General features: G+C 33.7%; 63 protein-coding genes, 1 other RNA gene and 1 other annotated feature (1 of these 65 only partly in view). Of the genes, 21 read left to right on the plus strand and 43 right to left on the minus strand.

Going from position 1 to position 57,083, the window contains the following annotated elements; translation table 11 throughout:
• Window positions 1-101 precede the first annotated feature (101 nt).
• Both RR554_RS03265 and RR554_RS03270 read right to left on the minus strand, forming a co-directional pair.
• Complete coding sequence (locus RR554_RS03265; protein ID WP_332467409.1) at window positions 102-359, minus strand: hypothetical protein; 258 nt, start codon at window positions 357-359, stop codon at window positions 102-104.
• A gap of 147 nt (window positions 360-506) precedes the next feature.
• Window positions 507-1,601 carry a PfkB family carbohydrate kinase gene (locus RR554_RS03270; RefSeq protein WP_332467410.1) on the minus strand — a complete coding sequence of 365 codons (1,095 nt, stop codon included), beginning with the start codon at window positions 1,599-1,601 and terminating at the stop codon, window positions 507-509.
• A gap of 111 nt (window positions 1,602-1,712) precedes the next feature.
• On the opposite strand from RR554_RS03270, the gene RR554_RS03275 reads away from it, so the two are divergent.
• From RR554_RS03275 to RR554_RS03285, 3 genes are read left to right on the plus strand one after another with little or no spacing between them, the layout of a single operon-like run.
• Complete coding sequence (locus RR554_RS03275; RefSeq protein WP_332462819.1) at window positions 1,713-2,654, plus strand: PfkB family carbohydrate kinase; 942 nt, start codon at window positions 1,713-1,715, stop codon at window positions 2,652-2,654.
• 17 nt (window positions 2,655-2,671) lie between these two features.
• A complete protein-coding gene (locus RR554_RS03280; RefSeq protein ID WP_332467411.1) occupies window positions 2,672-3,367 on the plus strand; it encodes a phosphoribosylanthranilate isomerase in 696 nt (231 codons plus the stop codon).
• A gap of 14 nt (window positions 3,368-3,381) precedes the next feature.
• On the plus strand, window positions 3,382-4,533 hold the full coding sequence (locus RR554_RS03285) for an iron-containing alcohol dehydrogenase (protein ID WP_332467412.1): 1,152 nt from the start codon (window positions 3,382-3,384) through the stop codon (window positions 4,531-4,533).
• A gap of 392 nt (window positions 4,534-4,925) precedes the next feature.
• On the opposite strand, the gene RR554_RS03290 is transcribed toward RR554_RS03285, so the two are convergent.
• Both RR554_RS03290 and RR554_RS03295 read right to left on the minus strand, forming a co-directional pair.
• Window positions 4,926-5,189, minus strand: a complete 264-nt coding sequence (locus RR554_RS03290) for a hypothetical protein (protein ID WP_332462822.1) — start codon at window positions 5,187-5,189, stop codon at window positions 4,926-4,928.
• A 114-nt stretch (window positions 5,190-5,303) separates the two neighbouring features.
• Window positions 5,304-5,933: a lysophospholipid acyltransferase family protein gene (locus tag RR554_RS03295; RefSeq protein WP_332462823.1), complete on the minus strand. Its 630-nt coding sequence runs from the start codon at window positions 5,931-5,933 to the stop codon at window positions 5,304-5,306.
• A 129-nt stretch (window positions 5,934-6,062) separates the two neighbouring features.
• On the opposite strand from RR554_RS03295, the gene RR554_RS03300 reads away from it, so the two are divergent.
• Together RR554_RS03300 and RR554_RS03305 are read left to right on the plus strand one after the other, a co-directional pair.
• Window positions 6,063-6,809 (plus strand): tRNA1(Val) (adenine(37)-N6)-methyltransferase, encoded by a 747-nt coding sequence (locus RR554_RS03300; RefSeq protein ID WP_332467413.1) that lies wholly within the window; start codon window positions 6,063-6,065, stop codon window positions 6,807-6,809.
• Entirely contained in the window at window positions 6,796-7,065 is a 270-nt protein-coding gene (locus RR554_RS03305; RefSeq protein ID WP_332462825.1) for a GIY-YIG nuclease family protein, read from the plus strand. The genes RR554_RS03300 and RR554_RS03305 overlap by 14 nt, the downstream gene beginning before the upstream one ends.
• Window positions 7,066-7,104: 39 nt before the next feature.
• Here the strand turns inward: RR554_RS03305 and RR554_RS03310 are convergent, their stop codons facing one another.
• The 3 genes from RR554_RS03310 to aspS all read right to left on the minus strand — a co-directional run bounded on the left by RR554_RS03310 (window position 7,105) and on the right by aspS (window position 10,623).
• Window positions 7,105-7,845 (minus strand): class I SAM-dependent methyltransferase, encoded by a 741-nt coding sequence (locus tag RR554_RS03310; RefSeq protein WP_332467414.1) that lies wholly within the window; start codon window positions 7,843-7,845, stop codon window positions 7,105-7,107.
• A 72-nt stretch (window positions 7,846-7,917) separates the two neighbouring features.
• A complete protein-coding gene (locus RR554_RS03315; RefSeq protein WP_332462827.1) occupies window positions 7,918-8,802 on the minus strand; it encodes a YitT family protein in 885 nt (294 codons plus the stop codon).
• 54 nt (window positions 8,803-8,856) lie between these two features.
• Entirely contained in the window at window positions 8,857-10,623 is a 1,767-nt protein-coding gene (gene aspS / locus RR554_RS03320; protein ID WP_332467415.1) for an aspartate--tRNA ligase, read from the minus strand.
• Between the two features lie 54 nt (window positions 10,624-10,677).
• Window positions 10,678-10,883 (minus strand) — a binding site (T-box leader).
• A gap of 161 nt (window positions 10,884-11,044) precedes the next feature.
• On the opposite strand from aspS, the gene RR554_RS03325 reads away from it, so the two are divergent.
• Complete coding sequence (locus RR554_RS03325) at window positions 11,045-12,322, plus strand: N-acetylmuramoyl-L-alanine amidase (protein ID WP_332467416.1); 1,278 nt, start codon at window positions 11,045-11,047, stop codon at window positions 12,320-12,322.
• A gap of 35 nt (window positions 12,323-12,357) precedes the next feature.
• On the opposite strand, the gene RR554_RS03330 is transcribed toward RR554_RS03325, so the two are convergent.
• From RR554_RS03330 to RR554_RS03345, 4 genes are all read right to left on the minus strand, one after another.
• Entirely contained in the window at window positions 12,358-13,077 is a 720-nt protein-coding gene (locus tag RR554_RS03330) for an MIP/aquaporin family protein (protein WP_332462830.1), read from the minus strand.
• Window positions 13,078-13,127: 50 nt separating this feature from the next.
• On the minus strand, window positions 13,128-14,639 hold the full coding sequence (gene glpK, locus RR554_RS03335) for a glycerol kinase GlpK (protein WP_332462831.1): 1,512 nt from the start codon (window positions 14,637-14,639) through the stop codon (window positions 13,128-13,130).
• Window positions 14,640-14,825: 186 nt separating this feature from the next.
• Window positions 14,826-15,272 (minus strand): D-aminoacyl-tRNA deacylase, encoded by a 447-nt coding sequence (gene dtd / locus RR554_RS03340; protein ID WP_332462832.1) that lies wholly within the window; start codon window positions 15,270-15,272, stop codon window positions 14,826-14,828.
• A gap of 14 nt (window positions 15,273-15,286) precedes the next feature.
• A complete protein-coding gene (locus tag RR554_RS03345; RefSeq protein ID WP_332462833.1) occupies window positions 15,287-17,503 on the minus strand; it encodes a RelA/SpoT family protein in 2,217 nt (738 codons plus the stop codon).
• Window positions 17,504-17,728: 225 nt separating this feature from the next.
• On the opposite strand from RR554_RS03345, the gene RR554_RS03350 reads away from it, so the two are divergent.
• Genes RR554_RS03350 through RR554_RS03360 form a run of 3 tightly spaced genes read left to right on the plus strand, consistent with a single transcriptional unit; the run spans window position 17,729 to window position 19,641 of the window.
• Complete coding sequence (locus tag RR554_RS03350) at window positions 17,729-18,070, plus strand: ArsR/SmtB family transcription factor (protein WP_332462834.1); 342 nt, start codon at window positions 17,729-17,731, stop codon at window positions 18,068-18,070.
• Entirely contained in the window at window positions 18,063-19,292 is a 1,230-nt protein-coding gene (locus RR554_RS03355) for a chloride channel protein (RefSeq protein ID WP_332467417.1), read from the plus strand. The genes RR554_RS03350 and RR554_RS03355 overlap by 8 nt, the downstream gene beginning before the upstream one ends.
• A gap of 1 nt (window position 19,293) precedes the next feature.
• Window positions 19,294-19,641: a potassium channel family protein gene (locus RR554_RS03360; RefSeq protein ID WP_332462836.1), complete on the plus strand. Its 348-nt coding sequence runs from the start codon at window positions 19,294-19,296 to the stop codon at window positions 19,639-19,641.
• 50 nt (window positions 19,642-19,691) lie between these two features.
• On the opposite strand, the gene RR554_RS03365 is transcribed toward RR554_RS03360, so the two are convergent.
• The 4 genes from RR554_RS03365 to RR554_RS03380 form a co-directional block, all read right to left on the minus strand.
• Window positions 19,692-20,369, minus strand: coding sequence for a GTP pyrophosphokinase (locus tag RR554_RS03365; protein WP_332462837.1), 678 nt, complete (start codon window positions 20,367-20,369; stop codon window positions 19,692-19,694).
• 128 nt (window positions 20,370-20,497) lie between these two features.
• Complete coding sequence (locus RR554_RS03370; RefSeq protein ID WP_332462838.1) at window positions 20,498-21,250, minus strand: 16S rRNA (uracil(1498)-N(3))-methyltransferase; 753 nt, start codon at window positions 21,248-21,250, stop codon at window positions 20,498-20,500.
• 4 nt (window positions 21,251-21,254) lie between these two features.
• Complete coding sequence (prmA, locus tag RR554_RS03375; RefSeq protein WP_332462839.1) at window positions 21,255-22,202, minus strand: 50S ribosomal protein L11 methyltransferase; 948 nt, start codon at window positions 22,200-22,202, stop codon at window positions 21,255-21,257.
• A gap of 15 nt (window positions 22,203-22,217) precedes the next feature.
• Entirely contained in the window at window positions 22,218-22,694 is a 477-nt protein-coding gene (locus RR554_RS03380) for a DUF3013 family protein (protein ID WP_332462840.1), read from the minus strand.
• A gap of 111 nt (window positions 22,695-22,805) precedes the next feature.
• Here RR554_RS03380 and RR554_RS03385 point away from each other — a divergent pair, with 111 nt between their 5' ends.
• The 4 genes from RR554_RS03385 (at window position 22,806) to RR554_RS03400 (ending at window position 25,180) form a co-directional block, all read left to right on the plus strand.
• Window positions 22,806-24,077, plus strand: a complete 1,272-nt coding sequence (locus RR554_RS03385) for a replication-associated recombination protein A (protein WP_332462841.1) — start codon at window positions 22,806-22,808, stop codon at window positions 24,075-24,077.
• Between the two features lie 59 nt (window positions 24,078-24,136).
• Window positions 24,137-24,325: non-coding RNA, 6S RNA (ssrS, locus tag RR554_RS03390), on the plus strand.
• A gap of 80 nt (window positions 24,326-24,405) precedes the next feature.
• Window positions 24,406-24,675 (plus strand): hypothetical protein, encoded by a 270-nt coding sequence (locus RR554_RS03395; protein WP_332462842.1) that lies wholly within the window; start codon window positions 24,406-24,408, stop codon window positions 24,673-24,675.
• 25 nt (window positions 24,676-24,700) lie between these two features.
• Window positions 24,701-25,180: a universal stress protein gene (locus RR554_RS03400; protein WP_332462843.1), complete on the plus strand. Its 480-nt coding sequence runs from the start codon at window positions 24,701-24,703 to the stop codon at window positions 25,178-25,180.
• A gap of 143 nt (window positions 25,181-25,323) precedes the next feature.
• Here the strand turns inward: RR554_RS03400 and RR554_RS03405 are convergent, their stop codons facing one another.
• The 9 genes from RR554_RS03405 to comGA form a co-directional block, all read right to left on the minus strand.
• Window positions 25,324-26,508, minus strand: a complete 1,185-nt coding sequence (locus RR554_RS03405; RefSeq protein ID WP_332462844.1) for an acetate/propionate family kinase — start codon at window positions 26,506-26,508, stop codon at window positions 25,324-25,326.
• Between the two features lie 24 nt (window positions 26,509-26,532).
• On the minus strand, window positions 26,533-27,558 hold the full coding sequence (locus tag RR554_RS03410; RefSeq protein WP_332467418.1) for a class I SAM-dependent methyltransferase: 1,026 nt from the start codon (window positions 27,556-27,558) through the stop codon (window positions 26,533-26,535).
• Window positions 27,559-27,655: 97 nt separating this feature from the next.
• Entirely contained in the window at window positions 27,656-28,012 is a 357-nt protein-coding gene (gene comGG / locus RR554_RS03415) for a competence type IV pilus minor pilin ComGG (RefSeq protein WP_332462846.1), read from the minus strand.
• The gene (gene comGF / locus RR554_RS03420) at window positions 27,975-28,418 is read right to left on the minus strand and encodes a competence type IV pilus minor pilin ComGF (protein ID WP_332462847.1); all 444 of its coding nucleotides are present in this window, start codon (window positions 28,416-28,418) and stop codon (window positions 27,975-27,977) included. Before comGF ends, comGG begins: the two co-directional genes overlap by 38 nt.
• The gene (locus RR554_RS03425; RefSeq protein WP_332462848.1) at window positions 28,394-28,693 is read right to left on the minus strand and encodes a hypothetical protein; all 300 of its coding nucleotides are present in this window, start codon (window positions 28,691-28,693) and stop codon (window positions 28,394-28,396) included. Before RR554_RS03425 ends, comGF begins: the two co-directional genes overlap by 25 nt.
• On the minus strand, window positions 28,677-29,129 hold the full coding sequence (gene comGD, locus RR554_RS03430; protein WP_332467419.1) for a competence type IV pilus minor pilin ComGD: 453 nt from the start codon (window positions 29,127-29,129) through the stop codon (window positions 28,677-28,679). Before comGD ends, RR554_RS03425 begins: the two co-directional genes overlap by 17 nt.
• On the minus strand, window positions 29,129-29,437 hold the full coding sequence (comGC, locus tag RR554_RS03435; RefSeq protein WP_332462850.1) for a competence type IV pilus major pilin ComGC: 309 nt from the start codon (window positions 29,435-29,437) through the stop codon (window positions 29,129-29,131). The genes comGD and comGC overlap by 1 nt, the downstream gene beginning before the upstream one ends.
• Window positions 29,437-30,516: a competence type IV pilus assembly protein ComGB gene (gene comGB / locus RR554_RS03440; RefSeq protein WP_332467435.1), complete on the minus strand. Its 1,080-nt coding sequence runs from the start codon at window positions 30,514-30,516 to the stop codon at window positions 29,437-29,439. The genes comGC and comGB overlap by 1 nt, the downstream gene beginning before the upstream one ends.
• Window positions 30,431-31,396 carry a competence type IV pilus ATPase ComGA gene (gene comGA / locus RR554_RS03445; RefSeq protein WP_332462851.1) on the minus strand — a complete coding sequence of 322 codons (966 nt, stop codon included), beginning with the start codon at window positions 31,394-31,396 and terminating at the stop codon, window positions 30,431-30,433. Before comGA ends, comGB begins: the two co-directional genes overlap by 86 nt.
• 123 nt (window positions 31,397-31,519) lie before the next feature.
• Here comGA and RR554_RS03450 point away from each other — a divergent pair, with 123 nt between their 5' ends.
• The gene (locus tag RR554_RS03450; RefSeq protein ID WP_332462852.1) at window positions 31,520-31,855 is read left to right on the plus strand and encodes a hypothetical protein; all 336 of its coding nucleotides are present in this window, start codon (window positions 31,520-31,522) and stop codon (window positions 31,853-31,855) included.
• A gap of 48 nt (window positions 31,856-31,903) precedes the next feature.
• Here the strand turns inward: RR554_RS03450 and RR554_RS03455 are convergent, their stop codons facing one another.
• Entirely contained in the window at window positions 31,904-32,629 is a 726-nt protein-coding gene (locus RR554_RS03455) for a YebC/PmpR family DNA-binding transcriptional regulator (RefSeq protein ID WP_332462853.1), read from the minus strand.
• 68 nt (window positions 32,630-32,697) lie between these two features.
• Complete coding sequence (locus tag RR554_RS03460) at window positions 32,698-33,216, minus strand: VanZ family protein (protein ID WP_332462854.1); 519 nt, start codon at window positions 33,214-33,216, stop codon at window positions 32,698-32,700.
• 115 nt (window positions 33,217-33,331) lie between these two features.
• Between RR554_RS03460 and RR554_RS03465 the strand changes: the two genes are divergently transcribed.
• A complete protein-coding gene (locus RR554_RS03465; RefSeq protein ID WP_332467420.1) occupies window positions 33,332-35,146 on the plus strand; it encodes a M3 family oligoendopeptidase in 1,815 nt (604 codons plus the stop codon).
• Between the two features lie 46 nt (window positions 35,147-35,192).
• On the opposite strand, the gene RR554_RS03470 is transcribed toward RR554_RS03465, so the two are convergent.
• The 9 genes from RR554_RS03470 to queA all read right to left on the minus strand — a co-directional run bounded on the left by RR554_RS03470 (window position 35,193) and on the right by queA (window position 44,721).
• The gene (locus RR554_RS03470; protein ID WP_332467421.1) at window positions 35,193-35,846 is read right to left on the minus strand and encodes a CatB-related O-acetyltransferase; all 654 of its coding nucleotides are present in this window, start codon (window positions 35,844-35,846) and stop codon (window positions 35,193-35,195) included.
• Between the two features lie 166 nt (window positions 35,847-36,012).
• Window positions 36,013-37,326: a C40 family peptidase gene (locus RR554_RS03475; protein WP_332467422.1), complete on the minus strand. Its 1,314-nt coding sequence runs from the start codon at window positions 37,324-37,326 to the stop codon at window positions 36,013-36,015.
• Window positions 37,327-37,462: 136 nt separating this feature from the next.
• The gene (gene mreD / locus RR554_RS03480) at window positions 37,463-37,978 is read right to left on the minus strand and encodes a rod shape-determining protein MreD (protein WP_332467423.1); all 516 of its coding nucleotides are present in this window, start codon (window positions 37,976-37,978) and stop codon (window positions 37,463-37,465) included.
• Window positions 37,975-38,838 (minus strand): rod shape-determining protein MreC, encoded by an 864-nt coding sequence (mreC, locus tag RR554_RS03485; protein ID WP_332462859.1) that lies wholly within the window; start codon window positions 38,836-38,838, stop codon window positions 37,975-37,977. Before mreC ends, mreD begins: the two co-directional genes overlap by 4 nt.
• A 143-nt stretch (window positions 38,839-38,981) precedes the next feature.
• Window positions 38,982-41,585: a bifunctional acetaldehyde-CoA/alcohol dehydrogenase gene (adhE, locus tag RR554_RS03490; RefSeq protein ID WP_332462860.1), complete on the minus strand. Its 2,604-nt coding sequence runs from the start codon at window positions 41,583-41,585 to the stop codon at window positions 38,982-38,984.
• Between the two features lie 197 nt (window positions 41,586-41,782).
• Window positions 41,783-42,046, minus strand: coding sequence for a post-transcriptional regulator (locus RR554_RS03495; RefSeq protein ID WP_332462861.1), 264 nt, complete (start codon window positions 42,044-42,046; stop codon window positions 41,783-41,785).
• A gap of 33 nt (window positions 42,047-42,079) precedes the next feature.
• A complete protein-coding gene (gene yajC / locus RR554_RS03500; RefSeq protein WP_332462862.1) occupies window positions 42,080-42,439 on the minus strand; it encodes a preprotein translocase subunit YajC in 360 nt (119 codons plus the stop codon).
• An 83-nt stretch (window positions 42,440-42,522) separates the two neighbouring features.
• Window positions 42,523-43,668, minus strand: a complete 1,146-nt coding sequence (gene tgt, locus RR554_RS03505; protein WP_332462863.1) for a tRNA guanosine(34) transglycosylase Tgt — start codon at window positions 43,666-43,668, stop codon at window positions 42,523-42,525.
• An 18-nt stretch (window positions 43,669-43,686) separates the two neighbouring features.
• Window positions 43,687-44,721 carry a tRNA preQ1(34) S-adenosylmethionine ribosyltransferase-isomerase QueA gene (gene queA / locus RR554_RS03510; RefSeq protein ID WP_332462864.1) on the minus strand — a complete coding sequence of 345 codons (1,035 nt, stop codon included), beginning with the start codon at window positions 44,719-44,721 and terminating at the stop codon, window positions 43,687-43,689.
• 170 nt (window positions 44,722-44,891) lie between these two features.
• Here queA and RR554_RS03515 point away from each other — a divergent pair, with 170 nt between their 5' ends.
• Both RR554_RS03515 and RR554_RS03520 read left to right on the plus strand, forming a co-directional pair.
• A complete protein-coding gene (locus RR554_RS03515; RefSeq protein WP_332462865.1) occupies window positions 44,892-45,170 on the plus strand; it encodes a hypothetical protein in 279 nt (92 codons plus the stop codon).
• Between the two features lie 34 nt (window positions 45,171-45,204).
• Window positions 45,205-45,807, plus strand: coding sequence for a class I SAM-dependent methyltransferase (locus RR554_RS03520; protein ID WP_332462866.1), 603 nt, complete (start codon window positions 45,205-45,207; stop codon window positions 45,805-45,807).
• A 27-nt stretch (window positions 45,808-45,834) separates the two neighbouring features.
• Here RR554_RS03520 and ruvB read toward each other — a convergent pair whose 3' ends face one another.
• Both ruvB and ruvA read right to left on the minus strand, forming a co-directional pair.
• A complete protein-coding gene (gene ruvB / locus RR554_RS03525; RefSeq protein ID WP_332462867.1) occupies window positions 45,835-46,854 on the minus strand; it encodes a Holliday junction branch migration DNA helicase RuvB in 1,020 nt (339 codons plus the stop codon).
• 12 nt (window positions 46,855-46,866) lie between these two features.
• Complete coding sequence (gene ruvA, locus RR554_RS03530) at window positions 46,867-47,484, minus strand: Holliday junction branch migration protein RuvA (RefSeq protein ID WP_332467424.1); 618 nt, start codon at window positions 47,482-47,484, stop codon at window positions 46,867-46,869.
• Between the two features lie 183 nt (window positions 47,485-47,667).
• Here ruvA and RR554_RS03535 point away from each other — a divergent pair, with 183 nt between their 5' ends.
• On the plus strand, window positions 47,668-48,552 hold the full coding sequence (locus RR554_RS03535) for a 3-hydroxyacyl-CoA dehydrogenase (RefSeq protein ID WP_332462869.1): 885 nt from the start codon (window positions 47,668-47,670) through the stop codon (window positions 48,550-48,552).
• Window positions 48,553-48,609: 57 nt separating this feature from the next.
• Here the strand turns inward: RR554_RS03535 and msrB are convergent, their stop codons facing one another.
• Genes msrB through RR554_RS03565 form a run of 6 tightly spaced genes read right to left on the minus strand, consistent with a single transcriptional unit; the run spans window position 48,610 to window position 55,369 of the window.
• On the minus strand, window positions 48,610-49,041 hold the full coding sequence (msrB, locus tag RR554_RS03540) for a peptide-methionine (R)-S-oxide reductase MsrB (protein ID WP_332462870.1): 432 nt from the start codon (window positions 49,039-49,041) through the stop codon (window positions 48,610-48,612).
• Window positions 49,042-49,058: 17 nt separating this feature from the next.
• Entirely contained in the window at window positions 49,059-49,613 is a 555-nt protein-coding gene (locus tag RR554_RS03545) for a Maf family protein (protein ID WP_332467425.1), read from the minus strand.
• Between the two features lie 11 nt (window positions 49,614-49,624).
• Window positions 49,625-51,538, minus strand: coding sequence for a DNA mismatch repair endonuclease MutL (mutL, locus tag RR554_RS03550; RefSeq protein WP_332462872.1), 1,914 nt, complete (start codon window positions 51,536-51,538; stop codon window positions 49,625-49,627).
• A 20-nt stretch (window positions 51,539-51,558) separates the two neighbouring features.
• Window positions 51,559-54,147, minus strand: coding sequence for a DNA mismatch repair protein MutS (gene mutS / locus RR554_RS03555; protein ID WP_332462873.1), 2,589 nt, complete (start codon window positions 54,145-54,147; stop codon window positions 51,559-51,561).
• Between the two features lie 4 nt (window positions 54,148-54,151).
• Entirely contained in the window at window positions 54,152-54,547 is a 396-nt protein-coding gene (locus tag RR554_RS03560) for a YlbF family regulator (protein ID WP_332462874.1), read from the minus strand.
• Between the two features lie 21 nt (window positions 54,548-54,568).
• Window positions 54,569-55,369 (minus strand): TIGR00282 family metallophosphoesterase, encoded by an 801-nt coding sequence (locus tag RR554_RS03565; RefSeq protein WP_332462875.1) that lies wholly within the window; start codon window positions 55,367-55,369, stop codon window positions 54,569-54,571.
• Window positions 55,370-55,530: 161 nt separating this feature from the next.
• On the opposite strand from RR554_RS03565, the gene RR554_RS03570 reads away from it, so the two are divergent.
• The 3 genes in view from RR554_RS03570 to RR554_RS03580 are tightly spaced (at most 20 nt apart) and all read left to right on the plus strand, a layout consistent with a single transcriptional unit that may run on beyond the window.
• Window positions 55,531-56,160 (plus strand): NAD-dependent epimerase/dehydratase family protein, encoded by a 630-nt coding sequence (locus RR554_RS03570; RefSeq protein WP_332467426.1) that lies wholly within the window; start codon window positions 55,531-55,533, stop codon window positions 56,158-56,160.
• 20 nt (window positions 56,161-56,180) lie between these two features.
• Window positions 56,181-56,939 (plus strand): phosphopantothenate--cysteine ligase, encoded by a 759-nt coding sequence (gene coaB / locus RR554_RS03575; RefSeq protein WP_332467427.1) that lies wholly within the window; start codon window positions 56,181-56,183, stop codon window positions 56,937-56,939.
• 12 nt (window positions 56,940-56,951) lie between these two features.
• Window positions 56,952-57,083, plus strand: partial view of a phosphopantothenoylcysteine decarboxylase gene (locus tag RR554_RS03580; RefSeq protein ID WP_332467428.1) — the 5' end (the start) only. It continues 411 nt past the right edge of the window; only the first 132 of its 543 coding nucleotides appear in the window; the start codon lies at window positions 56,952-56,954; its stop codon lies beyond the right edge, outside the window.

A 57,083-nucleotide genomic window follows, 5' to 3' on the forward strand; every position in this document is an offset into this window, starting at 1 on the left:
TACTCTCATTAACTAATTTAGTAATAGTTTAACTCCTACTGACTTTTTAGTCAACAATGACAAAGAAACATTGTACAGCTAAGCCATACAATGTTTTCTTATTATGCTTTATTATAATTTTTCAAACCTTGTTTAATACCAATAATAAAAGTTACTACCGTAAAGATAATCATTGGAATCACTTGAATAAGTTTTCTCAACAAATCTTCTTTGCTTCCTCGTTCATATAAATAATCCTTACTAGGATAAATTAAATAAGAAATACTATCCCACAAACCATAAAAGTTAATAACAAAAACAACAAATGAAATAAGCGCCAGCAACAACCAAAAAACAACAATAAAGTTTGTCTTTTTCATGTCAATCACTCACTTTCTACTTTTTTCACGTTTTGAAACTAGCATCATAACAGATAAATAATCAATTCTCACTTTAATTATACTACGTAATAAATAAAATAGTCCATACTAACTAATAAATATAAGTAGTCTCTTCTAAACATTTGTCTAATCACAAAAATATTTTTGATATTTATCTAGGATAATTTCCTTAGAGAGACCTTCAAAAACAGAATCATTCGTTAAATAACTTGTAGTTGCTCCGCAATAACCTATTTCAAATTGCTGTTTTTTCGAGTATTTTTCTTGAACCATTGCCCAAATCATTGTACTTGTAAATACAGCTGTTGAGCCATTAATATTAAATTCTGGGGATATTTTTTTTTGAATCTCATAACTTTCTTGACTAGAATTAAACTGAACATTACCTGATTTTTCAACTACAATCACTTCTTTGACTCCCTGTTCTATTAGCTTTCTAATCTGAACATCTCTTGATTCCTGATTATTAGAAAGTTTTTTAGAAAGAGTCTGTAGCTCTAGTTCTGATAATACTAGTACATCTAGTTTATGCAATATAGGTACTAACTTAGTAACTTTATTTATTGATACTGATTTAGCAACAATTGGTACATCTACATACTTTTCAATATGCTTAATTGTTTCTTCCGATAAATTATCATCAATCACACACAGTTTAGATTGATTAACACGTTGCAAATAACGATTAATCATTTCAGGAGAAATATTTTCTAGTATGCGCATATCATCTAGCCCTACTCTAAAATCATGCACTAAGTCTTCCAAATAAACAAAAGTCGATGTATTAAAACTACTAATTTTCTCACAACAATCTAAAGCTAAACCGTGCATTCTAGCATCTAATACAAAACGGTCCCCATTCACATCATCTCCGTAAACAGAAATTAAGTTTGTACTAATACCTAGTTTTGTTAAGGCCAATGCCATATTACGGCCTGCCCCACCAAAGTAATAATTTATTTTCCCTGGATTGGAATTATTTTTAATCATTTCCACTTCTGGAACTGCGACAATATCCATATTGATTCCACCAATCACACTCACAAAACTTGGATTATTAACAATGTAACCTTTTCCTTTTATATACCCCTTCTTCATTAAATTATGAATATGGGCTGCCACACCAGATCTTGAAATCCCCATTTCAAAAGCTAGTTCTTCTTGAGAAATAGTTGGATTTTCTTGAATAATTGCCAGGATTTCTTTTTCCCTTTCAGTCATACTTTCCACACTCCTTTTATAAACATTTGTTTATTCACTATATAATAGTTTGACTATTTTTGGAAGCGGATACTATAATTTAGTTGTAAATAAAAATATGAGGTGGTTACAGTGGAAGATAAGTACATTGTAGTGGTTGGTGGTTTAAATTTAGATATTGCTGGTTTATCCGGTCAAAACTACCATGAAAAAGATTCAAACATTGGGGAAATTAACTTAAGTATTGGTGGCGTTGGTCAAAATATTGCTCAAAACCTGACACGTCTAGAAGCTCCTACTTATTTGATTACTGTTTACGGGGATGATAGTTTTGGAAACATTTTAGAAGAGGGATGTAAGAAAAATCACATTAATCTAGAATACGGAGAAAAGATTGATGGTGAGCACAGTTCTACTTATCTTTATGTTGCCAATAATCAAGGGGATATGGTTACGGCAATTAATGATATGAAAATTGTTGAACGAATTACACCTGATTTTCTAAAAAAACGTTTAGACATAATAAATGGTGCAGCAATCTGCGTTATAGATGGTAATATTTCTCAAGAATCTATTGAATTTCTGGCACACAATGTGACTTGTCCAATATTTGTTGATCCTGTCTCTGTTGCAAAAGTAGAACGTTTTGAACATGTATTACATAAAATTGATACGATTAAACCAAACGATCTTGAAATAGAATTGTTAACAGGTATTAAAGTCACAGATATTGAAACAGGCAAACAAGCTGCTAGTAAACTGAATAAACAAGGTGTTAAAAATGTTTTTATTTCACTTGGAGCTCGTGGCATTCTTTGTTCCTCCCACAATGAAGCACCAACCTTAATCCCACCTCTTGCTAAAAAGATTATCAGTACAAATGGTGCAGGAGATTGCACCATGGCAACTATTATCTGGGCAAGGTTTTATTATGGCAATGTGTTATCTGCTAAAGAGATTGGACAGTTATCACAAGCTGCTGCAAGTATCACAGTCGAATCCCCTAAGTCAGTTTCAGAAGACTTAACAATAAAAAATATTGTGCATCGCTCAATACAATATATAGAAAATTAATTAAAGGAGAATGTATTATGGTAAAAAAACAAATTTATTCAATCGTTAATTACAACGAAGCTGTACAGACAATGGAAGCTGGTGCTGATCATATTGGATTAGTCCCAATGCAAACAGGAGGAATTCCAGCTCACCGTGTTCCATTTGATGTAGTTGATAAAATCTATGCTGAATGTAAACGCCGTGGCGTAAAATCCATTGCGATTATGTTAAACAAAGATGTTGAAGAAATGTTCTTCATCATTAAACGAGTAAATCCAGACATCGTTCATATCGCTGGTATGGATTATACAGCAGATAGAGCATTCGCTGAGCGTTTACATAAAGAATGTCCTGATGTTGAGTTAATGCAAGCTGTATTAGTGGATGATGAATCAGCTATTGATCGTGCGAAAGGCTACGCTGAATACTGTGACTACCTATTAACTGACTCAGGTTTAGCAAAAGATACTGGTATTGGTGCTAGCGGACAAACTCATGATTGGAATATCGATCGTACTATTGTTGAATCTGTTAACATCCCAGTTATCATTGCAGGAGGACTTGGACCAGATAATGTAGAAGATTGTATTAAACAAATTAAACCTTTTGGTGTTGATTCTTTAACTAAAACTTCGTACAAATTTGACGATGGTGTCACTGAAAAAGATATTCCAAAGGTTCGCGAATTTTGCCAACGCGCTGATAAAGCAGCCGCAGAAATTGGCTTATAAAAGGAGAATGACTCTTGAATTATAAATTAGAACAACATGTAAAAGTCCTTGTGACAGACAAACTAGATCAAACAGCCGTTGATGTTCTTAATGACAAAAATTATCAAAAACCATTAATTGTGATTGATTCTTTCTTATTAACAACTGAAGCAATAAAAAACCTTTTTGTTGCACTAAAAAGTAATAATAAAGATTATGCTATTTTCGACAAAGTTATCCCTAATCCACCAATTGAATTAATTGATGCTGGTGCTAAATTCTTTTTAGATAATCACTGTGACTCAATCATCGCAATCGGTGGAGGTAGTGTCATCGATGCGGCTCGCGGTATTAATATTGTCAGACATCTTGGTGGAAGTATTGTTGATTACGCCTATGACAAAGAAATAACCAATTTTTGTCACGGATTAATTGCCGTTCCGACTACATCTGGTACTGGTAGTGAATTATCCAACGCTTTAATTGTGACAGATACTGTTAATAACGAAAAAATCGCTGTTTTATCTAATGAAACAGTTAGCGAAGTAGCCATTTTAAATCCCGAATTGGCTCTTTCATTGCCAAAACAATTAACTATCTCTACTGGGTTAGACGCTTTTTCTCATGCAGCAGAAGCATATACTTCTAACCTATCCACACCTGTTGTTGATGCTATTTGCGAAAAAATTATGTTTTTAATTTACAACTATTTACCTAAAGCAACTCATGACGGTCAAAATAGAGAAGCTCGTGAGCGCATGATGGTTGCTGCAGCACTTGGCGGTTGGGTATTAAATAACGGAGGAACTCACATCGGCCATTCCCAAGCACATATCATTGGTGCTAAATTAGGTATTCCTCATGGTCAAGCTTGTGCCTATGCTTTACCTGGCACATTAATAGCAACAGCCTCTGTTAAATCTAAAAAAGTAAAAGAAATTGGTTATATTTTAGGAGCAAGTTTTCCAGAAAATGTGACAGATGAGCAAATTGGCGAAATCACTGCTGAAAAGTATAAAGACTTTCGTGATAACGTCTTAGGTTTAGTTGCTTTTGACACTTTAAATATTCAAAGAGAAGAACTTCTCGCACTTAGTGATGAAGTTAAAAATGAGCGTTTCGCTGGTAACTCACCTTTTAAATTAACAGACGAATTAATAAAAGAGCTTATGCAACATTTTGGTTAACACTAAATAAGTAAACAGAAAGTCATCAACCTCAAAGTAAAAAACTACTTTAGGTTGATGACTTTTTCATATTTTAATCTAGCTAAATAGAGTATTCTAAAAACGATAATAAAGTACGGTAGAAATAATAAGTATCGGAAATATAAGTAACGAGATTAGATGTCCTACTAAAAATAAATATTTCACTTTTTTTAATTCAACATGCCAAGTAAGCCAGATACCTACCAGACTAATAAAAAAACATAATAAAAGTGGCTTAGCACCATGTACCGGATTATAAATAAAAAAATAGGAACTAATTAAAAATATCTCTAGAAATAAGACTACTCCTGATGACATAATAAAAAAATTATTGGTTTTCATTTTCATCCTCTCCGTTTCCTAACTAAACACTATGGTCCCCACAAAAGTGTTCCAATAAAAAATACTAACCCAAGGCTTAAACAAACAACCATATTAAAAAACATTAAAAACCCCTTAATTACTTGATTATCAACCTTTAGCGCCAATAGAGCACCTACTCCACCAATGAAAGGTGTCAAAAATATAAACATAGGTGGATTATTTGGATTATAGAAAAACAAATTAGGTATCCAACATAAGAGACCAAAAAAGAATAATGTCGCACTTACTGACATATACGTTTTATTTTTCATAGCGCTCCCTCCTACCATATATACCAATTATAACACACACTCTAAAAACGCATATTTAATTAACATTTATCAAACAAAAAAAACTAACCAATATATATCAGTCAGTTTTAATACTTATTTTTCTTTTTTTACAGGTTTCTCATAAACAAAATCTGGATTGATTTGATTGTCTAATTTGTTAAACGCCTCTTGCATTCGACGTTCGACTTCTTCAATGCCTTCTTTGTTTAATTTTTTAATATCAGAAATGTCAATCGGCTCACCAAAGGCTAACGTCACACGACGTTTAGTCCATAAACGACTAAATTTCACTGGTCCTTGATAAACAGCGGGAACTATTTTTACTTTAGCCATTTTAGCAATTACAGCTGCTCCACCCTTTAAATCATCTGAATAGCGACTTCCACTTGGAAATACCATAACACTCAAATCAGTGTTTTTTAGCGCTTTGACAGGTGTTTTTATTGCACTTGGTCCTGGATTTTCTCTATCTACTGGAAACACATGACATTTTTTTAAAATAAAACCTAAAATCGGATTGTCAAACAACTCTTTTTTAGCCATAAACGAAAACTTCTTAGGCCAAGCTCCCATAGCAAAATATAAGGGTTCATACCACGTTCTATGAGGCCCCACTAAAACATAATTTTCCTCTTTAGGTAAATTATCACGACCAATATAGCGAGCATTTGTATTAATAAAAAATGTTAGAAACCGCACAACATATAATAAAAAGCGATACATAAATTTCCATCCTTTTCCTTTAAACTCCTTACTAGTATGCCTAAATTTCTTAAAACATGCAAGTATTTCTTGTTCAAAAAAATTTTTATCATGCTATAATAAAATCACTGATTTGAAAGGAAGTTTATTATGCCTAGTTTATTACATGACGGAGAAAGAATCGATCAACTTGTGGCTTCTGGTGTTCAAATTATTCAAAGTCCTGATGTTTTTTCTTTTTCCTTAGACGCTGTTCTATTAGCAAACTTTGCGTCAATTCCTAAAAGAGGAACTATTGTAGATTTTTGTTCTGGAAATGGAGCAATCGCACTCTTTATGGCCCCTAGAACGACCGCGTCAATTATTGGTGTTGAACTCCAAGAACGTTTAGCTGATATGGGTAAAAGAAGTATTTTACTTAATAATTTTGAAAATCAGGTTTCGATGGAACAACTGGATATTAAAGATGTTCATGCTAAAATTAAAAGTGATTCTGTAGACTTTATTACATGCAATCCTCCTTATTTCAAAGAGCAACCGAATAGTAAAAAAAATCCTAATCCTTATTACGCCATTGCTAGACACGAAATTCATTTACAATTAGATGATGTTTTTAGGTCTGCATCAAAATTATTAAAGATGAATGGTAAGATTGCTATGGTTCATCGACCAGAGCGTTTAATGGATATTTTAGATAGCATGAGAAAACATAGAATTGCGCCTAAAAGAATTCAATTTATCTACCCAAAAGAAAGTAAAGAAGCTAACACCATTTTGATTGAAGGTATTAAAGATGGCAAAACAGATGGTTTGAAAATTTTACCACCTCTTTATGTTTATGGTGAGGATAATCACTATTTACCTCAGATTAAGGAAATGCTTCATGGAACAAAATAAAAAACATTATTTTTACGTTCTAAAATGTAAAGATACAACCTTTTACGGAGGATATACTACTGATTTAGTAAGACGTCTTGACGAGCACAATAGCGGTAAAGGTGCCAAATACACTAGACTTACTAAACGACGTCCTGCTAAAATAATTCATCACGAAACCTTTGAAACTAAAAGTGATGCCATGAAAGCAGAATATGCCTTTAAACAATTAACAAGAAAACAAAAAGAAACCTATTTAAATTCTTTCAACAAATAAACACAGCCCTCTTAAAAAAATTAAGAAAAGGCTGTGTTTTTATTTAGTCGCAAAAAAAGTAAACAAAGAGGCTTGGTTATTTTTTTCATAGCCGACTGTATAAGTAATATTTGAAAAACCTGTTTGATGTAGCAATTCTTTAAACTCTTCAATACCATACCAATATAGGGTGAAATTAGAGATTTCCGTTTCTTGCACTACGCCTTTTTCAATTAACTCATAGCGATGAATATAAGATACTTTTTGCTCATGCCAATTCATTTCTTGAGCTGTACTAGTAAATAGTAATCCTTCGTTATCAGAAATCGGATAATCTGTTACGCTTACCTCATCTGATTGAAACCACATAGGAAGTTCAATATCAATCATTAGTTGTCCTTCATTTTTCAAGTGGTTATAAAAGGAATTTAATACATCCTTTATGATAACTCTAGGTAATAAACAAAAGCTACCTGTTGGCATCATGATAGCTTCATACTCTTTTTTCAAATCTAGCTTAGTCAAGTCTCCCTGATAAAGAACTCCTCTTACTCCAACTTGATTCATATTTACTCGGCATTGATTCAGCATCTCATTTGATAGATCCACCCCTTCAACGTCTAACCCTTTTTGAATAAATGGAATCATCATTCTTCCAGTTCCTACACCAGCTTCCAAGATTGGTCCCTGACATTTTTTTAAATGGTCATAATAATACTCAATATCCCCATCGATTGAAAAGCCCACAGGTTTTGTTATTTCATATAACTTCGTACTTAATTTGCCATATTCAACAAACATAACTAACAACTCCTTTCAACGTCATTCTAACATAAAAAAAGCCTATGACAACTGTTGTCATAGACTCTTCTGTTAATCTAGTGGTTCATAGAAGTTACCCATTATTGTGACATTTTCCGAAATACTAACAAACGCACTCGGATCAGAATTACGCATCGCAATTTGTAATACTGGAATTTGGTCACGTGTTATGATAGTAATTAAAATCGTCTGTTCATTATGATTAAATGCACCTTCTGCATTGTTAACAATCGTAATACCTCGGCGAATTCTTTTTTGTACCTCACAAATTACTTCATCAGGTTTTGTAGTCACAATCATTATTTGCATTTTCTTTTGACGTGTAAATACCATATCAACCACTTTCCCATTAACAAAAATAGAAAAAGCACTATAAAAAGCATATGGCCAACCAAATAAAAAGCCTGAGGTCATGATAATACACGCATTAAAAATAATATTTAATGAGCCCACATTTCGTCCAGTCATTTTACGAATCGTCACACTAATAATATCCAAACCACCAGATGATAAACCACCTCTTAACGCTAGACCAACACCTAGCCCACAAATACCCCCACCAAAAATGGCACAAATAATTGGGTCTTTAGATAGCTCCGTCACGGGTATTATTTGAATAAAGAATGACGTCATAAACACTGAAAACATAGTAAACACAGTAAATTTTTTACTGATTTTAAACCACGATAAGATGAATAACGGTACATTTAAAGCATACAACACAACTGACATTGGTAGTTGAACATTACCAATGCTTTCTGATAACGTCACAATAATTTGTCCTAAACCTGTTACACCACTTGCATAAATATGTCCTGGTTGCCAAAATAAGTTTAAGGCAATAGCTTGTAACATCCCATTGATGACAGCCATTGAGATTTTTTCCATATACTCGGTTTCAATAAACTGTTCTTTAATTGTTTTTAATTTTAACATTTTATCTTCTAACTCCTTCAAGTAAGAGAAAAGCTATAATCTACAATATCAAGTTTATTTTTCGTCAGTAACAATATTTAAATGCAATTCTTCCAACTGATCCGTTGAAACAACGCCTGGTGCACTAGTCATTAAATCAACTGCACGATTATTTTTAGGGAAGGCAATCACTTCACGAATATTATCTTTTTTAGCTAATAGCATAATTAAACGGTCTAGTCCTAACGCAATACCGCCATGTGGTGGGAAGCCGTACTCTAATGCATCCATTAAGAAACCAAACTGTTCTTGCGCAGACTCTTTTGTAAACCCAAGAGCTGCAAACATGTCCTCTTGCACATCACGTTGATAGATTCTCAGTGATCCCCCACCTAATTCATAACCATTTAACACTACATCATAAGCTTCTGCATAAACTTTTTCAGGTGCTGTTTTTAATAATTCAACATCACTTGCTTTTGGCATAGTAAAAGGATGATGTGCAGCTGCGTATCTTCCTGCTTCTTCATCGTATTCAAGTAATGGCCAATCAACTACCCACAAGAAGTTAAAGCTATCTTCATCGATTAAGTCTAATTCTTTTCCTAAGCGATTTCTTAAAGCTCCTAAAGAAGCTGCAACAACTTCTTTTTTATCTGCAACAAACATTAATAAGTCACCTACTTCAGCATTAGTTGCTGTCATAATAGACTCTTGCTTATCTACTAAAAATTTAGCAATTGGGCCTTTCAAGCCGTCTTCTTCAACTTTTACCCATGCCAACCCTTTAGCGCCAAATTGTGCTAACCATTCGCCCAATTTATCCATATCTTTTCTTGAATAGTTAGCTGCAGCTCCCTTAGCATTTAACGCCTTAACCGCACCACCATTTTCAAGAGCAGATTGAAAAACTTTAAATTCAACTTCTGAAACAGCTTCTTTCATTTCAATTAATTCCATTTCAAAACGAGTGTCTGGTTTATCTACCCCGTAGCGAGCCATTGCATCATCATAAGTCATGCGAGGAAACGGTAATGTAATTTCTTGATTCATAACTTCTTTCATGACCTTAGCTAACATATTTTCAGTATATTCTTGAATTTCTTCAGCTGTTAGGAAACTTGTTTCAATATCGACTTGAGTAAATTCTGGTTGGCGATCTCCTCGTAAATCCTCATCTCTAAAACAGCGAACAATTTGGTAATACTTATCAATTCCAGCACCCATTAATAATTGCTTAGTCGTTTGAGGTGATTGAGGTAACGCATAGAAATGTCCCTCATGTACACGAGAAGGAACCAAATAGTCACGTGCGCCTTCTGGTGTTGATTTATTTAAATAAGGTGTTTCAATATCCATAAAGTCGTTATCATTTAGAAAATTACGAATAACTTGACTTGTTTGATGACGTAATTTTAAGTTAGCAAACATTTCAGGACGTCTAATATCCATGAAACGATACTTCATACGAGTATCCTCATTCACTGTTTGATTGTCATCAATCACAAAAGGCGGTGTTTTCGCTTCATTGTAAATCACAATTTCACTACCAATGATTTCAAACTCTCCTGTTTTCATTTTAGGATTAACTGCACCTTCACGTTTTACAACAATTCCTTTAACTCCAATAACATATTCACTACGACATTTGTCTGCAATATCTAAAGCTTCTTTTGATGTTTCAGGATTAAATACTACTTGGACTATTCCTTCTCTATCGCGTAAATCAATAAAGATTAAACCGCCAAGGTCACGTCTTTTTTGAACCCATCCTTTAACTGTGACTTCTTGGTCTAAATGCTTTTCAGATACTAATCCGCAATAGGTCGTTCTTTTTTCCATCTTTTCTACTCCTTTATTTTTTTTCAGCTTACAAAAAAAGCCCTTGTTTAAATAAACAAGGACGAATGATGACTCACACGTGGTACCACCTAAATTCGAGAAACCACGAATAGTTTCTCCTCTTCAAACGATTAACGCTCGTAACGGAATGATTTTTGTCATTCATCTCCAGAGTGTCTTTCCTTTTTTGGTTAGGCTAATTTCACCAAATTTAACCCTCTCTTTAGGTAAAAAAGTACTTTCTCTTTCACTGATATTATACTTAAAAATTACTAGATATGCCTTTAAAAGTCAAGTTAGATTCATATTAAATTATACTTACTACTCATCCTTTCTTTTTTTTGTTATAATTAGCTCTATTATAAATAATTTCAATAATGGAGTAGAATACGTGAGAAATTCAGACACTAGTAAAAATACAATGAAACTACTAATATTTAACTTGGTGATTGTCGGATTGGTCATTGCTGGCTTTTATTTTATGCATGGAACCAATCAAATTGTCGATGTTCAAACCATTGCTTTAAATGTTAGAGAAAAACCAGATGCAACATCTCCAGTATTAACTCAAGTCCATCGTGAAGACCGAGTTACTATTAAAGAAAAAAAAGGTGGTTGGTATAAAATACAAACTTCCGAAAAAGTGGACGGTTGGGTAGCTGAATGGTTAATTTTTGATGGTCAATCAGGACCTTACACTTATTTACCTGCTGTTATCACACAGCGTAACACAGAGCTTAAAAAAAATAACCAGAAAAGCAGTAAAACTATCGATACCTTAAGAAAGAAACAAAAAGTTTTTGTCACTTTAGAGTTAAACGGTTGGTGCCGAATTTATGTGGATGATAAATACGGTTGGGTTCCTTCTGATTCACTAGACATTCGAAAAAATCAACAACCTAAATTTGAAATTGACGATAAACTTCAAGTAGCATTAGATAATGCGCCACTTTATTCAAAAAAATCAGAAACAAGTTCTATTTCAACTAGACTTGGGTATGCTGAAAAAATCACCTTAAAAGAAGAAGGGGATTATTGGTACCAAGTTAGTACGGAAAGTGGTCAAAAAGGCTACATGAGAAGCTGGGAAATAACTAATAATAAACTTAGCAAAAACGAAAAACGTCCTAGAGAACCTCTTCCAGAACATGTTATTATGCTTGATCCAGGACACGGTGGAAACGATCCAGGTGCAGAAACAAATGACGGAAAAGTTTTAGAAAAAACATTAACCTTAGCAACAGCCAAAACAGTGAAAAATGAATTAGAGGAAAAAGGATATAGCGTTTTAATGACTCGTTCTAAAGATGATTTTGTCTCTTTATCTAAGATTGCGGATATCAGTAATAAGAGTAATGCTGATATTTTTCTAAGTTTCCACTACGATTCAACAGGTAACCCAAATGAGGGATCTGGTACAACTACCTTTTATAGAAATAAAAATGGCCGCCCTTTAGCTCAAGCGGTGAATGATCAAATTGCGGATATCCTACCTCTTGAAAATCGCGGCTTTGGTACCCAAGATTATCAAGTCCTAAGAGAAAATGACAAACCTGCTATTCTTTTAGAGCTTGGATATATTAACAATGATACTGATGCAGCTTATGCTCAAAATAAGAAATATCATAATAAAGTAGCAGAAGCCGTTTATGAAGGTGTCACAAATTATTTTATTGAAATGAATAAAAAAGACCGTTAGAAATCTAATATGATTTCTAACGGTTTTATTTTTTATTAATGAGGAATTATTGCCCATAAAAGTGCTGCTATTGCGCCACCAATCATTGGTCCTACAACTGGTACCCATGCGTAGCCCCAATCAGATTCACCTTTATTTTTAATTGGTAAAATTTGATGAGCAATACGAGGACCTAAGTCCCTAGCTGGGTTAATTGCATACCCGGTAGGTCCTCCTAATGAAAGTCCTATTGAAAGAATTAACACACCCACTACTAATGGATTAAGTCCATCTGAGAATGTATGTTGTGAGAATGCTAATAAAGCAAAAACTAAAACAAATGTACCTATAATTTCTGTTACAGTATTTGAAACAAGGTTTCTAATAGCTGGTCCTGTTGCAAATGTTCCTAAAATAGTAGCTTCATCTTTTGTTTCTTCCCAGTGTGGTAAATAGGTAATCCAAACTAACATCGCACCCACAATACCACCAACTACTTGTGCAATAATAAATGGTACCACTAAGCCCCATTCAAAATTACCAGCCATTGCCATACCTAAAGTTACTGCTGGGTTTAAATGTGCTGGTCCCATAAAACCTGCTACATAAACAGCTATCGTTACTGCTGCTCCCCAACCTAACGTAATGACAACCCAACCAGCACCCTGTGCTTTACTTTTATTAAGTGATACAGCAGCCACAACGCCATCACCTAGTAAAATTAAAATTAAAGTTCCTAAAAACTCACTAAAAATCTGCAGTGTATCTCCACTCATTTTACTATATCCCCTTTTCTAAATAGTCAACCTTCCAGAATGACTAACCTTTATTTTTTCCCGATTCGTTTAAACGTTTGTGTTGCTTTGACAGCCTCTTTCCAACCACTATATAAATCATCACGTTCCTCAGATGCCATATTAGGCTTAAAGGTATCTCCTTCACCTTGGAATGCTCTTAATTCATCTAAGTCTTTCCAAACACCTACTGCTAAACCAGCTAAATACGCTGCTCCTAATGCTGTAGTTTCTAGATTTGGTGCCCTAGTAACATCTGTATCTAATATGTCTGATTGGAACTGCATTAACATATCATTTTTAGCTGCTCCACCATCCACTTTAAGAACAGGTATATCAATACCAGAATCTTCCTTCATTGCATCAATCACATCTTTAGATTGATAAGCAACAGCTTGTAATGTGGCTTTAACAAAATCTTCTTTTGTAGTCGCACGTGTTAAACCAAATATTGCTCCACGAGCATCTGAATCCCAATACGGAGCACCTAATCCAGTAAACGCTGGTACTACATACACACTATTATCTCCAGTTGAAGCATTAGCTAACTCTTCTGATTGTGGCGCTGTTTCAACCATACGCAAGCCATCACGTAACCACTGAATAGCAGAACCAGCTACAAACACACTACCTTCTAGAGCGTAATAAACTTTACCATTAATACCATAGCCGATAGTTGTTAATAAATTATTTTTAGAAATTTGAGGTTTTTCACCTGTATTCATCACAATAAATGCACCGGTACCATAGGTATTTTTAATCATACCAGGTTCAAATGCCAACTGACCAAATAGGGCCGCTTGTTGGTCACCTGCCATACCAGCAATTGGGACTTCATTGCCATAAAAATGATAACTTTGAGTATATCCGTACACTTCCGAATTACTTTTCACTTCAGGAAGTAATGACTTAGGAATATTTAATAATTCTAATATATCGTCGTCCCATTTTAAATCCATGATATTATACATCATTGTTCTTGCCGCATTTGAATAATCCGTTACATGAACATTACCGTCTGTTAATTTCCATAATAACCATGTATCAATAGTTCCAAAAGCAAGTTCTCCACGTTCTGCACGCTCCTGAGCTCCTTCAACATGATCTAAAATCCAGCGAACTTTTGTAGCAGAAAAATAAGCATCTACGACTAAACCAGTTTTCTTATGAATCATATCAGCATGACCATCTTCTTTTAACTTATCAGCAATAGGCGCTGATTGTCTTGATTGCCAAACAATCGCATTGTAAATTGGTTTACCCGTTTCTCTATCCCAAATAACTGTCGTCTCACGCTGATTCGTAATACCAATAGCATCAATATCGTCCGGACGAACACCAGATTCAATTAGTGCACCTGCAATAACTGATTGAACAGAATTCCAAATTTCATTGGCATTATGCTCTACCCAACCTGATTCCGGGAAAATTTGTGTAAATTCTTTTTGTGAACTTCCAACATTTTTTCCTGCCTTGTCAAAAATAATTGCTCTTGAACTTGTGGTACCTTGATCGATTGCCATAATATACTGCTTATCTGTCATGTTTCTTCCTCCTTATTAAAGATAGCGCTTTCTTTATACACCATAATAATAACTTATTTTCGACTGATTAAAAAGCCTAAAGCCTAGTTTATTTTATAAAAAATGGACAAAAAATAAAAAACTTTGATTTAAACTGTTTTAAATCAAAGTTTTTCTCTTATTAAAAATAATTTCACAAATATTTCACTATTTATGATCCGTATCAAAAATAATTGTTACTGGACCATCATTGGCAAGACTCACTAACATATTAGCACCAAATTCACCTTCTGCAACATCTAAATCATAAGTTCTTAATTGCTTATTAAAGTAATTAAACAAGCGAAGGGCTTCATCCGGATGGGCTGACTTAGTGAAACTAGGTCGATTTCCTTTTTTTGTATCAGCTAATAATGTAAATTGAGAAATAGAAAGAATACTTCCGCCAACTTGATGAATATCGAGATTCATTTTCTCATTCTCATCTTCAAAAATACGTAAATTACTTATCTTTTTAGCTAAATAGTCCGCTTCTTTTTCGGTATCACCCTCTGCAACACCAACAAGTAGAACATACCCTTTAGCCACTTTACCTATTTCTTTTTGTTCAACAACGACATTACCATGCGTTACTCTTTGTAAAATAACTTTCATTATTAAACTCCTTTTTAGCCATTGGTTCTTCTAACACTGTAAACTTCTGGCACAGCTTTAATTTTATCAACAATTTGTTCAAGATGACTTAAGTTTTGAATAGAAAGAGTCAAATGAATCACTGCCATTTTATTTTTTGCAGGTTTTGCTTCCACTCCAATTAAACGTTTCGTGTTAGCATTAACGACTAATAGAACATCATTTAAAAGACCTGAACGGTTATAGCCATAAATCTCTAAATCGGCATTGTATTCTTGCCCACCGCTTGTTGCAGCATCTTCCCATTCAACATCAATTTGTCGTTGTTGCACTTCTGGTGAGTTATTCATATTCGGACAATCTTTTCTGTGGATAGACACGCCGCGCCCCTTAGTAATATAGCCAACAATATCGTCACCAGGAACAGGGTTACAGCAACGGCTGATTCTAACTAATAAATTATCCGCCCCTTGAATAACAATGCCGCCTTCATGGCGAATTTTCATTTTAGTTGTGTCTTTCTTTTGAACAGGTTGTTTCATTAATTCTTCTGCTTCTTCTTGTTGTTTCTTCACACCACGTTCTTTTCGCTCTTTTTCAGTTAAACGATTGTACACAACTTGAGTTGTTACTTCACCAAAACCAATAGAGGCAAATAAATCATCTGCTGTTTGATAATTAAAACGTTCCAAAGCATCTGCAATTTTCTCTTTCGTTAGAAAATCTTTTGGTGCAAAATCATTATCAAGTAAAGCTCGCTCTAATGACGAACGGCCTTTTTCAATATTTTCATCTCGGTCTTTATCTTTAAAGAATCGTTTTATCTTATTTTTAGCACGACTTGTTGCAACAATATTTACCCAATCTCGACTTGGTCCAAAAGAATTAGCTGACGTTAAAATTTCAATAATATCGCCGTTTTTAAGTTTATAATCTAGTGGTACCATCTTGCCATTTACTTTAACACCAGTTGTTTTATTTCCAACTTCAGTATGGATGTTATACGCAAAATCTAGTGGTCCAGATCCTTTCGGAAGTTCTGTCACATCTCCTTTTGGCGTAAAGACATACACTTTGTCACTAAATATTTCACCTTTAACGTTTGCCATAAACTCAGAAGCATTATAACTTTCGTCTTGAAGTTCGATAATTTCACGTAACAAGCTAATTTGATTCGCATTTTTATCTTCTTGTTTTTCTGTTTTTCCTTCTTTATACGCCCAATGAGCTGCAACCCCAAATTCTGCAATTTGATGCATTTCGTATGTTCTAATTTGAATTTCGATTGGGTTGCCACTTGGTCCAATAACTGTTGTATGAAGTGACTGATACATATTTGTTTTAGGGACAGCGATATAGTCTTTAAATCTTCCAGGAAGTGGTTTCCATTTTGTATGGATGGCTCCTAAAACTGCATAACAATCTTTAATTGAATCTACTAACACGCGAATAGCCAGTAAATCATAAATTTCATTAAACTCTTTTTTCTTATCCTTCATTTTACGATAAATAGAATAAATGTGCTTTGGACGACCATAAATTTCAGCATCTATTTCCAATTCTTCTGTAGCTTGGTGAATTTCTTCAACTGTCTGTTCCACGTACATTTCTCTTTCGCCGCGTTTTGAATTCATCAGATGAACGATTCTATAATATTGTCTTGGATTTAAATAACGTAATGACCTATCTTCTAGCTCCCACTTAATTAAGCTAATCCCCAAACGATGAGCAAGTGGTGCATAAATTTCTATTGTTTCTTTAGCAATTCTTCGCTGTTTGTCTTCTCTTAAATGGTTAAGTGTTCGCATGTTGTGCACTCTATCTGCAAGTTTCACCATAATAACTCGTAAATCTTGTGACATAGCTAATAGCATTTTACGATGATTTTCAGCTAATTGTTCTTCGTGTGACTTATATTTAATCTTACCTAATTTAGTCACACCATCCACCAACATCGAAACATCTGGACCAAATTCTTTTTCTAAGTCTTCTAATGTTACTTCTGTATCTTCAACAACATCATGTAAAAAACCTGTTGCTACAGTGTGCGGGTCCATGTGAAGTTCCGCCAAAATACTTGCTACTTGAATCGGGTGAATAATATACGGTTCTCCTGATTTTCTAAATTGGCCTGAATGGGCTTTTGTGGCATATTCACATGCTTTTTGAACAAATTCAACATGTTCAGGATTCATGTAACTAGCGACAATTTCTAGAACCTCTTTATCCGTCAATACTTTTTCTTTTGGCATATGACCCCTCCTTTTTAAACTTATTAAAAAAAAGTACTAGATTAGTACTTTTACTTGTTTAGATTAAACTAATTATACTCACTTTAATTTGTTATTTCAATCTTAAAAAAACTAGACTTTTTAAAGGATTTCAAAAAACATTCTTATATAAATAGGAATGTTTTCATTTTTATGTTATTATACTTAAAAATATATTTATTACACAAATGAAAGAAAAAGGTGATTATGATTAACACTGAAGAAACACTTCAACTTTTATCTAAAGTTGAACCTGAAAAAATGAGTGCTTTTTTTAAATTAATGTCAGAAGAGATTCGTTTTAAATTAACTTTCCTTTTAGCCCATGAAAAAGAAATGTGCGTAAGTGACTTAGCAAAATTGGTTGATGCCTCAGTGACAAGTACCTCTCATCATTTACAGATTCTAAAAAAAAATAACGTCATCGATAATCGTCGTGTAGGAAAACAAATTTTTTATTTTGTTAATAATGAGCGTGTTCGCTACTTTATTAATACTGGTCTTGATTTTCATCATCTCAAACAAGGAGGAGTAACATCTAATGAATAAAACTAATTTATTTTTTCGTATTTTTTTCTATGGTTTAATTCTAAGTAGTATTATTGGAGCAATTTCTTTTATTTTTATCTTCTTAGAAAGCAATATTTCTCACTTTCTATGGGGTAAACTCTTAAACGATCTACCTTACAAGATTGTCTTTATTTTACTTTTTTGTTTACTGGGAGGTCTCATTGTCGGCAAGTTAAGAAAAACTTGGGGAGATTATCCTCAAACTGCTCACTATACAATTGACCACTTAAAGAAAAATAAGACGCTCAATTATCAACCTGTTTTCAAAAATTTATTAGTAGCTCTTTTAATTTTAATTTTCGGTGCAGGCGTTGGACCTGAAGCCGCTCTTTTAAGCGCTATTGTTATGTTATCTGTTTGGCAAGCAGATAAAATGCGTTACTTATTTTTTAATAGAGAAGTGTTTGATGAGTTACCTGTTTTAAGTCGAATAGGTCGCATGCTACATCCAACAAAATATGTTGTAACTTTTGACCCTGCTATGGCCCCAACAGATAAAAATTTTGTTTCTACCAAAAAAGCAATGAATATGTTTTTTGTGGTTAATGGTCTCATCTGTTTTACAATTCTTATGAAGTTAGCTAAACAACCTTCCTTTATCAGTGACATGGGACACTCTACTTGGCATACTAAAGACTTATGGGTATTTATTCCTTTAGTTCTTTTTGGTGTCCTATCAGGTAAAATTTATAATTGGTTTAAACAAAAAATGACTATTCTTTTTTCATTTTGGTCTGATAATCCTGTTAAAAAAGCTTTATTAGGTTCTTTAGCCATTTTTATTATTGGTTCTTTTTTACCTAATTTATTATTTTCAGGACAAATCACGTTAGGGTCTGTACCAAAAGAATACATCCAATATTCTGCACTAATTTTATTTATTGTCGTCATCGTTAAACTTGTTTTCCTACAAGTATGTTTAAACACTGGATGGATTGGTGGAGATATTTTCCCGATTGTCTTTGCCTCTATTCTTCAAGGTTTTGCGATTGCCCAATTGTTACCTTATTTTGATGTTGTCTTTATTGTGGCTGCTGTAGCTACTTCTATGGCTGTTACTATTTTAGATTCACCCATTGGCGTTGCCATCTTTATCGCCTTGTTCTTCCCAATTCAAATCTTACCTGTTATTCTTGTAACAGCTCTTTTACTTAAATTTGGAAAAAACTACTTTCAATCAAAAGCAGTTAAGGTGAATTAAGATGTTTGGCTTATTTATTGGGTTTAAACGACTAAGTCAATGTTTGGTTCGATGTTTTAAAAAAGAGGAGACAAAAGCTCTACTTGTTGCAACAAGTATTATTCTATTGGTAGGTACCATTTTTTATCACAATGTCGAAAAAATGAGCTTTATCGATTCTTTCTACTTTAGTTTTGTAACACTTGCGACTATTGGGTATGGTGACCTTCATCCTGTTACCGTTATAGGAAAACTCTTCACAGTCATTTATGGTATTTTAGGATTAGGGCTTGTCAGTCTTTCTGTCGGTGTTATTGCAAGAGAATTAGTCAATATTAGAAACATTAATCAAAAAAAGAATGATGACTAATAAAATATCCTGTTGAAATAGATTAGAAACTTATTTCAACAGGATATTTTTTATATGCCATCAATACCATTTCGAATAGCTAGCATTTCCATTTCTAAATTCGAAATAACTTCTGCCGTTTCAACTAAACGATTGGATAATTTCTCATCATCAACACCTTTTTTATACCGCAGCCCATGTTCTAAACTTGCCCAATAATCCATAGCAATTGTTCTAAACTGGATTTCAACTTTAATATTTTTAGTTTCCTTAAAAAAGAAAACAGGTATTTCCACAATAACATGTAAGCTTCGATATCCACTTGGTTTAGGGTCAATAATGTAGTCTTTTATTTCTACTATTTTAAGATCTGATTGGTGACTTAGTGACTCTAACACCATGTAAATATCATCTACATAAGCACAAATCACTCGAATTCCTGCTACATCTGATAACTCATCTGCTACTATTTCTTTCGAAAATTCTAAATTTTTTCTGTCTAATTTTAAGACAATACTTTTTAACGTTTTCACTCGGCTTTGAATTTGATGAATCGTATTACTTCGACCAATTCTAGGTGAATTATTTAACTCTCGATCAATAATCTTTAATTTGGTTTCCACTTCATCAATTGCAGATTGATAATAAATAATTAAAGAACGATACATCTCTAGTGCTCCCACATAAGAATGAGATCTTGGGTCTGCATCATTAACTAATCTAATTAACTCTTCTGTTGAATATTCCATTAACGTTTCACTCCAATATACTAATCTGTCCCCTTACTATATCTATATTATATGAATATTTATTGAATAATGTCTATTAAATACAAAGAAAAAAGATGACAAAAAATTATTTTTATCATCTTTTCATTCTAATTTAGTAACTCCCATTGATAACTCATAGCGGATAATGCATATAAGGGAGCTGTTTCTGCTCTTAAAATTCTTGGACCTAAACCACATAGCACGCCTTGATAACTTTCAAAAAGTGAAATTTCCTCTGGAGTAATTCCTCCTTCTGGACCAAAAATAATTAATATTTTTTCACCTGGTACAATCATTTGCAATGATTTAACTAAACTTTTTGTCTCGCCAATTTTTGCTGATTCTTCATAAGCTATCAACACATGATCATACTGTTTTAACTGTGTTTCTAATTGTTTAAAACTTGAAAGCAATTGAATTTTTGGAATTTTTTGTCTATGTGATTGCTCAGCAGCCTCTTTAACAATTTTTTCAAATCGTTGATTTTTTTTACCTAATTTTTTTTCATCCCATTTTACAACAGAGGTTTTACTAGGAAATCCAATTAATTCTGACATTCCTAACTCTGTTGCTTTTTGAGCAACCCACTCTAATTTATCACCTTTAGTATAGCCACAAGCAATACTCACTGAATAAGGCATTTCTTTTTGAGCTGTTTCTTTCTGAATTTCTTTTAGTTCAATTTGATTTTCTAAAATACCAGTAATCTCTGCCACAATAGCAACCTCATTACTAAATGTTAAAAAACATTGATCGCCAATCTTCATTCGCATGACATGAGACGCATGATGAAAGTCATCTCCAGACAAAACAAACAACTGATGGTCTTCGTATTCCTCATTAATAAAATAACGTTGCATCTTACTATTCCTCAGTACTTTTCTTCAAGATAAGTGCTAACCAATCTTTCTGTCTAAATCGTTGGTCTACTTCAAACCCATTCTCGTAAATTGCTTCTAAAACATCGCCTTCTTTATTTTCAATAATTCCTGAGACAATGAAAGTTCCATCATCTTTTAGACAGCGAAACGCATCTGGAATTAATTCAATAATAATGTCTGCCAATATATTAGCAACAATGACATCTGCTTTTTTTTCAATTCCAACTAATAAATTATTTGCACCAACAATCACATCTTCAGCCACTGGATTCAAATTCATATTTTCTTTAGCTGAGGCAACTGCCACTTCATCTAAATCATAGGCATACACTGTTTTAGCACCTAAGCATTTACTGGCAATACTTAATACACCAGACCCTGTCCCAACATCAATAACAGTTTCATCTCCTCTTAACACTACTTCTAGCGCTTGAAGAGTTAATCTAGTTGTTGGATGTGTCCCTGTTCCAAACGCCATTCCTGGATCCAACTTAATTATATGCTCATCTTTAGAATAAGGTGTATATTCTTGCCATTCAGGAACAATGGTTAAATATCTCGTAATATTAACCGGATGGTAGTATTTTTTCCACGCTGTTGCCCAATTACTTTCCACAACTTCTGAGGTTTCTATTTTGTTCTCACCAACATCAAGTCCAAATGACGTTAATTCTTTAATTCTACCCTCTACTATTGGTAAAATTTCTGGTAAGAAGGTTGTTTCAGGAAAATAAGCAATAACTTTTGCACCTTCTTTGATATGATCAAATGTTTCTGCATCTAGTATTTCACCAAAAGCATCACTTTCAAAATTCACCACATCTAACGCGTCTTCAATCGCAACACCATTTGCTCCAGCTTCCATTAAAATATTAGAAACTGCTTCAACAGCCTCACTTGTTGTTAATACTGAAACTTGATTCCACTTCATCTTTCTACCTCTTTCTTAGTATTTTGGATATGATACAAATGTATTTGTTTTTATTGTTTCAAGGCGTTTCTCAAAAACAGAATCATCCCATTTCAATTCAAATGTTTCTATCGTTTCATCCATTAAAAAGTCTAATAAATCACTTTGTCCCTCTGTTAAACAGTCATTAAAATAAACTGCAAATTCATGAATCCACTCTTTAGATAGTCCTTTTTTCTTATCAAAATAAATAGTTGTTAAATACTCTTCTGAATCAATTTCTTCTGATTCGTTTGTGTAGAAAAGAATGGCATCTTCAAATTCAATAACTTCTTCTTCGCTTAAAATACCCTCTTCATCTTCAATAGCTTCTTGAGCTTTATTTTCGGCAAACAATGCCACAATAATTTCAAACTGATGTTTTTTAGTATTCCAATCAATTGCAAAATCAACTTCTGTTAATTGTTTTTCTAATTCTTTTTCAATGACTTCTAAAATAGTTTCTTTTTTCATTCTGCACACTCAATTTCTATAGTTTTTCTGTCCTTATCATACCTAAAACACCTTCATTTGCCAATGAAAGAATGTGATATAATAATTAAAAATAGATGAAGGAGGAAAACAATGCAAAAACCATTAGCTTATCGAATGAGACCAAAAACAATTGATGATGTGGTTGGGCAAGAACATCTTGTTCAAGAGGGAAAAATAATCCGCCGAATGGTTGACGCCAACATGTTATCCTCAATGATTTTATACGGACCTCCTGGCACTGGTAAAACAAGTATTGCAAGTGCTATTGCCGGGTCTACGAATTATGCTTTTCGCATTCTAAATGCTGCTACCGACACCAAAAAAGATTTACAAGTCGTTGTTGAAGAAGCCAAGATGAGCGGTACCGTTATTTTGCTCTTAGACGAAGTTCATCGTTTAGATAAACCAAAACAAGACTTTCTATTACCACATCTGGAAAATGGACGAATTGTAATGATTGGTGCTACGACTGAGAATCCTTATATTGCAATTAACCCAGCAATTAGAAGTCGAACACAAATCTTTGAAGTCAAACCACTAAGTGAAGAGAATATCGAAACTGCTGTATTTAGAGCTCTCCAAGATAAAGAAGATGGCTTGGGACAGTTGACTATTAAACTAGACGACGATGCTCTAAGACATTTATCACGAGCAACTAATGGAGACTTAAGAAGTGCTTTAAATGGGCTTGAACTAGCTAGTAAATCCACACCTCCACAAGAAGATGGCGTCATTCATTTAACTCTAGCCATTTTAGAAGAATGCATTCAAAAAAAAGCCTTCTCTCATGATAAAGACGGGGATGCTCATTATGATGTTATCTCAGCTTTTCAAAAATCAATACGAGGAAGTGACGTTAATGGGGCACTTCATTATCTAGGACGCTTGATGGAAGCAGGTGAGTTATTAATCGCTTGTCGGAGACTTCTAGTCATTGCTTATGAAGATATTGGTCTAGCCAATCCTGGTGCTTGTGCAAGAACGGTTTCTGCTGTTCAAGCTGCTGAAAAATTAGGGCTACCAGAAGCAAGAATCCCGTTGGCTGAAACAGTGATTGACCTTTGTTTATCACCTAAATCAAACTCTAGTGTGATCGCTATTGATAATGCATTAGCTGATATTAGAAAAGGATTGATGGGAGACGTGCCTGATCACCTCAAAGATGCTCATTACAGTGGTGCAAAAGAACTAAATCGTGGAGTTGATTATCAATATCCTCATAATTTTCCTGGTGGCTGGGTTAATCAACAATATTTACCAGATAAAATTAAAAATAAAATTTATTATGAACCAAAAGAAACTGGTAAATATGAAAAAGGTCTAGGTCAACGATTTCAAAAAATCAATGACTTAAAAAAATAACTTTTGTCTTCAACGCAATTAATTGCTGATTTAAAATTCTTGTGTTAATATAAACCTATAGATATCTGTGATGTGCGTCGTGCTCCCATTAGTGTTGACCGAACATTTAATATTACCTTGGGAGTCAACCAGCTATTATGAAAAACAAGCCTTTTCACTTGGTAGTTTGACGTAATGCTAACGATTCCCACCTGCATGTAAAGCGGGTTCAACCATTACGAGCACATAACGGCATCGACGGATATTTTTTATGATTATTCAGCAATTTGCATTTTTTGCAAATTGCTTTTTTTAATAAATATATTTTTTAGATAGGATTGTGATATAATTGGTTAAGATAGTTATGTTACTTTTTGCTTTAATTCTTCTTATTATTGGTTGGTATTTAAAGCAAAACATTAACAAATTGGAAGTTGTTTTTACAAAAAACAATGAACAAAATTTACGCGCCTTTTCCTTTAGCTTTATTTTTTTAGGTATTATTGGCGTACTACTTGGTATCTTTATACCTACAAAAGAAGCAACATTATTTTTTGTCTCAGTTGTTCTCATTGTTTCAGCAACCTTCTCTATTCGTCTATCTAAAAAAATGAAATAGGTTTTATACAGAAAGGATGTTTCATATGTTAAAAGAGTACAAAAATATTTTAGTAGCGGTAGATGGTTCCAAAGAATCTGAGCAAGCTTTTAAAAAGGCTGTACAAGTAGCTAAAAGGAATAATTCTATCCTATACATCGCTCATGTTATCGACATAAGAGCTTTCGAATCTGTTTCAAGTTTTGATGAATCATTAGCTGAGGAAGCTGCCAAAGTGGCAAGAGAAACACTAGATGCTTATGTAGCATACGGAGAAGAACATGGCGTTACTGATATTCACTGCCTTATTGAATACGGAGCACCAAAAACTGTCTTGACACAACAAATTCAAAAAGAATATAAAATTGACTTAATCATGCTTGGTGCAACTGGACTAAACGCTATGGAAAGAATCTTAATTGGTTCTGTTTCAAGTTATGTTTCTCGTCACGCAAAATGTGATGTGTTAATTGTTAGAACAGATATCCATAACAATTTATTGGTAAAAGATAAAAAGAAAAAATAAAAAAAAGACTGAATGCAAAATTCAGTCTTTTTTATTGTTTTATCACTTTCTTTACTATTATCTTTTTCAACGACACTAACCTCGTATTCGATAAAAAAATATAGATAATAGTCATAATCGACTGTTATCTATATTTTTATTCTTTATTTTTTTAAAGCTTCAACGTCACGAGCAATCATTAACTCTTCATCTGTAGGAATTAATAATACTTTAACTTTTGAATCATCTGTAGAGATAACGCGCTCTTCTCCACGAACATTATTTTTAGCTTCGTCGATTTCACAACCAAACCAAGTTAAACCATTAATGATTTCTTTACGCATGTTAATATCATTTTCACCGATACCAGCAGTAAAGACAATAGCATCAACACCGTTCATAACACTTACATAACTACCAATGTATTTACGTACACGATCAGCAAAAATCTCTAAAGCTAATTTAGCAGATTCTTTATCTGAACTTTCTAAGTCACGCATATCACTTGATACACCTGATAAACCTAAAAGTCCTGATTCTTTATTTAAAATATTAATCATGTCTTTAATATCAGTTAATCCTAATTTCCCCATTAAGTATTGTAACAATGAAGGATCAATATCACCTGAACGAGTTCCCATAGTTAAACCAGCTAATGGTGTGAATCCCATTGATGTATCAATTGATTTACCACCATCAACAGCAGTAATTGATGCACCATTTCCTAAGTGACATGTAATGATTTTAGTTTCTTCAATTGGGCGACCTAACATTTCAGCTGCTTTTTCTGATACGTAACGATGACTTGTACCATGAGCTCCGTATTTACGAGCGCCAAATTTTTCATAATACTCAGTGTTAACACTATATAAATAGTTAACTGCTGGCATTGTTGTATGGAATGATGTATCAAATACACCTACATTTAAAGTATGAGGTAATACTTTTTCAAACACGCGAATTACTTGTGCTTCAGCTGGATTATGTAATGGCGCAAATTCAGCTAATTCATCAACTAATTTTAATGCTTCTGCATCAATAATTGCTGATTCTTTAAAATGCTCTCCACCAGCAACAATGCGGTGTCCAGCTCCTGTAATTTCTTCATATGAACTAATAATTTTTAATTCAATTAATTGTTCTAATAACATATTAATAGCAATTTCATGGTTTTCGATATCTTTAATTACTTCGAATTTTTGACCTTCACCATGTTTGATTGTAAAGATTGAATCGTTTAAACCAATTCTTTCTACGATTCCTTGAGCGATAACTGTTTCTTCTGGCATGATGTATAATTGCCATTTTAAACTTGAACTACCTGCATTGATTGCAATTGTTTTTGACATAATAATAATTCTCCTTTTATATAATTAATTAATATTTGATTTGCGCCAAGTCCGAAATTCATTAATAAATTTGATTAATGATTGATCGTCCTTAAGGGATGGCAATTCAGCAAGTAACACTTCTTTTGCTTGCTGTGCGTGATCACCTTTGTTTTGTAGTATCAGAATAGATTTACTTAAGCCTTTCTGACTGAAAAGAGAGCTTGGTAATTGTAATACTGCTTGTAAATACACCTCTTCTTTTAACCATGCTGTTAAACAAGGTGCCTGCTCTGTTTCAAAAAGATTACTTGGAACTAAGAATAGACCAAATCCATCACTTTTTACATGCTTCATTGCTTTTTCCATCAACAAGTGATGGGCAAAACTATGCTCTTTAGAAGACGCCACTTTGAATTCTTTCACCTTATCATCTAATGGATAATAACCAATTGGAAGATCTGATAATGCAAAATCCACTGGATCGATTAACAACGAATCCATACTATCCTGGTGGAACAGTTGTGCTTCTAGTCCTATCCAAGCTTCATTTACCGCAGCAACATTAAGTAGTGTATCATCTACATCCACCCCAAAACCAGTAGCATTCATCTTAGCTAAGCCAAGATTCGTCATCACTGTATATAAAAGATTTCCAGTGCCAACTGAAAGGTCTAATACTGAAATGGCTTCTTTTTTATTTGCTAATTGTTCTAACAGATAAACAAATAGAAAACCGATGCCATCAGGTGTTAGTTGATGATTCGCCTGAATACCATCGTTCATCGAGCCCTTTAACAAGACCAATTGAGTTAATTTACGTTTATCTTCTTGTGTTAACTCTAGTCCTTCTAATTGCTGATACATCTTTGTTACTTTATCAACTACTTCTTGTATTGGAACACCATCTATGACACGAACTGTTTGTGAATCAATCAGGTTCTCCATCGTCTCAATATAAGCATCAAAAAAAGAAGTATCTAGTGCTTCTTGTAAAATACTGATTGATTCAAGTAAAATTTGAAACCCTTTTTCTACATCAGTATGAGCCAATACTTCCACCTCTTTCATTCACTATAACAATAATCTCTCACCGTTTCATTTTATCTAATAAATCCGAATAATTCAAGGTATTGTCGCAATAAAAGAGTGAGAAATCATACATTTCTCACCCTTTTTTGATAAATCTCTTTTTCGTCGTTCGCTTGTACTTGTTATTTAGGCTAGTTTTCAATTCTACCTCTTGCGTTTTTTCAAGCCAATCTACTTCAACTGTACCAATATTGTATCTCACTGTTTCATTTTTCACAGTTTCTTCCTGTTGAAGTGATGCCCACGTTAAATTTTCTAAAGAACGAGCAAGATAAAAATCTTTCGTATTAACAAGAACTTCTTTTCTTGCTCGATAATCTTCAGTAACGTACAACGTCAGGATAGTAAACATCACTAAAATAGCTAAAACAGGTAATAAAACACCGCCTTCATCACTAGTTGAATAAGAAGTAAGTATAGGTTTCTCCTTCAAGAGTCGTTACCTCCATTTTAACTAATTCCTTTTCTTCAGAAAAAATCACTTGTTTAATTCCCATAACAATAGGTTGGTGACCATTTTGACTACTTGTTTTTCTAATCATTTGCTGATAGTTCTCAAAAATTATGGTTTCTTTATTCTCTTTGTTTTCTTTTTTGTAATACAACTTGTTATCTTCTATTTTTTGAAACTTTGCTTCTCTAATTTCTGATTCCATTTGTATCTTTCCAATTAAAAGTTCCATGTAATTATCTTTTTTTATATGATTATCCACACCTTGAACCATCGATAAAAAAGGATGTAAAAAAATAAGTAAGCCCATTAGAACAACTAAAGAAATTAAACATTCAATTAAAGTAAATCCTTGATATGACGCTACTGTTTGTTTATTTCTAAGCATATTTCTTCTCGCTCAATTCTTAGATTATTATTTGTCCATGCACTAATATGCATCCCCTTCTGGTTGGCTTTTTCTTCCACCGACTGTCTTTGTGTTTCTTGTGTCAACGAAGTCATTTCATATAATAAGATAGCCACTTCCAACTCATCTTGAGCTTTTTTTTCATCTAGAAGTAGAAAAGTGATGGTTGAAATTAAAAATAAAAGAGAAGTTACAATCACAACCATTGCAATCATACATTCTAATAATAAATAACCACTATTTTTTCTCTTCACGACGTATCACCTTTCCACTACCTAACTGAAAAGAATAAATTATGTTACGTTTGTTTAAATTATCTTCAATTCTAATTCCTTGGATTACCTTAAGATTGCCTGTATTATGTATAAATTCAATGGTGTCTGTTGTTCTAAGGTTCAACGGCTCTTCGACATACAAAACATCTCTATATTGAACGCCATGGTGGTAATATTCAAACTTAAAATAGTTTTCACTTTCAACTTGAGATATTTTAGTTGAATGCTGCTCCAAAATCGCACTTTGATGCGTTTGTTGAATTCGTCTTTCTAACTGACTTAAAAACATCTCTACTTTTGTTTTTTCTTTCCAACGCTTCAAACTAATTAACGGAACGGTTATAAAAATAGTAATCGTTAAAAGTACTAACAAGGATTCAATTAACGTAAAACCTTCATACTCTTTTTTATTCACTACTCCACCTTAATCTCCAGTTTGTCAGCTTTGTCTTTTTGATCTTTTGAAATATAGCCGCCCGCTAATAACTCATCTGTACTTTTTGGTCGTTCATTATTATCTAGATAATACATCTCACTTTGTGTCACAATCACTTTTTCTAACGCTGCATCTCCCTGTTTATTAATTCCATCCGTTTGTTTCATTAAATTCGGCACAAATAAAATAATTAACACAGCAATAACAAAAAGAACTATTAACATTTCGAGTAATGTGAATCCTTGGTAATTTTTCTTTCTTTTTTTTTGCTTATACAATTTAAACATTAATACAATTCCCCCATCCCACTATAAATTGGTAAAAGTAACGCTCCGTACACAGAAATAATTAACACAGCGATTAATAAAAACATTAATGGCTGTAAAAAGCGCATTCGCTTTTCAGCTAAATTAATAAAATTTTCCCACTCTTTTTTACCATAAATTAGCAACTCTTTACCTAAATTCCCTTTTACTTCCCCCTGTAAAATAATTAAATTTAGTTCAGGCTTTAAAAACAACCACTCTTTTACAGGTCCATCAATTGAGATTCCCTCCTCTATTTGTCCTTCTATTTCTTTTGCCATCTCTTGCATCAAGGGTGTATACCCTACTTGATTCATTGTTAGGACCACATCTCTAAATTCCATTCCTTGTGTTAGTAACTTGCCCCATTCTGTTGCAAAAAGAGAGGTGTAATAATGAACAATAAAAGGTTTAAGTAATGGGACTCTTGATAACCAATTAGCTTGATATATAGCTGTTTTTTTGGATAAATAATAATTAATTAAATGATACAAAATAAAAGCGATCACACTAGAAATTAATATTATTACTGGACCGTTATCCACAACTAGTAATCCTAGATTTTTCCCATCACTACTCTCATAAAGATCTGTTAACTGCGGTAGAATATACCACTTCATTCCTAAAACCATACTAGATAAAAATAAAAGTAATAAGATAGGATAACTAATAATTTTTATCAAATGCTCTCGTTGCTTTTCTTTATCAGACATGTGCTCTGCCATTCTAATTAACGTTCCAGTTAAATCACCATGAATTTCAGCAAAACTTAATTGGGCACTCTGAGATTCGCTCAAACACAGACTTTTCAAACACTTATTTAAACTTTTCCCAGCCAGTAATCGTTTATTCATTTCCTTGAGTTCTTTTTTTCTTTTTGGATTAACCGTCATCATAAAAATCAAACTTTTCTCCAATGTAAATCCATTATCCAAAAGTTCTGCTAAGAGAATTAAAAAAGCTTGTTTTTCTTTTCTACTGAAGAAATGCTTTGTAATAAAGAGACGTCTCTTTTGTGATTCTTTCTTTTTGGACTGCTTCTTGTAGATTTTCTTCCCAATTGGTTATCACCCCGTTTATTGACCAATCATATAAAACCGCATATTTTTCTTTACTTATCACAGGTACTAATTCTTGATAAATAACACCTCTTAAACTTTGTATCAACTCAACTTCTGGAATACCAAATTCTTTTAACCGAATTAAAACACTTTCTTTATTCGTTGCATGAATGGTTGAAAATACCATATGGCCTGTCAACGCTGCTCTAACTACCATTTTAGCTGTTTCCTGGTCTCTGATTTCCCCAATAATCAAAATATCTGGCCGGTGCCTCAAGCAAACTTTAACTAATTCTTGATAGGATAGATCTATTTTATTATTCACTTGAAACTGTAAAAATTCTGTATTCTCAATTTCGACAGGATCTTCAATGGTAATTATTTGTTTATTTTTATTTCGATTTAAACTTGTTGCTAATTGGTACATTGTTGTTGACTTTCCTGCTCCAGTTGGCCCTGAAAATAAATACAACCCAGGAACCTGAACAGACTTTTCTAATGCTTCAAATTGTTTATCTAAAACATAGTTCAACTTATTTTTACCACGATTATCTTGTAGAAATCTAACAACTAGCGTTTCTCGATTCAAATAATCTCCCACACTTGATAAACGAATTCGATACGATTTTTTTCCTAATTTAATACTAGTACTTCCTACTTGTGTTTTTCTTTTTTCAGCAATATCCATTCCAGCTAAGTATTTCAAGTACAAAATAATCTTTTCCCCTTCTTCCATTGAAATACTTTCATAGATTTCAATATCATGATGAAAACGAAATGATAAATCATACTTTGTTTGATTTGGAAAAATATAAAGGTCACTTGCTAAATGTTTAAAGCCTTGTTTTAACAATTGACGAACTCTTTTCTTTACATCCATTGGTCCTCCCTTCACCTTCATAACTAATATTCGAAAAAAAAGGTTCTTTTTCTAAAAATTCTTTCAAAAATTGTAAAAATTACTTATACTGACTATATGAATAAGACTTTGGAGGAAAAAATAATGATCGTTAATTTAGTCAATCCAGCAACAGGCCAAGCTAAACAAGCAAAAATAGGGTTCTCTTGGACAGTTTTTTTCTTTGGGTGCTTCCCAGCTCTATTTAGAGGAGATCTTAAATGGTTTTTCACGATTTTAATCGCAAATTTTTTTACTGCAGGTTTTTCAAATCTAGTTTTTATGTTCATCTATAATAAACTCTACTTGAATGACTTATTACTTCAAGGTTTCAGACCGGCAGATGAATTCAGTAAAGACAGACTAATTGCTAAAGGCTTTTTCTTTAATTACGACAGAAAAGAAGCCAACGTAGATGATATGGATGATCTTGATTTCTAACAAAAAATAAGGCAAGAGTCAAATTAATTCGACTCTTGCCTTTTTAGTTTAAATATTAGCTGATGTATAAACATCTGAAACATCATCATCGTCTTCTAAAACATCAACAATTGTTTGTAATGTCTCTTCTTGCTCTGGTGTTAATTCTGTTATAACCTGAGGCACCATTGTTAACTCTGCTTGAGCTAATGTGTAGCCTTCTTTCTCAAGAGCATCTCGAACATCCGCGAAATCACTTGCTTCAGTATAAATTTCATACACTTCTTCACTAGCTTCTAACTCTTCTCCACCAGCTTCTAAAACACTCATCAACATTGTATCTTCATCAACATCTAAGCCTTCTCGAACGATAGCTATATAGCCTTTTCGATCAAACATATACGCCACAGAACCAGTTTCTCCTAAAGAACCACCATTTTTGTTAAATGCGACTCTTACATTAGTTGATGTTCTATTTTTATTATCAGTCAATGTATGAACTAAAACTGCAACACCTGCTGGCCCGTAACCTTCATAAACAATTTCATCATAATTTTCGCCTTCACCAGCTGTTGTTGCTTTTTTAATAGCTCGTTGAATATTATCATTTGGCATATTAGCTGTTCTTGCTTTATCTAAAACTAAACGTAGTGCTGGATTTGAAGAAGGGTCAGGTCCACCACTTTTAGCTGCCATATAGATTTCACGCGATATTTTTTGAAATACTTTTCCACGCTTAGCATCTTGAGCACCTTTTCTACCTTTAATGTTATTCCATTTTGAATGTCCTGCCATATAAATCCCTTCTTTCTAAAAATTTACCATACATGTGCATTCTACCATAGTTACTATCTTTAAAAAGCTTATTTTCGCTTTTTCTTCCCCTTTGGACGATTCGACCAGAAGAAGAGAAACGTTATGAGTACACAAGCTGTCAATGCTCCTAGGCTATCCAAAACAACATCCTGAAACATTGGACTCCTACCACCTGTTAACATTTGATGAAACTCATCAAGCGCCGCATATCCTGTCGCACTAAGCCAAGAAAATAACAAAGAAATCCCCAAATGTTTCACACGAGGATTAATTCCTAAGAAAAAACTACCTCCCAAAACAAAATAAGTAAAAAAGTGAGCGCCCTTTCTAATAAAGAATTCTATAAATTGATGATATCCACTCTCTTTTATACTAACTGGAGAACCTCCATAAGAAAATGAAACACTTGATAAAATATCCTTAAATGGCTCATTTTTCAATATTTTTTGTAGTAGTGGGATAGTACTTTGTTGTTCATATGTTTGAGATGAGCTGACAAATAATACGCCCATCATTATAAAGGCAATAATCAAATAAGCATTCCCATTTTTAAATTGTTTTTGCATGCTAACACTCCTAATCCTTTTTATCGTACCTTGTCTGATACAAATTATCAAATTATTTATGAATGAATCAGTTTCGTGTATAATAGAAATAATAACTGAAGGGAGTTATCTTACTATGAAATATTCAATGACATGGGACTTAGATTCATTATTTAAAGGCGGAATAGAATCACCTGAATTACAGCAACGTTTATCATTATTGGATAAACAAATTGAAACTTATACAGAGGAAATTTCTAACTGGAAACCTGAAGCAGATGCCCCAGATTTTTCTGATTTCACACAAATTTTAACCACACAAGAATTGGTAAAAAATGGCTTTTCTCAAACAATTAGTTTTGTTAACGCTATTCAATCTGCAGATGTTTCAAATAAAAAAGCTGGAACTACTTTAGCTAGTCTTTTCAACAAATCAACAAATTTTGAAAATGCTAATGTATTACTCACAAAAAAATTAACTGGTATTTCAGATACGCTGTGGAAAGAATTAGAAAAAACTAGTACGTTACAACAACCAGGAGTCGCATTCATTCTTAATGAAACTCGTGAACAAGGAAAACGTTTATTAAGTGAAAGTGAAGAAAATATCATTAATCAATTATCAACTGATGGATTCAACGCATGGAGTACTCACTATGACTCACTAGTCGCTCAAATTTCTATTCCTTTTACTGAAAAAGATGGAACAAAAGTAATCCTTTCTGCAGGACAAGCTTTCAATAAAATGATGGGGGATGCCGATCCTAATGTCCGAGCAGAATTATTTGAAAAATGGGAAGCCGCTTGGTCAGAGAAGGCTCCTTTATTTGCTGATACTTTAAACCATTTAGATGGTTTTAGATTAACTGAAAATAAGCTACATGGTATAACTAATCATCTACAAGTACCTTTAGAATATAATCGTATGCAAGAAGCAACTCTTAATGCCATGTGGGGAACTATCGCTAAGAATAAACAACCCTTTGTTGATTTCTTAACACGTAAAGCCCAACTTTTAGGAAAAAATAAAATGGCATGGCAAGATCAAGATGCGCCTATTATCTTAGGTTCTTTTGAAGAAAAGCGCTATACATTTGATGAAGCAGCAGAATTTATTGTTGAAAACTTCAATAAATTTAGCCCTAAGATGGCGACTTTTGCTCAAATGGCTTTTGATAACAGTTGGATTGAAGCTGAAGATAGGCCTGGAAAACGTCCTGGTGGCTATTGTACAAGTCTTCCTGAAAATAAAGAGTCTCGGATTTTCATGACTTACGGAGAATCAATTAACGAAGTTTCAACATTAGCTCATGAATTAGGACACGCTTTTCATTCACACGTAATGTGGGACTTACCTGTTTTAAGTCAAGATTACGCTATGAACGTTGCTGAAACTGCTAGTACTTTTGCTGAACTAATCGTTGCTGATGCTACATTAAAACAAGCAACTTCTGATGAAGAAAAAATAAATTTAATTGATGTCAAAATGCAAAATGCAATTGCCATGTTCATGAATATTCATACTCGTTTTATTTTTGAAAATAATCTTCACGAAGCACGTAAAAAAAATGTCTTAACCGATGAAGAAATTACTGAACTTATGTTAAATGCCCAAAAAGAATCTTATTGCGATTCACTAGAAACTTACCATCCACATTTTTGGGCAAGTAAACTACATTTTTACATTGATGATGTTCCATTCTATAACTTCCCTTATACTTTTGGGTATTTATTCAGTTTAGGAATTTATGCTCACGCTCAAAAACAAGGTAGTTCATTTGAAGATGAGTATATTGCTTTACTTCGTGATACAGCATCAATGACTACTGAAGAACTTGCTAAAAAACATTTAGATGTTGATTTAACAAAGCCGGATTTCTGGCAAAATGGGATTGATATTATTAAAAAAGATATCGAGGAATTCTTAAAAATAACTAAAAAACACATTTAAAATAACAAAAAAAGAGATTGGTTTTTCAACCAAATCTCTTTTTTGTTTATACAATATTTTGCTTATAAAACTGATATAACTGATTAATATTCTGACTCATCAAAATTGGCTCTGCTTTTTGAATCATTTCATCTTCCCAATCGAACCAACGCATATCAAGTAGCATAGCTACCTCTTCATCTGAAAAACGTTTCTTTATAAGTTTAGCTGGATTACCACCAACAATAGTGTAAGGAGGAACATCCTTGACTACCATAGATCCTGCAGCAACAATAGCTCCTTCACCAATTGTTACCCCTGGCATAATCGTTGCTCCCATTCCAATCCAGGCATCACTTTTTATTACAGTATTTCCTCTAGGTTCAAAAGATTGTTGTATCTGTCCAGAAAATGGGTATACAGTAATCCAATCAGGATGGTGGTTATGATTACCACCTAATAGAATAACAACTCCACTGGCAATACATACGTAATTACCAATTATTAATCTATCTAACTCCCAACCAAAATCTTCTTGAGGATTAAATAAATCTCTTGTTTCCTCATCTCCCCATAAATAACGAACACACCCATTTTCAAAATGACTATTTTCATAGTAACCTGAATAATATGAGTTTTTCCCAACAGTAATTAAAGGATTCGTCACTATATCTTTTAAAAATTTTACTTCTGACCAGTTTTTATAATTTTCTTTATCCATTATTATCGCTCCTAAGTATTTTTATTTACAATTACTTAGAAGCTAATACTACTGAAACATTTTTTAATAATCTTAAGCTACGATTACGTTTCATTCCAATCAATCCTTTTATAAAAAAAGTTCTAGTACTTTATAAGTACTAGAACTCAAATTAGTTAATTTAAAATTACATGCGTACTCCAAAGTCAGGTGACCAAGCAGAGATACTTTGAACTGTAACACTTTCTCCTGGTTGCGGAGCATGAATGTATTGTCCTCCACCTACGTAGATACCCACGTGATGAGTTGATCCAGCTGCACCCCAGAATACTAAGTCTCCAGGTTGTAATTCGCTAAGTGAAATACGAGCGCCAGCACTTTCTTGAGGTACTGTCCATCCACCAATTTCTCTTCCAGCTGCTACACGATAAACATAAGATGTAAATCCTGAACAGTCAAACGAATCTGGTCCTTTAGCTCCCCAAACATAAGGTTTACCAATATGTTTGTAAGCTTCAGCAACTACGCCACCACTACTTGGAGCTGGTGTTGGTGCAGGTGTTGGTTCTGCTGGTTTTGGAGCTGGTGTTGTTGGCTTAACTGTTTCTTCTGGTGCCGGAGTTGGTGTTACTTGTTCCGGTGTAGAAGGCGTTGTACTATCAGTTTTTGGTGCAGTTTCTGTTTCTTTATTATCAGTTACAGGAGCTGGTGTTGTTTCTTTTGCAACTTCTTGTACTTTTTCAGCTTCTTTTTGAGCCGCTGCAGCTTGTTCTTGAGCTTGTTTTTCAGCTGCTTCTACTGCTTTTTGTTGTGCTACTCTTTGTGCTTCTGCTTCTGCTTGTTCTTTTAAGAATTCATCTTTTTTGCCTTGTTCAGTTTCTTTCTCAGCAGAGATTCCACTTACTGTTGCTTGTTGTGCTAATTCTTGATCAACAAGTTCGCCTTTTTTCTGTTCTAAGACAACTGCTGTTTCTTGTAATTCAGAAACTTTTTCTTCTGTTTTTACTTTTTTGTTTTCAACAGCATCTTTGTCATCTTTTTGTTGTTGCATCATGTCGCTATTAGCGCCTACTAATTTTGTAGCAGCTACGACTTTAGTAACAGCATCTGATACTGAATCAGCATTTAATACTAAATCAACAACGTTAGAACTGCTTGAATCAACTTGTACTGAACGTGCTTGTTCTTTAATAGAAGCGTCACGTTTTTCAATACGTTTTTCTAAATCTTTTACTTCGTTATTCAAAGTTCCGATTTCTTCGTTTAATTCACCTTGTTTTGATTGTAAAGCAGTTGCTTCTTCTTTAATTGAAGAAATGCTACTTTGGATTGAAGCTAATTGTGTTGAAGCTGATGCTTCCTTATTTTGTAAATCACTAATCTTTTTGTCTTGAGATGCAATTTTTTGGTCAACCGAATCAGCGCTCGCTACTAATGGAAGAGCTGTAGCTGACAACATTAAACTGCTAATCAATAATGTAGATAAAATCTTCTTTTTCAATTTTTTTGTCCCCCAGATAATTTTTAATATATTTAACTTTTTTTATTTTCAATTTCAACGATAAATGAATTGTAGCATAGCGACATGTCATTCATATAATGAGAATGTTACAAACACATTTCATTACAAACATCATTTATTTCTTTAAATTAAACATCTTTTTTAGTGGAATAACTAGTATAGAAATCAACAATATATTAAGCACTAACGTTGGTGCTAATGTTCTTGCAAAGAAATCCAAAATAGTTGTATGAGTCAATTTAAATAATACAAGTAAGAATACACGTCCTACAGATAAAGATGTAACAAACACGATAAAACTCAAAATAATAGTAAACGTGTTAGGAAGCACATGCTCAAACACCCCATACATAAGTAAAACAATAATTGGTAATAAAATCAAGTTTATTCCTATTACATTATAATAATAAGAATCATAAATTAGCCCTATCACCGATGACCAAATAACCAAGTATGGTTTTTCCATTTGAAATGTCGCAAACATTAAAAACATCAACAATAAATTACTTGTAAAATCCATTGGCACTGAAAACATCCCTAAAATAGAACTACTAATATGTCCATCAATTAGCATCATAAAGAAAAAGATAAGCGGTAATGTGTAAGATAGATATTTTCTTTTTTGCCTCATTCATTTGTACCTGCCAATCGCTTAATGACAGTTACTGTATTAACATCATACATATCAGCAACGGGCGTTACTAACACTTCATCATGCAAACCGGTTTTACTTTTTTTAATTTCTTTTACCTCACCTATTAATAGACCTTTTGGTGAATTGTTACCTAACCCAGACGTTGTAACAGGCGTCCCTTTTTTTAGTCCTTCTGAAGACGTTAATTGAGAGACAACTAATGTATGCGTCTTATTATTGTAAGCCTCCATTAAACCATAAACCATCTTGTCACTCTCGCTTTTTAACATAACTGGAAAATGATTAGTATTTTGATTAACTGTTGTTAGTAATTCAACTTTAGAACTATTATTTTCTGCAATAATTACTCGACCAATTAATCCTTTATCTCCCATAACAGCCATATTAACTTCTATACCATCTTTTTTTCCTTTATCAATAATTAACACGTCTTGCCAACTATCAGGTGAGCGATTAATGACACTTGCATTAACAACATCATAATTAGATAGAGTTGCATTTAAATCCAACTGTTTTTTTAATTTGTCATTTTCTACTTTTAAATTGTTAACTTCTGCTTCTAAAGAGGCATTATGATCAATTTTCTTTTTCAAATTATCATTTTCAGCATAGGTATTAAATAAATTGTTAACTGATTTAACAACACTTTCAATCCCTCTAAATGGTGCTTTTACAACTCTATCAACAGTTGCTACAACGCCATTTACCTCTGATTGACCTGGTAAACTTTCTTTTTTGTTATCTCTTTGCATCGCACTGAAACTAATCATCAATACAACGATTATCACTATTGTTAAAGCAATAATTATATTTCTACTTGAATTAAATTTTTTCACTTTTCCACCTCTACGAAAACTTAAATTTTAGGTCACATAACCACCATCTTAACATCCTTTCCACTAATTCGCTAGAAACCTACTATAAATTTAAGAAAATATAAAAAAAGGCTGAGACTTTCGCCTCAACCTTAGCTTAACTATTAGTTACCTTCATAAGAATCAATAATAATTTGTTTTAACTCACTAATTAAAGGTTCTTTAGGGTTTGCTGTAGTACATTGATCTTCATAAGCAAGTTCTGCCATACGGTCTACTGTACTATCTAGTGTTTCTTGTGATAAGTTTTGTGCTTTTAAGTTCATGTCAATACCAACACGTTTACCTAATGCATCAACTTCTGTTGCTAACGCTTCTACTAATTCAGCTGTTGTATTACCTTTAAGACCTAAGAATTTAGCAATATCAGCATAATCAGTATCTGCTCTAAAGTAATCATATTTAGGGAACAATGCATGTTTAGATGGATCTTTGGCATTGTAGCGAATAATATGAGGTAAAAGAATAGCATTTGTACGTCCATGAGGAATACCGTATTCTCCACCGATTTTATGAGCAATTGAGTGACAAATTCCTAAGAAAGCATTCGCAAAAGCCATACCAGCCATTGTTGAAGCGTTATGCATTTTTTCTCTGTTTTCTAAATTAGGGTTTTTCACTGAATCTTCTAAGTAATCAAATACTAAACGAATAGCTTGTAAACTCAATCCACGTGTATAATCAGATGCCATAACTGATACATATGATTCAATCGCATGAGTTAAAACATCCATTCCTGTATCAGCGGTAACACTTGCTGGTACACTCATTACAAATTGTGGGTCAATAATCGCTACGTCTGGTGTTAATGCGTAGTCTGCTAATGGATATTTTACATGTGTTTCGCTATCAGTAATTACCGCAAATGGTGTTACTTCAGCACCTGTACCAGATGTTGTTGGAATACAAACCATTTTAGATTTTTTAGCTGCTTCCATTTTGTACGTACGTTTTCTAATATCCAAGAATTTTTGTTTAGCACCAAAGAATTCTGTTTCTGGATGTTCATAGAATAACCACATTCCTTTAGCAGCATCAATGGCAGATCCACCACCAATAGCAATAATTGTATCTGGTTTAAATTTGTTAATTACTTCAAGCCCAGCATAAACAGTGTTTGTTGAAGGGTTTGGTTCAACATCTGAGAATACTTCATACGTTACTTTGTTGTTACGTTTGTTCAATTCATCAATCACTTTTTGAGTGTAGCCAAACTGTACCATACCAGGGTCACACACAATAAATACGCGTTCTAGATTTTCCATTTTTTGTAAATATTGAAGTGAATTTAATTCAAAATAAATTTTTTCTGGAAGTTTAAACCATTGCATATTATTTCTCCGTTTCGTTACTGTTTTTGTATTAATTAAGTTAATAGCTGTAACGTTTTTCGATACTGAGTTTTTACCGTAAGATCCACAGCCTAATGTTAATGAAGGAATCATATCATTGTAAATATCGCCAATACCACCTTGTGCTGCTGGTGAGTTGATTAAGATACGACAAGCATTCATTCTTAAGCCAAATTCAATATGTAAATCTTCATCTTCAGAGTGTAATACTGCTGTATGGCCTTCTCCGCCAAGTTTTAACATTTTTTCGCATAATTCTAAACCATGTTCGCGACTATTTGCTTTAAACATTGCTAGAACTGGAGATAGTTTTTCACGAGATAATGGGTAATCTGCACCAGCGTCTTCTAATTCAGCGATCAGAATTTTTGTTCCTTCTGGCACTGTAATTCCAGCATCTTTAGCGATTGAAACTGCAGAATGTCCAACAATTCTAGGATTTACTGCTGTTTTTGATTCATTCATTACTGCCGCTTCTAATTTAGATAATTCATTTGCTTTCACAATATATACTTGATGCGCTTCGAATTCTTTCTTCACTGCATCATAAATTTCTTTATCAACAATCACACCTTGTTCAGAAGCACAAATCATTCCGTTATCAAATGATTTTGAAGCAATCAAATCATTGACAGCACGTTTAATTTTAGCTGATTTTTCAACATAAGATGGTGTGTTACCAGGTCCAACGCCTAATGCTGGTTTACCTGTAGAGTATGCTGCTTTTACCATTCCAGCTCCACCAGTTGCCAAAACAATAGCTACTCCTTCGTGGTTCATTAATGCATTTGTTGCTTCAATAGATGGTTGTTCAATCCATTGAACACAGTTTTCTGGAGCTCCTGCTGCTACTGCTGCATCTCTTACAATACGAGCTGCTTCAGCTGAACATTTTTGCGCGCTTGGATGGAAAGCAAAAATAATTGGGTTACGTGTTTTAATAGAAATCATTGCTTTAAAAATTGTTGTTGATGTTGGGTTAGTTGTTGGTGTTACCCCACAAACAACGCCTACTGGATCTGCGATTTCAATAATTTGTTTTTGTTTATCTTCATTGATTACACCAACAGTTTTATCATATTTGATGTTATTCCAAATACTTTCTGATGCAAACATATTTTTAATTGCTTTATCTTCGTAAATACCACGGCCAGTTTCTTCAACTGCCATTTTAGCTAAAGGCATATGCTCGTTTAATGCTGCCATTGCCATTTGGTGAACAATATGGTCAACCTTTTCTTGATCAAAAGCTTTCATTTCTTTTAATGCGTCATTACCTTTAATAACTAATTCATTAATCATTTGATCCACATTAACTTCATTTTTTTCAACTTTTTTATCTTTTGTTTTTACCATAATAGCCTCCTAAGAAATTTGTTATTTACTTCACAAATGTAATATACAATATTTTTTCATAGTTGTAAAGTCCTTTTGTGATGTTTTTCACGTTTATTCTTAAAAGTAAAAGCGACTATTCCATTATGTTTAAACGGAGTAGTCGCTTTCATCATTATTATATATACTATCTTATTGATAAATTAATCACAATCAATTTATAATAAAAAATTTAATTCTTCAAACTTATCTTTTTGCATGGCTTTTAGTTGTTGGTAATCAAAAAAGTCATTAGCTGTCAGTTTCTTTAAATCCTTTTTCATTTCTTGGAATGTTTCCGGACATTTCTTTTGCCAACGATAGTCTAAAATATATCGCCATATATCTTCTTCACTTATTTCTTGATACCCGTTCTTTGAAAAAGTAACGACACATTCTTTGATAATTGGATTTAATCGCCATTTTTTTGTCTTACTTATCATTTTTACCTCTTTAAATAAGAAAAAAAGAAAATCTTATTGATTTTCTTTTTCATTTTCTTCAGTTGTTTCTTCAATAACTTCAACTTCTTCTACTACTTCTTCTGTAGGTTGAGCTGTTGTTGTTGGTTCACCTGGTTTAACTGTTTTAATTGCTGCGCGTTCAAATTCTAAATAAATTCCTTCACAGTCAATAACAATTGTGTTTTTGTCAGAATTTACTTCATGAACGACACCATACAAGCCACCAATCGTGATAACTTCGTCGCCAACTTTAGCACTTTCTAATAATTCTTGACGTTGTTTTTGTTGTTTCTTTTGTGAACGTGTCATGAAAAACATCATACCACCAATAATAATTAACGGGAATAAAAAGCTTAATCCTCCACCTGCCATGTAATCTACCTCTTTTTCTTTTAATAAGTCACTACTCACTTTATCAAATTTTGGTGAAATACTCTAGTTTAATCTACAATTTTTTAAAAATTTTTCGGATTTTCTTCATTAAATCCATATTCTTCAAAAAATGCTTGTCTAAATTCTAATAAATTATCATCCATAATAGCTTGTCTGATTTGTTTCATTACTGTTTGTAAGAAATATAAATTATGGTATGACGTTAAACGAATACCAAAAGTTTCATCACATTTAATTAAATGTCGGATGTAAGCACGTGAATAATTACGACATGTGTAACAATTACATTTTTCATCAATCGGTCTAAAGTCACGAGCAAATTTTGCATTTTTAACAACTAAACGACCTTGGCTTGTCATACATGTTCCGTTTCTAGCAATTCTTGTTGGCAATACACAATCAAACATATCAACGCCACGAATTACACCATCAATTAATGAATCAGCTGTCCCAACACCCATTAAGTAACGAGGTTTATGATCTGGTATAAGTGGTGTTGTAAACTCTAGGACACGGTTCATTTCAGATTTAGGCTCTCCTACTGATAAACCACCGATTGAATAGCCTGGAAAATCTAAACTTACTAAATCTTTTGCACTTTGTTCACGTAAATCTTTAAAACCTGCTCCTTGAATAATACCAAATAAACCTTGACGGTCTGGATTTTGATGTGCTTCTAATCCGCGTTCGGCCCAACGAGATGTTCTTTCGATAGACTTTTTAACATAGTCATGACTTTGCTCAAATGGTGGACACTCGTCAAAACTCATCATAATATCTGGACCTAATTTATTTTGAATTTGAATGGCTTTTTCGGGAGATAAGAACATTTTAGAACCGTTTAAATGATTTCTAAAATGAACACCTTCTTCTTCAATTTTACGCATATCACTTAATGACCAAACTTGGAAACCGCCTGAGTCTGTTAATATTCCTTGATCCCAGTTCATAAATTTATGAAGTCCGCCTGCTTCTTCAATTAAATCTTCACCAGGTCGTAACCATAAATGATAGGTATTACTTAAAATAATCCCTGCACCCATCTCTTTTAATTCTTCTGGCGCCATTGTTTTAACTGTTGCTAATGTACCAACAGGCATAAACATTGGTGTTGGGAATGTACCGTGAGGTGTGATAATTTCACCTAATCTTGCCCCAGTGTGTTTCTCTTTTTTTATCAAACGATATTTAATCGCTGGTTCACTCATGTTTTCTCCTACTTTCTTTTATTTTACAAACATCGCATCCCCAAAACTAAAGAAGCGATATTTTTCCTTTACAGCGTGCTCATAGGCATGTAAAACATGTTCTCTTCCTGCAAAAGCACTAACTAACATGATTAATGTAGACATTGGTAAATGGAAATTGGTTGAAAAAGCATCTACTACTTTAAACTCATAACCTGGTTTAATAAAAATTTCTGTCCAACCACTATCTGCTTGGATATCTCCATTAAATTTAGACCCAATTGTTTCTAGTGTTCTAATAGATGTTGTTCCAACGGCCACGATTCGACCGCCTGCTTGTTTAACATCTCGCAACTGCTGTGCAGATTCTTCTGATAAGCGGTAAAATTCACTATGCATATGGTGGTTATCTAAATCTTCCACACTGACAGGTCTAAAAGTTCCTAACCCCACGTGAAGTGTTAAATACACTAAATTAACGCCTTTTGCTTCGATTTTTTCTAATAATTCTTGAGTAAAATGAAGGCCTGCTGTTGGTGCTGCGGCAGAACCATTTTCTTTAGCATAGACTGTTTGATAACGCTCTTGGTCATCCAGTGTTTCTTTAATGTACGGTGGAAGTGGCATTTCACCTAAAGACTCTAGGTTTTCTAAAAAGACTCCTTCATATGTAAAGTCGATAATTCGACCACCGTGTTCTAATTCCTCTTTAACAATTGCTTTTAATCTACCATCTCCAAAAGAAATCTCTGTACCTACTTTGGCTCTTTTAGCTGGTTTAATCAATGTTTCCCACGTATCATTTTCAATATTATTTAATAATAAGACTTCTAAATGACCACCTGTTTCAGGCTTTTCACCATGAAGTCTGGCTGGTAATACTCTTGTGTCATTCATGACAAGAGCATCCCCTTCTTCTAATTCATCTAAAATATCATTGAAATGTTTATCTGATACATTTCCTGTTGCTTTATCTAAAACTAATAGTCTTGACGCTGCCCGATTTTTAAGTGGGGTTTGTGCAATCAATTCTTCTGGTAATTCAAAATCAAAATCTGACGTTTGTAATGTCATAATCACTTGTTCCTTTCTGTTTCTTCCTGTTGTATTTTAACATCTTTAAGCTAAAAGCAAAAGAGGAAGGAAATTGATTCATCTGATGTTGTTTATTTCCTCATTTTTTTTTATTTTTAAACGTCAATTTAAGCCAAAAGGAGTATAATAAATAAAAGGAGTGATAGCTTATGGATAAAAGAAAAATCTTCAATCTTTTTCTATTTGGATTGTTTATCGTCTATTTGCCTCTTGCTATCAATTGGCCGAATTACCTTGAAAATAACAGTATGTTACTTTTTCTGTTATTTTTAGCTTTAATTATTATTATTTTTTCAATAAAGATAATTATGAACAAAAAAAATGATGCTGCCACTAAAGTAGCTTTTAGCTTCGTTTTACTATGTACAATAGGACCTATTATTTTTCCATTCATTCTTCTGTTTGGTTTATGGTTAAATCGTCCTTAAATTGTTTCATTTTTTTAAAAAGGAGAAATTATCTATGAATGTTAATTTTTGGAATCGACTTGCTCCCAGTTTTGATTCTGTCAATCCATCTGATCCTCAATTTATCACTTTTATAAAGAAACAATTACCTGTTAATTCAACCCTTTTAGAGATTGGTGCTGGGACTGGTAAACTTGCAGCTGATTTATCAGATAGTTGTCGCTTAATTGAGGCAAGTGATTTTTCACCTGAAATGATCAAAAGAGGTCTTGAAAAAAATTTACCTGATTCCGTTCATTTATCCGTTGAAGACGCGACTAACTTAAGTTTTCCTTCTGAACAACTTGATACTGTCCTTGCATTTAACACGCTTCATGTTATTTCTAATATTGACAAGAGTTTAAGCGAAGTGACTCGTGTTTTGCAACCTAATGGACAATTTATTGCTAGTATTCCTGATTTTAAGAGGAATAAGCTTAGTTTCATTTTTATCAGATGGATGATGAAGCTCATGAAGTTTCGACTTTGGTCAACGAAAGAATATGAACGTCTTTTTCACCAACACGGCCTAGAAGTTACTTTTACTGGCAAAATCACAGAAGAAAGTTCTTCTGTGATTATCATTGGTAAAAAGAAAGAGATACCGACAGTCAGATAAGAGGTTACTCTCTGACTGTCGGTATATTTATTTTGATTCTTTTTCTAATGGGTCATAACCTAGATGTTCGTAAGCAAAATCAGTTACTACTCGACCTCTTTGGGTTCTTTTAATAAAGCCTTTTTGAATCAAATACGGCTCATACATGTCTTCTACTGTTTCTGTTTCTTCACTAATATTTACAGCGATTGTCGTTAAGCCAACAGGGCCTCCGTTATAAAGGTCAATCATCGTTCGCAATATTTTTTGATCCACATAATCTAATCCCTTGTGGTCTACTTGAAGCATCTTCAGTGCATCATCCGCCACTTGAATGTCAATTCGTCCGTTACTTTTAACTTGAGCAAAATCACGAACTCTCTTTAGTAAACGGTTAGCTATACGTGGTGTTCCTCTTGACCTTCTGGCAATTTCAAAGGCTCCTGACTCCACGATATCAGTCGCAAAAATATCTGCTGAGCGTAACACGATTTCTTTTAGATCCTCATCTTCATAATATTCCATATGACAGATAATCCCAAAACGGTCCCTTAATGGAGCTGATAACATACCTGCTCGAGTTGTCGCACCAACCAAGGTAAACGGTGGCAGTGGAAAATGAACTGGGTGAGCAGTTGGGCCTTGTCCTACCATGATATCCACAAAAAAATCTTCCATGGCAGAGTATAACAATTCTTCTGCAACTCGAGGTAAACGGTGAATTTCATCAATAAATAAGACATCACCTGGTTCTAATTCATTTAAAATAGCCACTAAATCACCTGGTTTTTCAATGGCTGGACCACTCGTTGTTTTAATATCCACTGCCATCTCATTAGCAATGACCATAGCCATTGTTGTTTTCCCTAATCCTGGTGGTCCATAAAGTAAGACATGATCAAGGGATTCTTCTCTTTGTTTAGCAGCTTTTATATAGATGTCTAATTCGTTTTTCACTTTATCTTGACCAATATATTGCGATAAAAACTGCGGCCTAAGCGAAAGTTCTAATATCTCTTCAGAACTATCTACCTCAGCAGATAAAAGTCGACTTTCTTCCTCATTCATCTTACTTACTCCTTATTTTTTCATTAATAATTTCAAACCATGACGTAATATTTCATCAGTTGCGTGACCTGTCATCGTTTCTAATTCAGGTTTCACTCGTTTAATTTCTCTTTCTGAATAACCTAATGCTTTTAGTGCTTCAATCGCTTCATTGAAGGAAGTGTCATCGACATTGGCAAATAAATCATCCTGAGTTACACTAATTTCTCTTGGTTCCCCTGTAATTTCTAATTCATCTAATTTTCCTTGTAAATCTAGAATCATTTGTTGTGCTGTCTTTTTACCAACACCTGGGAATTTTGTTAAATATTTCGCATCCTCTGATTCAATGGCTTGAACTAAACCAGAGTGATCATCTAATGCCATAATAGCTAAGCCACTTTTTGGTCCAATTCCTGACACACTAATTAATTTCAAGAATAATTGTTTTTCATCTAGATTAGAAAAGCCGTACAACACATGGGCATCATCTCTAATAACTTGATGCAAATAAACCGTCACTTCATCCTCCAAATAAGCTGAATAGCGAAAGGGATTGGCTACGGCTATTTGATACCCTATTTGATTTGTTTCAATTACAATATAATACGGACTAATGTAAGTCACTTTACCTTTTATATATTCAAACATTTTTTTCTCCTTACATTCGCACACTTTTTTCGCACATACGTTCTCTAAGATTGTATCATATCTGTATTTTTTTACCAAAAATTTTTAATTTTTTTAATCACAACAGAAAGCCTTTTCATTTTAACTTTATTGCCATCAAGACTATACTAGAATTGTACTTATTAAAAGAGAGAAGGTATTTTTATGGATTTAAAACAAGTTACTGTTATTGGTAGTGGTGTTTTAGGCAGTCAAATCGCATTCCAAATTGCCTATTCTGGTTTTAAGGTCACAGTCTATGATATCAATGACGAAGCATTGGTCAAAGCACAGCACAACATGCGGACGTTGACTGATAGTTACGAACGAGATATGGAAGTGACTGATTTAGAATTAAAAGAAGCTCTTTCTAACTTAATTTACACCTCCAATCTTGAAACAGCTTCAAAAGAGGCGGATTTAATCATTGAAGCTATCCCTGAAGTGAAAGAATTAAAAATTGATTTGTACAAACAACTCGCTATTTTAGCACCTGAAAAAACAATCTTTGCTACGAACACATCAACCTTTTTACCAAGTGATTTCGCAAAAGACACAGGTCGTCCTGAAAAATTCTTAGCTCTTCATTTTGCCAATCAAATTTGGTTAAACAACACAGCTGAGATTATGGGAACTGAGCAGACAGATCCTGACATTTTCGAAACGATTGTTACCTTTGCAAAAAACATCGGCATGATTCCTCTCCCACTTCACAAAGAACAACGTGGTTATATTTTAAACTCCTTACTTGTTCCTTTGTTAAAATCTGCGGAAGATTTACTAGTCAATGAAGTCGCAAATCCTGAAACCATTGACAAAACATGGATGATTGCTACAAAAGCACCCCGTGGTCCTTTTGGCATTTTAGATATTGTCGGCTTAAATACCGCCTACAATATTGCTCTTAGTCGTGAATCCGAAGACTCTAAAAAAATTGCCAATTACCTAAAAGAAAACTACCTTGATAAAGGTCATTTGGGTATTCAGTCTGGAAAAGGTTTTTACACTTATCCTAACCCAACTTATTTAGATAAAGATTTTTTAAAATAAATTTCTCAAAAAAACATCTTTTGTTAGGTCATAAAGACATTAACAAAAGATGTTTTTTTATTTTTCAAACAAGACAAGGTAAGAACTATAGCCTTCTTCTCTCATTTTTTCTATCGGAACAAATCGTAAAGCTGCGCCATTAATACAATATCTCAAGCCACCTGCTGATTGAGGGCCATCTGGAAAAACATGCCCTAAATGAGAATCCGCCTCTTTACTTCTGACTTCTGTTCGAGCTCTTGAAAGGCTTGTATCCTCTAGTTCTTGTAACGTAGCAATTGGTTTTGTAAATGACGGCCAACCACAACCTGCATCATACTTATCTATTGATGAAAATAAAGGCTCTCCGCTAACAATATCTACATAGATTCCCGCTTCTGAAAAATGATCATACTCACTCGTAAAGGGATGTTCCGTCCCGTTTTCTTGTGTGACTTGATATTGTAGTGGTGTTAATTTTCCTCGTAACTCTGCTTCATTTTTTTTCATTATTATTTGCTCCCTTTTTAAAGAATTTTTTTCATTACTTGATTCACGTAACCAATTGGAAAACCGACAATTGAAAAATAGTCTCCTAAAATTTCTTTAACAAATAATGCGCCTTGGCCTTGAATACCATACGCGCCTGCTTTATCTCGATGCTCACCTGTTGCAAGATATGCGTTAATATCTGAGGGGCTTAAATCATAAAAAACAACGTTAACTTCTTCTGTTTTCTTAAATGCCTCAGTTGGCGTTTTGATATAAACACTTGTTAAAACTTGATGGGTTGTTCCACTTAATTTTTCTAACATCCGATAAGCGTCCTCATCGTCTTTAGGTTTTCCCATAATCTCATTTCCTAAAACAACTGTTGTATCACATCCAATGACAATATCTGTGGGATGATTTTTAGCAATGCACATCGCTTTTTCTTCTCCCATTCGCTCAACATAAGCAAGTGGCATCTCATTTTGACCTACTGTTTCATCGATGTCTGCTGGTAAAATATCAAAAGTTGTCACAGCTTTACTTAATAATTCTTTTCTTCTTGGTGAACTCGATGCTAGTATGACAGTCATAAACATCCTCCTTAATGTGGGTCTTGAATTCGTTTAAACATTTTTTCCATATCGTTGTTGGTAAACCGAATTAAAACAGGTCGTCCATGAGGGCAATTAAAGGGATTTTCGCACGTTTTCAAATCTTCTAACAATGCTCTAGCCTGTTTTTCATCTAAGTAATGATTCGCCTTAATCGACCGTTTACAACTCATCATAATCGCTGTATCTTCCCTAAATTTTGCTACATCAGCTTTACCTGTCTCTAAAAAGATATCAATCATCTCACGAATAATACTTTCTTCTTGTCCGCTAATGTACCACGTTGGATGCGCTCTAACAATTAAGCTGTTATTACCAAAATCTTCTAAGTAAATACCGACCTCTTCCAACACATGTTGATTCTCTTTAATTCGCAGTAAATCATCAGCCGAATATTCTAAAACAATTGGGACAAGTAGTTCCTGTAAATTCGTTGAAACATCGCCAATTTTTTCTCTAAAATATTCATATTTGATTCTTTCTTGTGCTGCGTGTTGATCAATAATAAACAGACCTTCTTTATTTTGTGCAAATAAATAGGTGCCATGCATTTGACCAAAATACTCTAAATCAGGAAATACCTCAGTTTGAGTGACAGAGTCTTCCATATTATTCTTTGGTTCAACAACTTCTATTGTTGTTTCTTCTACTTGAAAGCTAGGTGTCTCTCTTATTTCTACTTCGGGTACTACCGTAGGCTTGGACTCATAATTAGTCTCTTTAATTTCTTCAATAGAAGAATGTTTTAAATAAAAATCGCCTGATTCTTTATCATAAGCCAAATCACTTGGTATCGTTCTTTCATTTTTTTGAAAAGTTGGTTTTGGTGTTGAAAAATCAAAATTCAATTGTTCTACTTTTTCTTCTGGAGCCATTCTTTTTCTATACGGCGCACTATCACTCGCATTTGGTATCAATACCTGATCACTTAATACGTCTTTGATGGCTTCTCTAATTAAAACAACTAAATCTTTTTCTTTACTCAAACGGACCTCTTGTTTTGTCGGATGGACGTTGACATCTACTAATAGTGGGTCCATATCAATTTGCAAAACAACTAAAGGAAATCTACCTACCATTAATTTTGATCCGTAACCTTCAATAATCGCTTTATTTAAAACATAGTTCTTTATGTAGCGACCATTAATAATTAGTGATAAGTAATTTCTACTAGCACGAGTCACTTCTGGTAAAGAAATATATCCTGATAATCTAAAATCTAAATCTTCACTTTTGATTGGCAACATTTTTTTAGCTGTTGCCACGCCGTAAATGCCTGCAATGGTTTGTTTTAAATCGCCATTTCCTGCAGTCACTAGCATTCGATTGCCATCATGCATTAGACGAAAAGCAACATTAGGATGGCTCATCGCTAACCGGTTAACAATGTCTCCAATATTAGCCAATTCTGTTTGAAGGGTTTTGACATACTTCAAACGAGCGGGTGTATTGAAAAACAAATTTTCTACTGTAATGCTCGTTCCTTTTCTTAAAGAATGAGGTTTATTCTCTTTTACTGCCCCACCTGATAGGAATAGATAACTTCCATCACCTTCACCTGTTGAGGTTTCAAGGGTTACTTCTGAAACAGAAGCAATACTTGGCAACGCCTCGCCTCTAAAGCCTAATGAGCGGATGCGGAATAAATCATCTCGACTATGAATCTTGCTTGTTGCATGTCTTTTAAAGGCATTTAAAACATCTTCTGCTTCGATTCCGTCACCATTATCAACTACTTGGATTTTTTTTAAACCAGATTCTTCTAAGTAAATATCAATTTGGGTACTATTAGCATCAATAGCATTTTCCACTAATTCTTTCACAACGGATGCTGGTCGTTCTACCACTTCACCTGCCGCTATTTGATTGGCAAGCGTTTGAGATAATTCTTCAATTTTCGTCATTCACTCTGCCTCCTAATTTTTTAAAGTTTTTTCTGTAATTGGAACAGACAATTCAGCGCGTCCATTGGTGTCATTTCAAGCAAGCTTAGCTGTTTTAACTCGTTTAAGACAGCTGATTCTTTCTCTGACACTTCTTCAAACAAGGACAATTGCTCTGTCTCTTCAGCAATCGAGCTTATTTCCATTTTTTCTTCATTAATCACAACATCCATCTCTGGTGTCTTAGCTTCTAAGTGGGCTAAAATATCTGAGGCGCGTTTTAATAAATTATCTGGTAGTCCCGCTAACTTTGCCACATGGACCCCGTAACTTTTATCGGCTGGACCGGTCATCATCTTATGTAAGAAAACAACTTCACCATCTTTTTCAACAGCGCCTACATGGATGTTTTTCAATCCTGACAATTCATCTTCTAACACCGTAATTTCATGATAATGTGTTGAAAATAGTGTCTTAGCTTTCACATTTTTATGGATGTACTCAATAATTGCTTGAGCTAATGCCATACCATCATAAGTTGCTGTACCTCGCCCAATTTCATCAAATAAAATTAAGCTTCTTGGTGTTGCATAAGAAAGAGCTTGATTAGCTTCCATCATTTCAACCATAAACGTACTTTGTCCTGAAATTAAATCATCAGACGCACCAATTCGAGTAAATATTTGATCAAAAATTGGTAACACAGCTTTTTCACATGGAACAAAACAACCGATTTGAGCCATAATAACTGTTAAAGCTAGTTGTCTCATGTATGTACTTTTACCTGACATGTTTGGTCCTGTAATTAATAAAATCGACGTTTCTTCATCCATCATGACTGAGTTTGGCACATATTCTTGATGACCTAACACTTTTTCAACCACAGGATGACGGCCTTCAATTAATTCCAGTTGGTGTTTGTGACTCACAAGTTCTGGTCGAACATAATGATAACTTTCACTGACATCAGCAAAACTCTTAATAACATCTAAGCTAGCAATGGATTTGGCCAATCTTTGTAAGAAATCAATGTCCTTTTTGACTTCTTCCCTGACACCTAAAAATAGTTGATACTCTAATTCTTGTGATTTTTCTTCTGACTCTAAGATAAGTGTTTCTATTTCTTTTAATTCTGGAGTAATATAACGCTCTGCATTAGCTAAAGTTTGTTTTCTTTCGTAGCGACCTTCTGGTAATAAATCAATATTACTTTTCGTTACCTCAATAAAATAACCAAACACGCGGTTAAATTTAATTTTTAAAGTTTTAATACCTGTTGCTTGGCGTTCTTTGGCTTCAAGTTCTGCAATCCATTGTTTGCCATTTCTCATCGCATCTCGGTATGTATCTAGTTGTTCATTGTATCCATCTTTAATCACATTACCTTCTGTAATCGCTAAGGGGGCTTCTTCATTAATCGCATGCTCCACTAGTTCGACTAATTCATAAGCAGGAACTAAATCAATTAATAGTTCATCCCACTGCCCGTCATTAATGCCTTCTAAAACTTGACGAATACCCGGTACTTGATTCAATGAGGTTTTCAGCTGAATTAAATCTCGACCATTAACTGTCCCAAAAGCCACTCGACCAGCAAGGCGCTCTAAATCATATACTTTTCTTAAACGGTCTTTTAAATCCATTCGTTCAAAATAGGCATTTAGCAAACTTTCCACCATATTTTGACGCGTTGTAATTTGTGTTTCCTGAACAAGAGGACGGTCTAACCACTGCTTTAATAAACGTGCGCCCATTGCTGTATTTGTTTCATCCAGCAGCCATAAAAGAGTTCCCTTTTTTTCTCCTGTTCGAATTGATTTAGCTAACTCTAAATTATATTTTGAGTAGTAATCCATTTTTAAAAACTGATCAGATTGATAACTAATTGCTTGTTGTAGATGATCTAGGCTACGTTTTTGCGTTACTTCAAGATAAGTGATTAATACTTTTGCCCCTTGCTTTAACGCCTCATTTTCTAAATTTGCAATCAAATGACTCATTTCTGAATTTGGTGAATGCTTCACGTCATGCTTAGAAATCAAAATATTGTGTTGATCTAATTTTTCTTCCAACTCAGTTGAAATACTTGAACCTACAACGATTTCTTTGGTCTGCAAGCTCTCACATTCATTAATAATGCTATCTACCATTTGAAGCAAGCTTACCTTAATCTCACCCGTACTTAAGTCAGCATAGGAAAAACTATACAATGCTTCTTCCTCAATGTAAGTCACTGCCGTTAAGTAATTGTTTTCTCTTGAAGCCACTTCACCTGTTGCCACACGTGTTCCAGGAGTTACAAGTTGAACCACTTCACGTTTAACCATTCCTTTGGTTGTTTTTGGGTCTTCGACTTGCTCACAAACAGCAACCTTATAACCTCGTTCAATCAACGTATCAATATAGCCTGCTGCTGCATGATGTGGCACACCACACATTGGAATTGGATCATCTGCATTTTTATTTCGACTTGTTAATGTTAACTCTAATAATTGTGATACTTCTTCAGCATCATCGTAAAATAACTCATAAAAATCACCTAAACGATAGAACAAAAAAGCGTCTGGATAATCTGCTTTAATACTAAAATACTGTTCCATCATTGGGGTTTGTTTCGTTTTTTGAGGCATTTCTTCACTCCTCTTTCATTGCCTGACTTAATTTATCTTCTAATCCATCGTTGACATTTCTTTCTAGCAAATAGGTAACGTGTTGCAGCAGATCATTTGCTTCAACTAACTTTTCTCGGTAAGCAATCACTAACGGATGCTCATCAAATTCTTTTTGTTTAGCGTTTGCTAAGCGCAACGCTTCTTTTTCTGCTTCTAATTTTTCGTAGTGATTAAACTGAACGGCATCTTTTTGATGGCCTTTAATTTCTTCAACTAGTTGTTTTAACCCGTCATGTTGATCGACTTTTAACGCTATTTTTTTATACGACACAATCACTTCTGTTTGATCTATTTTTTCTAGTAACTCATTTAACTTTAAGTCTATATTGTCTTCATATTGAAAATCACGTTTTTCCAAGGTCACCCCGCCTTTTCTATTTTATTCTTTAAACGGACGATCTGGATTGATAAGATTAGCTTCAATTTTTTTCGTCTTACCTGTTACATTATCAATATCAATCACACAATAAGACAAAAGTTCCCGACCTTCTGTTACTACTTCAAAACGATGAGGAAGTGCCGTTCTAAATTTTTCAATCACAGCTGTTCGGTCCATTCCTAAAATCCCGTCATAAGGTCCTGTCATTCCAACGTCTGTAATATAACCTGTCCCTTGAGGTAAAATTCTTGCGTCATTCGTTTGTACATGAGTATGTGTCCCTACAATGGCTGATACTCTTCCATCGATATACCAACTCATGGCTTGTTTTTCACTCGTTGTTTCTCCGTGAAAATCAACAAAAATATGAGGAGTTCTCTCTCTTGCTTCTTCAATTAACTCATCAATGACTGTAAACGGGTCATCGATAGCTGTCATAAACGCTCTAGCTTGTAAGTTAATCACGGCTAATTCTTGTTGATTCACTTTAACAAATACCATACCAACGCCAGGCGTGGTAGCTTTTGGAAAATTAGCTGGTCGCACCATCTTTTTAGCGTCATCAATAAACTCAAAAATCTGATGATTATCCCAAGTATGGTTACCTAATGTCACCACATCTGCACCATCTTGAAGCAATTTTTTATATATTTTTTCTGTAATCCCACGACCTGCTGCGGCATTTTCACCGTTCACAATAGTGACTTGTGGGCGATATTTTTTCTTTAACTTTGGTAAATATGTACTGATTGTTTCTCTTCCTAATGATCCTACTACGTCTCCGCAAAATAAAATTCGCATGAATGAGTCCTCTTTTCTAATTAGCTACTTGCTATATTCTATCAATTTTTGACCTTAAATAAAAGCAATCTTGATTTTACTTGCGCTCTCTTTTCTCCATTATTCCCAAAGAATATGTTAAAATAATTATCATTGAAAATATCACAAAGGAGTTAGGAGAAATGACACAGTCTATTATTGTTTTTGGTGGTAGCGGTTTTATTGGTCAAGCGGTCTGTAAAGAAGCGATTAAACGTAATATTTCAGTCATTAGTATTTCTAAACACGGTAAACCTAAAATAGATGAATTATGGCTATCACACCATTTAATCACTTGGTTAGCCATAGATATATTTCAAGATGATTCTTGGGAAAAATATCTCACTCCTGGGGTTACTTGTATTAATCTCATTGGGATTTTATTTGAACAGAAGAAAAAGGGACTAACCTATGACAAAATGATTGTTCTTTCTAATCATTTAATTAGTGAAAAAGCTGAGATAAATCAAACGCCTTATATTTTCTTATCGGCAAAAGCAGGTCCTTGTGGTTATATAAAGGCAAAAAAAAAAGCCGAGACCGAATTACTAAAAAGAAAAAATCCAACGATTATCATTCGAAGCGGGTTAGTGACAACTAAACGTAGGCCTTTTGTTTATACTCAAGGTATGATGATTAAAACAGCTAGTCACCTACCTTTTGTTAAACGTACAGCTGAAAAAGTTTATCCTACACCGTTAAAAACATTAGTCGCAGTCATTTTAAACGAAGCTATCACACCTAGCTTTAAAATAATTGAAGATATTCACTAATAAAAAGGAGCTATAACAAAATGAACCTATTAATTACAGCCGGTGGTACCTCAGAAAAAATTGATGATGTCCGCCATTTAACCAATCACGCCACAGGAACTCTAGGAAAAGAAATCGCTCATTCCTTAGAAAAGGATGATGTTACTATATACTATATCCATGGACCACAAGCTGTATTACCTAAAAATAAAGAGATTAAATTTTTTTCGATTCATTCTGTTCAGGAATTGTATCAGACAATGGAAGAACTACTAACTACCATTTCTTTTGATTACGTCATTCATAGTATGGCTGTTAGCGATTATGAGCTAGATACAGCAAGTAATGAAGAGCTCCTTGCTAAAAAAATTGCCCAAACTATTGAAGATACACAGCCCAAATCGCAAGAAACCTTGGTTGAGTTGATTAAAAACACCTTAATGGATACTAAGGACTTATCCCAACCTACTCAGAAAAAAATTAGTTCTAAAAATGAAAAACTGATTTTAATTATGGGAAAAGCACCAAAAGTCATTACCAAAATCAAAGAATGGCAACCTAATACAAAACTGATTGGGTTTAAATTACTTGTGGATGTTTCTGAAGAGGAATTAGTGAATGTTGCCAAAGAAAGTATCATTAAAAATCAAGCCGATTGGATTTTGGCTAATGATTTAACCACTATTAACGGAGACAACCATATTGGATTACTTGTCTCAAATTCAGGAATCAACCAACGTTTTTCAACTAAAAAAGAAATCGCTCAAGGCCTAAGAAATCTCGTCTTGACTAACAAATAAAGGAGAATAGTTATGCCAACTGTACTACTCGGTGTTTCAGCTAGTATATCAGCTTATAAAGCGGCTGATATTGTTAGCCAATTAAAGAAAAAACAAATTGATGTGGAAGTTATCATGACCACTAACAGCACAAAAATCATTCCA

This window comes from Vagococcus sp. (genome assembly GCF_036639995.1).
Lineage (GTDB): Bacteria > Bacillota > Bacilli > Lactobacillales > Vagococcaceae > Vagococcus.

What these genes read in the sequence shown, in the direction of transcription:
- RR554_RS03265 (WP_332467409.1), bottom strand. Translation starts at nt 359, where the DNA reads ATGAAAAAGACAAACTTTATTGTTGTTTTTTGGTTGTTGCTGGCGCTT.
- RR554_RS03270 (WP_332467410.1), bottom strand. Translation starts at nt 1,601, where the DNA reads ATGACTGAAAGGGAAAAAGAAATCCTGGCAATTATTCAAGAAAATCCA.
- RR554_RS03280 (WP_332467411.1), top strand. Translation starts at nt 2,672, where the DNA reads ATGGTAAAAAAACAAATTTATTCAATCGTTAATTACAACGAAGCTGTA.
- RR554_RS03290 (WP_332462822.1), bottom strand. Translation starts at nt 5,189, where the DNA reads ATGAAAAATAAAACGTATATGTCAGTAAGTGCGACATTATTCTTTTTT.
- RR554_RS03295 (WP_332462823.1), bottom strand. Translation starts at nt 5,933, where the DNA reads ATGTATCGCTTTTTATTATATGTTGTGCGGTTTCTAACATTTTTTATT.
- RR554_RS03300 (WP_332467413.1), top strand. Translation starts at nt 6,063, where the DNA reads ATGCCTAGTTTATTACATGACGGAGAAAGAATCGATCAACTTGTGGCT.
- RR554_RS03305 (WP_332462825.1), top strand. Translation starts at nt 6,796, where the DNA reads ATGGAACAAAATAAAAAACATTATTTTTACGTTCTAAAATGTAAAGAT.
- RR554_RS03310 (WP_332467414.1), bottom strand. Translation starts at nt 7,845, where the DNA reads ATGTTTGTTGAATATGGCAAATTAAGTACGAAGTTATATGAAATAACA.
- RR554_RS03315 (WP_332462827.1), bottom strand. Translation starts at nt 8,802, where the DNA reads ATGTTAAAATTAAAAACAATTAAAGAACAGTTTATTGAAACCGAGTAT.
- aspS (WP_332467415.1), bottom strand. Translation starts at nt 10,623, where the DNA reads ATGGAAAAAAGAACGACCTATTGCGGATTAGTATCTGAAAAGCATTTA.
- RR554_RS03325 (WP_332467416.1), top strand. Translation starts at nt 11,045, where the DNA reads ATGAAACTACTAATATTTAACTTGGTGATTGTCGGATTGGTCATTGCT.
- RR554_RS03330 (WP_332462830.1), bottom strand. Translation starts at nt 13,077, where the DNA reads ATGAGTGGAGATACACTGCAGATTTTTAGTGAGTTTTTAGGAACTTTA.
- glpK (WP_332462831.1), bottom strand. Translation starts at nt 14,639, where the DNA reads ATGACAGATAAGCAGTATATTATGGCAATCGATCAAGGTACCACAAGT.
- dtd (WP_332462832.1), bottom strand. Translation starts at nt 15,272, where the DNA reads ATGAAAGTTATTTTACAAAGAGTAACGCATGGTAATGTCGTTGTTGAA.
- RR554_RS03345 (WP_332462833.1), bottom strand. Translation starts at nt 17,503, where the DNA reads ATGCCAAAAGAAAAAGTATTGACGGATAAAGAGGTTCTAGAAATTGTC.
- RR554_RS03350 (WP_332462834.1), top strand. Translation starts at nt 17,729, where the DNA reads ATGATTAACACTGAAGAAACACTTCAACTTTTATCTAAAGTTGAACCT.
- RR554_RS03355 (WP_332467417.1), top strand. Translation starts at nt 18,063, where the DNA reads ATGAATAAAACTAATTTATTTTTTCGTATTTTTTTCTATGGTTTAATT.
- RR554_RS03360 (WP_332462836.1), top strand. Translation starts at nt 19,294, where the DNA reads ATGTTTGGCTTATTTATTGGGTTTAAACGACTAAGTCAATGTTTGGTT.
- RR554_RS03365 (WP_332462837.1), bottom strand. Translation starts at nt 20,369, where the DNA reads ATGGAATATTCAACAGAAGAGTTAATTAGATTAGTTAATGATGCAGAC.
- RR554_RS03370 (WP_332462838.1), bottom strand. Translation starts at nt 21,250, where the DNA reads ATGCAACGTTATTTTATTAATGAGGAATACGAAGACCATCAGTTGTTT.
- prmA (WP_332462839.1), bottom strand. Translation starts at nt 22,202, where the DNA reads ATGAAGTGGAATCAAGTTTCAGTATTAACAACAAGTGAGGCTGTTGAA.
- RR554_RS03380 (WP_332462840.1), bottom strand. Translation starts at nt 22,694, where the DNA reads ATGAAAAAAGAAACTATTTTAGAAGTCATTGAAAAAGAATTAGAAAAA.
- RR554_RS03385 (WP_332462841.1), top strand. Translation starts at nt 22,806, where the DNA reads ATGCAAAAACCATTAGCTTATCGAATGAGACCAAAAACAATTGATGAT.
- RR554_RS03400 (WP_332462843.1), top strand. Translation starts at nt 24,701, where the DNA reads ATGTTAAAAGAGTACAAAAATATTTTAGTAGCGGTAGATGGTTCCAAA.
- RR554_RS03405 (WP_332462844.1), bottom strand. Translation starts at nt 26,508, where the DNA reads ATGTCAAAAACAATTGCAATCAATGCAGGTAGTTCAAGTTTAAAATGG.
- RR554_RS03410 (WP_332467418.1), bottom strand. Translation starts at nt 27,558, where the DNA reads ATGAAAGAGGTGGAAGTATTGGCTCATACTGATGTAGAAAAAGGGTTT.
- comGF (WP_332462847.1), bottom strand. Translation starts at nt 28,418, where the DNA reads ATGCTTAGAAATAAACAAACAGTAGCGTCATATCAAGGATTTACTTTA.
- comGC (WP_332462850.1), bottom strand. Translation starts at nt 29,437, where the DNA reads ATGTTTAAATTGTATAAGCAAAAAAAAAGAAAGAAAAATTACCAAGGA.
- comGA (WP_332462851.1), bottom strand. Translation starts at nt 31,396, where the DNA reads ATGGATGTAAAGAAAAGAGTTCGTCAATTGTTAAAACAAGGCTTTAAA.
- RR554_RS03450 (WP_332462852.1), top strand. Translation starts at nt 31,520, where the DNA reads ATGATCGTTAATTTAGTCAATCCAGCAACAGGCCAAGCTAAACAAGCA.
- RR554_RS03455 (WP_332462853.1), bottom strand. Translation starts at nt 32,629, where the DNA reads ATGGCAGGACATTCAAAATGGAATAACATTAAAGGTAGAAAAGGTGCT.
- RR554_RS03460 (WP_332462854.1), bottom strand. Translation starts at nt 33,216, where the DNA reads ATGCAAAAACAATTTAAAAATGGGAATGCTTATTTGATTATTGCCTTT.
- RR554_RS03465 (WP_332467420.1), top strand. Translation starts at nt 33,332, where the DNA reads ATGAAATATTCAATGACATGGGACTTAGATTCATTATTTAAAGGCGGA.
- RR554_RS03470 (WP_332467421.1), bottom strand. Translation starts at nt 35,846, where the DNA reads ATGGATAAAGAAAATTATAAAAACTGGTCAGAAGTAAAATTTTTAAAA.
- mreD (WP_332467423.1), bottom strand. Translation starts at nt 37,978, where the DNA reads ATGAGGCAAAAAAGAAAATATCTATCTTACACATTACCGCTTATCTTT.
- adhE (WP_332462860.1), bottom strand. Translation starts at nt 41,585, where the DNA reads ATGGTAAAAACAAAAGATAAAAAAGTTGAAAAAAATGAAGTTAATGTG.
- RR554_RS03495 (WP_332462861.1), bottom strand. Translation starts at nt 42,046, where the DNA reads ATGATAAGTAAGACAAAAAAATGGCGATTAAATCCAATTATCAAAGAA.
- yajC (WP_332462862.1), bottom strand. Translation starts at nt 42,439, where the DNA reads ATGGCAGGTGGAGGATTAAGCTTTTTATTCCCGTTAATTATTATTGGT.
- tgt (WP_332462863.1), bottom strand. Translation starts at nt 43,668, where the DNA reads ATGAGTGAACCAGCGATTAAATATCGTTTGATAAAAAAAGAGAAACAC.
- queA (WP_332462864.1), bottom strand. Translation starts at nt 44,721, where the DNA reads ATGACATTACAAACGTCAGATTTTGATTTTGAATTACCAGAAGAATTG.
- RR554_RS03515 (WP_332462865.1), top strand. Translation starts at nt 44,892, where the DNA reads ATGGATAAAAGAAAAATCTTCAATCTTTTTCTATTTGGATTGTTTATC.
- RR554_RS03520 (WP_332462866.1), top strand. Translation starts at nt 45,205, where the DNA reads ATGAATGTTAATTTTTGGAATCGACTTGCTCCCAGTTTTGATTCTGTC.
- ruvB (WP_332462867.1), bottom strand. Translation starts at nt 46,854, where the DNA reads ATGAATGAGGAAGAAAGTCGACTTTTATCTGCTGAGGTAGATAGTTCT.
- ruvA (WP_332467424.1), bottom strand. Translation starts at nt 47,484, where the DNA reads ATGTTTGAATATATAAAAGGTAAAGTGACTTACATTAGTCCGTATTAT.
- RR554_RS03535 (WP_332462869.1), top strand. Translation starts at nt 47,668, where the DNA reads ATGGATTTAAAACAAGTTACTGTTATTGGTAGTGGTGTTTTAGGCAGT.
- msrB (WP_332462870.1), bottom strand. Translation starts at nt 49,041, where the DNA reads ATGAAAAAAAATGAAGCAGAGTTACGAGGAAAATTAACACCACTACAA.
- RR554_RS03545 (WP_332467425.1), bottom strand. Translation starts at nt 49,613, where the DNA reads ATGACTGTCATACTAGCATCGAGTTCACCAAGAAGAAAAGAATTATTA.
- mutL (WP_332462872.1), bottom strand. Translation starts at nt 51,538, where the DNA reads ATGACGAAAATTGAAGAATTATCTCAAACGCTTGCCAATCAAATAGCG.
- mutS (WP_332462873.1), bottom strand. Translation starts at nt 54,147, where the DNA reads ATGCCTCAAAAAACGAAACAAACCCCAATGATGGAACAGTATTTTAGT.
- RR554_RS03565 (WP_332462875.1), bottom strand. Translation starts at nt 55,369, where the DNA reads ATGCGAATTTTATTTTGCGGAGACGTAGTAGGATCATTAGGAAGAGAA.
- RR554_RS03570 (WP_332467426.1), top strand. Translation starts at nt 55,531, where the DNA reads ATGACACAGTCTATTATTGTTTTTGGTGGTAGCGGTTTTATTGGTCAA.
- coaB (WP_332467427.1), top strand. Translation starts at nt 56,181, where the DNA reads ATGAACCTATTAATTACAGCCGGTGGTACCTCAGAAAAAATTGATGAT.